Genomic DNA, 57,671 nt, shown 5'->3' with positions numbered 1-57,671 from the left:
CCTAACCGTGCGTTTGACGTAGGTATTGCCGAGCAGCATGCGGTAACTTTCTCCGCCGGTTTAGCTACCCAGGGGCTCGTTCCGTTCTGCAACATTTACTCCAGCTTTATGCAGCGGGCTTATGACCAGGTGATCCATGACGTAGCCATACAAAAGCTCAATGTAGTATTTTGTCTTGACCGTGCAGGATTTGCAGGGGCAGATGGTGCTACTCACCATGGCGCTTATGACATGGCCTACATGCGCTGTATCCCCAATATGGTGGTATCTGCCCCCATGAACGAGGAAGAACTGCGCAACCTGATGTTTACTGCCCAGCAGGAAAACATGGGGCCATTCGTGATCAGGTATCCACGTGGTAATGGAGTTATGGTTGACTGGCAGCGTCCGTTCAAAGCCATCCCCGTAGGCAAAGGCCGTAAGGTTTGTGATGGCGATGATGTGGCTATCCTGTCTATTGGCGCTATCGGCAACGAGGTGATTAAAGCCACTGCCGAACTCAATGCCGAAGGTTATAACCCGGCCCATTATGATCTCCGCTTTGTAAAACCGCTTGATGAAGCTTTATTACATGACGTATTCAAAAACTTTAATAAAGTAATTACCGTTGAAGACGGCTGCATTGAAGGCGGCATAGGTAGCGCGGTACTTGAATTTATGGCCGATAATGGCTATACCAATATCCAGGTTAAACGCCTGGGTATCCCTGACAAGTTTATTGAACATGGCGACCAGCCCGAACTATGGGCCGACTGTGGCTTTGATGCCAACGGTATAGCCAGGCAAGTACGTAACATGGCTGAGAAACGCAATGTGAATACGATAGCGTCGTAATGCAAAATTGTTATTACGTACAAAACATAAAAAGCGACTGATGGTCGCTTTTTATGTTTTGTTAAAATTCTTTAATCATGCAGGGCTCAATTTAATGAACTTTATAGCTCGCCAAATCATTATATATAGCACGGAATGAACTGCGGATACCAAAGGTTAACATCGATGTTTTATCATTGAACTGGTTGTTCTTATCACGGCGTACCAGGCCGCCAAGCTCAAACCTTAGGTTATACTTGGGGTTAATCAAATAGGCTACTTTTCCCTCCAGGTAAACCATATTGGTGGTTAGGCCCTGCCCGGTGTAATTGCCATATACCCTTGCCGGGTCACGATAACCCTGAAAGGGGTCCTTACCATAGTTCAGGCCATTGATATCAAGCCCGTAATGCCCATAGTCAAGCTCCCCTGAAAAATCAAACCTTTTATATGAATAGTTAAGCAGTCCAACTACCTCGCGGAAATTGGCGCCCCAGGGATGTCCTATCGGCTCGCCATTTTCAGTGTAATTGATTACCGAAGAACGCTCTGAATAGGTATATGGTTTAACATTATTTGTCTCGAGCAAATAGTTTAAGCCTTTAACATTAAACAGGTCAGCCCCCCTTACACCCAATTGAAATCCGTATTTATTGCGCGAGCTACCTTTACTTGAAAAGAAGCTTGAAGACTCAAACTCGTCAAGCGAAAACTGGCCATAAGCCGTGATGCCATCAGTTAGCTTATATTTAGCTGTAAATCCTATCAAAGCATTATCGGGTGAGCCATTTGAAGCTTCAACAGGCCTTAAAAATATCACCGGGTTGATGTAAGTAAAATCAAACCCGCGTTTATGGCCTAAATCATCCTTAGCAGCCCATATCACCGCGTCAAAGAAACCGAGTGATAACCGGTTAGATACGTTCCAGTCTAAATAGTGAAATACACCAAATTTTTTCCTGTCCCCGTTATCTACTTTTACCGAAAGCGGGTCATTAAAATAAGTCCACATGGCCATATAACGCACATTGCCCAGCGTAGCCGTTAACTTGAAAAATGGGTAGGGCGATGCATAATCAGATAATAATAATGACCGGTAGCCATCGCCAACAAAGGTTTTATCGCGCCCCGCGCTGATGTTCAAAAACTTTATCGGTGTATACGAAACGTTAGCCGTGATATATGACCAGCGGTATTCATTGCCGTAAATACCGGCGTAGGCCTGTCCGGGGGCTATGCCAACCTGGTTAACGTAGGTTTGTAAATAATTAGGTAATACCGCGCGGTTTTCATATCCGGCCACATTATACGAAAAGTTTTTTCCGAAGGTACCGCCCAACTGGATCCCAAGTGTACCAAAATTGGTGTTCTTTTTCCCTGAGAAATCACGGCTCAGATTGAAGTCGGGCAACAGATCGGCATAGAAGGTGGAGTTGCTGCTTTTAACATCAATCTGATGTTCATTAAAAAAACGCCCTTTAATATCGTTTAAGTTCATCAATGAGTCATAGTGAACTTTCAAAAGTGAGTCATCAACCATAAATGGTTTTAATGAACTGTGTACCCTTGTTTTGGTGGAATAAACATCCTCATTTAGTTTCTGATAAAACTGGTAGTTATAAGGTTGATATATTGACTGGGCCTTCGCAAACCCGCTTATCAAAAGCAGTAAAATAATGCTTGTAAATATTCTCTTCATATAATGGTTTATATGGTTTTATACTTGGTTATTCAAAATAATTAGGCGTGCTAAACCCACCTTTTTTCAGATATTCATCTTTTTTTACCAGCTGCAGATCTGCCAGTACCATATCCGTCACCAATGCCTGCAAATCATATTTTGGTTTCCAGCCGAGCTTGTTATAAGCTTTGGCAGCATCTCCAATTAACAGATCAACCTCTGTCGGCCTGAAATACCTGGGGTCAACTTTTACAACAGTTTGCCCAAACCTCAAAGCCTCCAGGTTCAATCCAAGCGCGATGGCCCTTTCCTCATCAATATCAATGATCACCCCACGCTCGTTCTCGTCCTTTCCGCTAAATTCAACTTCGATACCCAACTCCATGAAAGCCATCCTGATAAAATCACGGACGGTGGTTGTTACACCGGTTGCTATTACAAAGTCTTCGGCAGTTTCCTGCTGCAGCATCAGCCACATCGCCTCTATATAATCTTTGGCATGCCCCCAATCGCGCTGTGCCGAAAGGTTGCCTACATACAAACAGTTTTGCGAGCCAAGGGCTATTTTTGATGCTGCCCGGGTAATTTTCCGGGTAACGAAAGTTTCGCCCCTTACCGGGCTTTCATGGTTAAACAAAATCCCGTTGCAGGCATACATACCATAGGCTTCGCGATAATTAACTACAATCCAGTAGCCATATAGTTTTGCCACCGCGTAAGGTGAGCGTGGATAAAAGGGCGTAGTTTCATTTTGCGGCACAGCCTGTACCAAACCATACAGCTCGGATGTGGAAGCCTGGTAGATACGTGTTTTTTTGGTGAGATCAAGAAGCCTTACTGCTTCAAGAATACGGAGTACACCAACACCATCAGCATTGGCGGTATATTCGGGGGTTTCAAAGCTCACTTTTACATGGCTTTGTGCTGCAAGGTTATAAATTTCATCGGGCTGAACTTCCTGGATTAGCCTGATCAGATTTGTTGAATCGGTGAGGTCGCCATAATGCAGACTGAATTTAACACCCGACTCATGCGGGTCATGGTATAAATGATCTATCCTGTCGGTATTTAATAAGGATGAGCGGCGTTTAACCCCGTGTACCTCATAGCCCTTCTTCAGCAAAAATTCTGCTAAATAAGCGCCATCCTGACCCGTTATGCCTGTTATTAAAGCCTTTTTCATTAATTATGACCGTAGATATATTAGGTAGTACAATAATATCCAATTTTATTGTAATTACTCCTATAACGCTCAATATATAGGTTTAGGCAAGGCGTTATACTACAGTTTAAAGAAAAAATATCCGGCCTAAAAAGTTTTACAAAAGATTAAATTCCGGCAACGGTATCTTCCAGTTCCCGGTACCAATCTGCTCCGTATTTACGGATGAGCGGATCTTTCAAAAATTCGTGAACGCGTACTTTCAACTCATCCCCAAATGAACATGCGGGGCTGCAGATACTCCAACGGTCATAGTTTAAAACATCAAACTCGGGATAAGATGTTATGCGGATAGGATATAAATGACACGATATGGGTTTTTTCCAATTAACGGCACCTTCTTCATACGCTTTTTCAATACCGCATTTAGTAATGCCGTTTTCCCATATTACATAGGCGCATTCTTTGTTGGTATCAACACAGGGCGTAGTATAATCCCCTTCAAAATCGGTAACGTAAACCCCTTCCTTTTCAATGGTTTTGATCCCTTTCGCGGTAAGGTAAGGCTTTACTTTAGGATAGATCTCTTTCAGGATATCGAGTTCATCGGCATTAAGTGGCGCGCCCGAGTCACCTTCAAGGCAGCAGGCACCCTTGCATTTATTTAAATTACATACAAAATTCTCTTTTACTACATCCTCGTGCAGTAATACATTGCCAACCTCAATCATTATCTTTTTTTAAATCAATCTTTTATAGGGTTCAAAGGATATTTAAGTCCTGCAGCCGATTTCAGGTCCATTGTTACGCTGCCTATCAGCACTTCAACGTGGGCCTTTACCGGGATCCTGTTCTTATCGTTGGTAACCCAAAGGTACAACTTGCTGTTTTTCCGGAAAATGCGCCCCGGAATAATTGCCGGGCTAAATTTAAGACAATTAAACTTACCAAGCGAACACTCAACCGTTTCAGTGCCAACATAGGTTATTTGCATACTGTGAAACCCGTCTTCCAGGAAATATTGCAGATCAAAGGTATCGCCCTGGTGCAGCTTTGAAACATCAATGGCCCGCGCAAAATAATAAGCCGATACAAAATCAAAGGATTCACCTTTATACCCGAATGTTCCTTTATTTGCCGTTACCTTCTTGTCTTTCTGATCGAACGTAACATTGTCGGTATGCCTGTATTTACCTTCGCGCCTGTTTTCTGTATAAAAATAGGGCATCAACGTTGTTTGATCTACATATGATTCATAACGGTTGCGTACCTTGTAAAAAAGGTCGAAAGAGCCGGCGGTTTTGCCTTCGGCCACGAGATGAAATGTAGGGCGGTCATTATATTTCTTATCGCTGGCTTCTACCTTTATGGTGGCTTCAGCTGCAGTAAAAAAACCGTATTTCATCTTGTAGTCCAGTTGTTCACCTGCTTTAAAGATCGACTCATTGATCTTTTTCAGTTCCTGGGCAAATCCGCCCTTGCAGCAGGCTATAAAAAGCAGTACAGTAAAAAAATATTTATTTATCAGCAGTTTCTTCATTGATTAATAGCCCTTTTTAGCCGGGCTTGTGATATGACAACTGCTATTATAAATGGTTTAAACTTGTTTTTATTGCGTGCTGCCAGTTAAATACTTAATCCTTACGCTTATAGATGGGTACTGTTGAACAAGGCTCACCAAACATGAGGCTTTTAACCACAGCACTCAGCTTTTTAGTCAGCTCAACATAAGCAGATACCGGCACTTCGGTATCGCCGCAACCTTTCAACACAATCCGCTGTCCACGGTATTGTTCAAAATCCGCTTTGGCTATTTCCTTTTCAAAAAGTACAGTTTCCAATACCTCTTTATCGCCAAAAACAATTTCGCGGGCGTAAGGGGCCATCCGGTTGGCCAGCAGCATATATGCCCAGGCTGGTACAATAGCATCGGCGGTACAGGTGATACCTACATTTTTACCCTCATATTGCGCCCAGTCATGTTCCTTTATAAAGTCTCTGAAATCTTTCTCGCGAAGGATCAGGCCATGGAACAGGTTATCTTTAATATCATAAATAACGCGATCGCCGGCAGGATAAAAAGAAGCCGGGTCTAAGGTAACGAGGCCGCTCTGAGCCACCTTATTTATTATGTTTTCCTGGATATCCATATCTTTTATATGAAAGCTAAAAGCTGAAGGCATAAAGCCTAAAGCCGCTTAGCTTGATTATCAATATTTTTATAAGCAGCTGAAAGCAGAACGCACAAAGTTTAAAGCTAATACTACTTAACTGCTTTATATAAAAGCCTAACAGACCGTATATAAACAAAAAATCCGGGAACGGCTTAACGCTGATCCCGGATGCAAATTTACTTTAAATTTTGTTTAGAAGAATTTCGCCCTGTTATCTTTTACAATTGCATTATCTTTTAATGCATCGAGCACCTGGCCTTGTGAACGTTGTAAAAGCGCCTGGTTAATTTGTTCTTTTTGTTTAATAGCGTTGGTTAGTGCCGGCGGGTTAGTGAAACCATTAACCACATATACATAAACACCTTGGGCACCATCAACAGGCTTTGAAATTTTGTTGATTGCCGAACCAAAGATTGAACCGATAACTTTATATTCTGCCGATTGACCTGGGATAATAGGATTGGCAAATACAATGTTTTCAACCGGAACTACCTTGCTGCCTACTTTTTGGGCAACCTGGTCAATTGAAGTACCGCCGCTAAGGGCTGCGTCAAATTTCTCTTTCAATTGTTTGGCTTTAACCTCGTTGCGTACCATTGGCTCAATTTGCTTTTTTACAGCCTCAAGAGATAAGGTACCTTTAGGTTTAATTTCGGTAAGGCGGCTTACTATATACTGGTCGCCTACGGTAAATACTTTATCAGTAATATCGCCTTTTTCGGCTTTGTAAGCCCATCTAACCACGTCACGCGCGTTATCCAGGCCAGGAAGACCAGAAGCTATCGCGGTAACATCTTCGGCTGTACGGGGTTTCAAACCTTCTTTTTTAGCTTCTGCTTCAAAATTATCAGGTGTTAATGAGGCCAAGAATGCCTGGGCTTTGCTGTAAGCTACAGTTTGGGTTTTGCTGCTTGCAGTTAACGGCTTATCAACTACACCAACTTTAACCAGTTTAACAGAACCTTTCTGATCTTCAATCTGGATAACGTGGTAGCCAAATTGTGATTTCACAACAAGGATATCGCCTTTATTTGCTTTATAAGCAGCATTGTAATATTCAGGAACTAAATTGCCCTGACCTGCCATTGAGCCATTGGCATCAAATGAAGGAATTTCACCGCCCTTTACCGCGCTGCCTTTATCGGCAGAGAAAGCTGTTGCAAGTTCGGCAAATGATTTACCGCCCTGGATTAATTTTTTAATTGAGTCGGCTTTAGCTTTAGCTTTTTCTTCACCGCCTGCCGACGCAAGGTCGATCAGGATATGCCTGGTTTTAACCGAATCAAACGTAGTTTTGGTATCAACCAGCTTAGCTATTTTGTAGCTGCCGTTTTCAAGGTAAGGACCATAAACAAAACCTTTAGCCGCGCTAAACATGGCAGTATCCAGTTTAGGGTCAAGGCTGCCTTTACGCTGGTAAGCCAAAGGCGCTTTGGTTTCGGCATTGATTTGCACAAAAAGCGAATCGTTAGGAGTAGTTTTGAATTCATTGGCTAATTTATCAGCTTGTTGTTTAACTGCCGCCGAGTCTTCTTTTGAAGGAGCTGCGTTAAAACTAACGTATTCAAAATTCCTTAACTCCTGCGGAGTTTTAAATGAAGTTTTGTGTGCATCATAATATGCGCTGTAATCAGCATCGGTTAAAGTAACTTTAGCATCAGGGATTGAAGCATAATCAAGCGATACATATTTAAAGTTAGCCAGCTTGTTTTTTGCTTCGTAATCATCTGTAGCTTCAAGCGAGTTTACATACAGGCCGTTGGTAACCAAAGTCATGTATTTAGTAGCTTTTTTAGCTTCTATCAGGTCGATCACAAAATCGCTCCATGCTTTTTTCTGAGCAGGGTCGGCTTTGCCTGATTGCAGGTAGGCTTTGAACTGATCATACCTGCTGCGATCAAACTGACCGGTTTGCTGATCGGCAAACTGGCGGGCTATCTGCGGGTCGGGATTATTATCACCGATCATTACGTTCATTTCATCATCACCAACAGTAAGGCCAAGTTTTTCAATTTCTTTGCCTATCAGCAACTGGCTTAAATACTGGTTCCAGGTAGTTTCCTGCAGATAGCTTGCTATTTGCGGAGAGATACTTTGTCCCTGTTGTTTAAACTGTGCAGAGTTTTGCTCCAGCTTTTCGTTGAATTTGTCATAGGGCACTTTTTCGCCGTTTACAACGGCAAGCTCGTTACTATCGTCCCTGAAAAAGGAACCGCCCGATCTTACAACTTCGCTCACAATAAATGCAAGCAGCGCGAAACCAATAAAGAATGCGAGAATCTTCCCCATCCTTTCGCGCAAAAAACCCATTATACCCATATTACATTTATAATTATTCTATTCTTTTTAAGAGGGCGCAAGATACAATTTTTAACAAAATTCTATAACACAAAATTTTCGTTAAAAAAAGTCATTATTGTGTCGCTTTTTCATCAACATGAAACAGCCCGGTGCTGCTTTTAAAAGTAGGGTTTAAAAGCTTATCATCACTTTCAAAGGTATTGCCATTCATGACATTACCGCCGCTAAGTGTGGCCTGAACAGGTTTATTGGAGTAAACCCGCTTGGTTACCTGGTCCCAAAATAATTCGTTTGATTTAAAGGTTTCCCCTTTGGCGTTGGTTGCAACTACGTTGCCATGAAATTCGATCAATTTTTCCTGCTCACGCTGGATACCTGTGTCGGCAATGATATCACCGGCAAACTGGCCAGTTCCCCGATCATAGTAGTCGATCTTTACGCCTTTAGGCATAATTTTATAAGGCTTCTTGATCTGGTATTCGATCATCAGCGGGGCAGTAAGATGGATCTCCACTTTGGCCGAATCGCTCATGATCAGATCAAGCCCCGTAGTGCGCCGGGTTACCGTATCAACCTCATTAGCCGAAATTTCCCTAACTTTTTTCAGGTCATTTTCGCACGAAGACAGGAAAGCCGCCATTGGCAACAGTAACAGGCATAAAGCCGGTATGTTAACTGCAGGGCGGCTCATAATAGCGAATTAGTCGAATTTATACTTGGTAAACCACTTATCGTTAAGAGTAAAGCCAAGGTGAATATTAACGTAGTTTTCTTTAACCAAACCGTTAACCAACGAACCGCGCTGACCTATTTCTGCCGCGATATTAATTTTATAGTAGCTGCCGTTATTTGAGCGTAAAGGCAAGCCAACACCTACAGTACCGGCATAACGTTTAATAGTAGTACCGTTAATGTGCATATAGGTTTGATCATATATAGCACCTATGCGGTAATCAACAGTGGCAAGGTAATTTCTGATGGTTGATATGTTTGGGGTATACGAACCACCAATATTGAAAGTTTTACTATCCTGTAAACCCTGGTTTACGCCGGCAATTGACAAGTCGGACCATTTGCCCATGGAGTAATCGGCACCAACCAAAAATTTACCATCACTTTGGAAAGAGATCCCAAACCTGTTGATCTGCGGTAATTTTAGTTTTGATTTAGGACCGGTTGTGCTAACCACGCTATCGGCAGCTATGTCCTGGTTTCCGTTTGCATCGTTAAAGTACTGGCTAACAATAAAGCTGCTTTGCGTGTGCAGTTTTGTACCTGCAGATGCCGAATAGCCAAATACAAGATGCTTGGTTTCAGAAAAATCAAATGAATACTGCAAGCCGTAATCATAGTTGATACCACCAATGGCATTGCTCGATTCAATTTTTGAGTTGATGGCACCTGCCAGGCCAGGAATTTCGGTAGTAGCGATATCTTTAATATTACCAAATATGTACGATACGTTTGCACCTAATAACAAATGCTTACCGATGCCAAAACCATATCCCAAATATGCTTTTGATAAACTACCATCGCCGCTGTAACTGTAGTTTGTTACGTTGGTATCGGCAGGTGAACCCGAGGTTCCTAATTTATTCACCGTTTTTTTAAAATTATAGCCGCGCTCGCTGTATGGCAATAAACCAAAACTCAATGCCGAACGTTTTGAAGTTGGAATAGCGAAAGCGATGTGGTTAAGCCTGAAATTGCTGTTTTTTTGGCTTGCCGAACCGGTTTGCGACAGATTTAAAAAGTTTGCATATAAGCCAACATCAATGGTTGTAAGATTAATGGCACCGTATGAAGCCGGATTTATTACGTTGATATTGTTAAAAAGGCTTATCCTGTTTGTAGCTACAGCTATACCGCCCATACCTATGTTTTGGCCCATCAGTTGAGGATCAATATCACCAATACCGTAACGTGAATATGGAGAGCTTGAAGTTGCCGTTGATTGCGCATATGCTGAAAAAGAGGCAACAGCCAATAAAAGTGTTATAAAAAACCGGGTATATTTAATCATTATGCTTTTGTATAGCTGCGTTTAATCCTTTTAAAACCAAATATGGTTCAATTTTTATGTAGCGGGCAAAGATGCTATTTTTCAATAGAGTATCAAAAAAAATGCTGTCGCCCCCGCTTAGTATAATGTTCAGTTGCCCCTCGCCGGTTTTATAACTTTCAATAAAACCAGTAAGCTCATATTTTATTCCGTTTTGTACTCCCGAACGGATGGCCGTGGTTGTATTGTTTCCGTATGGCGTATCAAAACCGGCATCGGGTTCAATAAGCGGCAAACCTGCCGTATAATTGTTCAAAGCCTTATAACGCATATTTAAGCCCGGCGATATGCTGCCGCCAAAATAATTTCCTGCGGTGTCGACACCATCATAAGTAATGGCCGTACCCCCGGTTATTACCAGGCTATTTTGCCCCGGGAACATATGATATGCACCAATAACAGCTGCCAGCCTGTCGGGCCCAAGGGTTTCAGGGGTTAAATAATGGTTATTTATTCCGCTTGTCATTAATGTATTAAAATGCGTCAGCGAAATTTTTTGCCCCAGCCCGGCCTGCCATGCTTCTGTATTTTTTTTTACCGACGATATGATTGCCTTAACAGGATGGTATTTGTTAAGCAAAGCATCCAGTACCGGCACATCAATGGTTTCATATTGGCTAACCTCAAGTATTTCATCCAGTTTAAAAACCGCGATTTTGATGAGCGTATTACCAATATCGATAACCAGGCTGGTCATCAGGCCCTAACTATTGATAATATTGATTCAAAAATAGCTAAACCATCTTCATTGGCTAATAAGCCATCGGCAGCACGTTCCGGATGCGGCATTAAGCCAAATACATTCCTGCCTAAGTTTGTAACACCTGCAATGTTTTCCAATGATCCGTTAGGATTTGAGTCGGCAGTGATATTGCCGGCCTCATCGCAGTACCTGAACATTACCTGATCGTTATCGTTAAGGGCTTTGATCACATCTGCATCAGCAAAATAGTTGCCTTCACCATGTGCTATCGGGATCCTTAAGGGTTGCTGCGGATCAAGCTGAACGGTAAGTAATGATTGAGTTGTTTGCGGTTTTAAGTAAATGTTGCGGCAAATAAATTTGCGATTGGTGTTGTGCAATAGCGCACCTGGCAACAAACCGGCCTCGGTCAATATCTGGAAGCCATTGCAAATACCCATTACATAACCACCTTTGGCAGCAAACTGGATAACCTCCTGCATAATTGGCGAAAAACGAGAAATAGCGCCCGAACGCAGGTAATCGCCAAATGAAAAACCACCGGGTAAAACAACAAAGTCAACACCCTGCAGGTCATGATCTTTATGCCATAACCTTACCACTTGCTGACCCATCACTTTCTCTAATACATATATGATATCCTCATCACAATTAGAACCGGGAAATATAACTACTCCAAACTTCATCAGAATTATTTTTTAAATTGAGGTTGAACCTAAATAGCTTATTATATAGTTTCAGGCTACAAAACTAACATAACCGCCGAAATAAGGACGAATGTAAAAGTTAAAATTTGTTAAACTGAAAGTAAATGATGCTGATAAACAACAACAAATACAGTATTTCATAAAACCAGCGCTTGGTTGCATACAAAAAATAATAGGCAAAAAACACCGTTACCGGCACTGCACAAAGCAAAAAATGGCTCAGGCGAAATTCCGAATTGAGATAAAATGAAAGCGCTGTGATCAGAAAAATTAAAAACAAAAGCTGGAATGTTTTACGGATCTGCACGTAGCTTTTAAAGAAATTTTGCTGCAGCTTAAAAAAACAAAGCACTAATATTACAATAACCGGCACCAACAGCAGGTAGTTATAGGAGTTAATACTGATATGATCGGGAAATTTTTTGCCTAAGGGTGACCAGATATGGCTAAACCGGGGCAGCATATCATTCATAAAATAAATAACCGCAAGGAAAAAGAACACGGTTACATACCCTAATATCGAAATAACCCATTCGCGCCAGTTAAACGGCCTGAATATCATAAGCGCTATCCATATAACCAGGAACAAATAAATAAACGGGAAATAAACAAGCGACCCCACCGCCACGATCAAACCCAGATCGTAAGTTGTTGACTTAACATCCTCCCCCTTATACAGGTTGAATAATTTAAACAACATCCAGATGAGTAAGAAATTACATAAAAGCGGGGCGCTTAAAGTTAAAAAGGGCGTAAACAAGCCCGAAAGCGTGATATACATCAGCGCCGGCAAAAAGGTTGGCTTGCCTAATAAATTATGATGATTAATTAACGAATTAAGCAATAAAGCCTGTATAAATACAAGCCCGCCGGCCAGTATCACATTAAGCAGCGGCGAAAACGCGTATTCATATTTTACGGGTACCAGCAGCCGTGCAAAGGGTTCTACAAAAATAAACTCAACCTTTTCGGGAACCTGCACCATGAAACCTATCCGCAGTACGAACAGCAAAATAGCCAGCCATATAATATTAAGGGGATTATAGTTCCTGAAAAGATTGATCATATGCGCGGCCGTGTTTGCGGTTGCAAAATTAGCAGAAAAACCGCTTAAGTTGCAATGCTTTACTACCTGGTATACTGCTTTACCAGTTTATCAACAATAGCGGCGGTTTCATCCGGAAAATCAACTACGATCTTTTTACTGTCGTTGATCCAGTGGTTTAAATGGCCGTTAAACTTATCATTTATTTCGCTCACCACCGGAACCCCCAACCTGGAGGCCGAAAGCGCGTTACACTGCTGTTCGTATTGCCCTTTCATGGGTATCATCATTACCTTTTTCTTTAAAAACAGGGCCTCGGCGGGGCCTTCAAAACCGCCCCCGGTAAGCAAACCGGTACAGCTTGCCAGGCTTTTGTTAAAAGCTTCATTATTTACGGGGAAGATCTCCACATTTCCCGATTTATAGGCCTGCTTTTGCCGTTTTGAAAACACCTGCCATTTAACCTCTCTTTCGGCACTTAAATATTTCAGCAGTGTTTTGTCATCATAAGCCGGCAGGTAAACTGTATAATGGCCCAGGTTGGAGGTTTCCATCTGCCTGATCTCGCTCCGGATTACCGGGGTATTGATAAAAGTATCATAGCGCTCAAAATGGAAGCCTACATGATAGGTAGTAGGCGAATAGTTTTTTAAAAGCCATTGCGCAAAAGGATCTTTTTTTTCGGGGCGCGGTGTTTTAGGTGATACAAACGAACACTGGTGACTTAAGGATACCGACGGTACACCCCGTAATTTACAAGCCCAGGCACTTACAGGTTCAAAATCATTGATGATGAGGTCATATTGTTTCAGGGGAAGGCTCCGCAGATCGCGCTGAAACTGGCGCAGGTTCATGATTTTCCAGGTAGCCCAGTTATCCACGCCGCCGTTGGTACCAAATACAAAGCTTACACCATGAAAGCGATATTTCAGGGGTTGTGATAATGATACTTCAGCTTCGGTGCCGCTCACCAGCAAGTCAACCTCGCCGTATTGTTGCAGCAGGGGCACAATTTCCCTTGCCCGACTTATATGCCCGTTACCTGTTCCCTGTATACCAAACAGTATCTTCATTAAAATAAATTCTTTCAAAAGGATGATGATCGTACCGCGCAGATACAGCGGACACGCTGATTTGTCTGCACCAATATTCAGGGGCTTAATTTAGTAAAGAAAAATGTTTTCGGTAAGTAATTTAATCGTGTTCGTGTTTAAAGCGCTCCAACAAGTTTTTAACATCGAGCATAGCATTCAGATCTTCCGAATCGGTTTTATCATCTTCATCAGCATCTGTATTGAAATCATCCGGCTTGTATTTAAACACTTCCCATTTGCCATTGTGATATTCAAGGGCGCTTAAACTTTCTACCCAATCGCCCGAGTTGAGGTAAAGTACCGAGCCTATATTTTGTGTAGACGTAATTTCCCTGATTTCGGCATGGTGAATGTGACCGCAGATCACGTATCCGTATTGTTTATCGACAGCCAGATCGGCCGCGGTTTGCTCAAATTGGTTAATGAATTTTACCGCCTCCTTAAAACTGGCTTTCACCTTTTGCGAAAAGCTCATTTTTTGCCTGCCAATAGCGGTAAGGAACCAGTTTACAAAACTATTGATCAAAATCAATGTGTCATAACCAACCGCCCCAAGTTTAGCCAGCCATTTGGAGTGCTGCATGGTAACGTCAAACACATCGCCATGAAAGATCCAGGCTTTTTTGCCATCGATATTTAACACAAGCTTATCAAGCAGCTGAAAAGTGCCCATGTTAAAATCGGTAAACTTGCGCAGCATTTCGTCATGGTTGCCCGTTAAATAATAAACCGGGATGCCATCGGTAACAAACTTCAGAATGCGGCGCACCACTTTCATGTGCGCTTCGGGCCAGTATGATTTACTAAATTGCCAAATATCAATAATATCGCCGTTAAGGATAAGGATTTTGGGCTTGATGCTTTTTAAATATTTAAGCAACTCTTTTGCGTGACAGCCGTAAGTACCAAGGTGCACATCAGATATTACTACAATATCAACTTCGCGTTTTGCCATTAAATTAAGGGGGCTATTTTACAGGCCGGCAAGATTAGCCGGAAAACAACATTTTCATTAATAAAGCAACGATTACTCGTCGTCCTCATCTTCGTTAACAGTCAATTCATATGGACTTGCATAGAAGCAGCCAACCAAGATCAGCAACCCTATAACTACCAAATAAGCATACTCAAAATTCATCACAAAGATTTTTACAAATGTCTGAAATTTAACATTATCCTACTGTTAAGACTACATTAAATATAAAAGGTTACTTTGCTGTACTAAATTTATTTTTGATCCTGTTAAGTTGTTTCAAGTGGTGCTGTAAATGAATGCGGATAAATTTAAACCATTGCCTGGCATTAAGCATTCCCATACGCGGGTGCTTGTATCTGTTAGCCGGCGATGATTCGGCAATGAGTGGCATAGTAGTTTCAATCCGTTTGCGGCATTTGATGATCAGGTTTTTGGCATCTTCCTTACTGATCTTATTGGCAGCCATTTTATCGCTTACCGCATTGGGGACTGTTGTTTTAACCGGCGGAAATTTACCTAACAACAGCAAGATCCGGCCCTCCCAATTAATACCTTTTTTAGTTGGCTCGCAATTGCCGTGGGTACAACGTTCAAGCGCGATTGATGAGCCCAGCGTAGCCTGCATAATATGGCTGTAAACCTCAGCAAACGACCAGCCGCCATCCTCCGGGGTAACATCAAACAACTCATCGGGGATAACATCCAGTTGTTTGCGGTATTCATCAAGGGCTGCATCAATAGCTTTACGTTCTTTGGCGATACTCATAAAAGTAAAGTTAACTCTTTTAAATGAGCAATCTGCACCGGCACATCCTGAGGCTTTTCCGCATTAAAAGGATTAAAATATATGGCATCCATCCCAAAACCAAGCGCCCCGCGGATATCAGCTTCAATGCTGTCGCCGATCATCACACTTTCTTCTTTCGATGCCCCGGCCAGGTCAAGCGCATGCTGAAATATGGCCTTATCGGGTTTGTTCACACCTACATCTTCGGAGATGATGATATGCTGAAAGTATTTTGCCAGATCGGTCCCCGCGATTTTTATCCGGGTTGAATCTTTAAACCCGTTCGAGATCAGGTGCAGGGTATATTTTGATTGCAGGTATTGCAGCGTTTCGTGCGCATGCGGAAACAGGTTGGTTTTGGTAGGGCAAAGTTTTACATAAGCATCTTCAAAATCAAGCGGCATCAAATCCGGGTGCAGGCCAAGATCAGTAAAAGTTGATTTGAAGCGGGCCTCGCGTAACTCATCTTTAGTTATCTCACCAATATGATACTGCGCCCAAAGGCGGTGATTATTACGGGTGTAAGTTTCGATGAACAATTCGGCAGATTGCAGGCCAATTTCGCCAAGCTGGTGAATAACATATAACTCATGCAGGGCCTCTTCGGCATTTTTATCGAAATCCCAGATGGTATGGTCGAGATCAAAGAAGATGTGTTTATACTTTATATCGGATTTCGGATGTTCGATTTCGGAATTAATCATTTTATGTCGGATTTCGGATGTTCGATTTCGGAATTTTTTTATTTCCTATTAATAAATCGAAAATTCAAAATTAAAAAATCTTAATTACTAAATCCGAAATCGAACATCCGAAATCCCAAATCAACTACACTTTTTCCCCAAATGCCAGGTCGCCCGCATCACCCAAACCAGGTACAATATAAGCTTTGCTGGTCATTTCGTCGTCAACGGCGCAGAGCCAGAGTTTGGCTTTTGGGAGATTGGCTTTAACATGCGCCACGCCTTCGGTGCTTGCAATTACAGCGGCAATGTGCAGCTCCTTTATTTTATACTGAGCCATCAACTCCTTACAAACCGATACAATACTTTGCCCGGTAGCCAGCATGGTATCGCACAAAATAAAGATCTTATCATCAAGGTTAGGGGTTGAGATATGATCCACCTGGATCAAAAAGCTGCCGTTACGCTTCACCTTGCGATAAGCTGTGATAAATGCAGAGGGCGACCGGTCGAAAAACTGCATAAAACCCTGGTGAAAAGGCAGGCCGGCGCGCAATATAATACCCAGCACCGGTTCATCGGCCGGTATATTAACACTGGCTGTACCCAAGGGGGTTTGAACTTCTTTGGTTTCGTAATGTAATGATTTACTCAACTCATAAGCCAGTATGGCTCCTAACCTTTCCTGGTTCTGCCTGAAACGTGCCTTATCCTGCTGAATAACGGCATCCCGTAATTCGGCAAGGAACTGGTTGGCAATGGTATTGGTTTTATTGAGGATAAAAATCATGCTTAAATTTAAGCGTTTTTGAGCAATAGTATCACTATTTGTTTATTAAATGTCATACCGCACCATGGGAAGGATAATAAATTTTGAATATATGTAGTTAACTACGTAGATTTGTACATAAATATTAAAGTTATGGATACTACACCTGTTATCAGCTCACTCAACAATACTTATTGCCAGCAGATCATTGATATCATTTTACCAATTCAGCAAATTGAATTTAATGTGCCTATCACGCTTGAAGCCCAGCCCGACCTGCTTGATATTGAAACCAATTACCACCAAACCGGCGGAGATTTTTGGGGAGCGATATACAACGAACAACTTGTTGGCACCATTGCACTTATTGCTTTTGATAATAATTCGGCGGCCATACGCAAAATGTTTGTACTTAAAGAATACCGGGGAAAGGAGCTGGGCATCGCGCAGTTACTGCTCAATAATCTTATTGATTATTGCAAACAAAACAACATTGCCCACATTTATTTAGGCACTGTTGAGATGCTGAAAGCGGCCCATCGGTTTTATGAAAAAAATGGCTTTACCCGCCTTGCCAAACAGGATTTACCTGAATCATTCCCACTTATGGCTGCAGATACCATTTTTTATGAGTTACATTTGAACAATTAACAGCGGTATGATGAATGTTATTGACGAATCGGGAATTTTAGCAATTTCAACAAGGTTGCAGCGCCTGGCCGAGCAGCTGCGCAAGGAAGGCGTACTTATTTATAAAGCCAGCAATATTGATTTTGAACCCAAATGGTTCCCCGTTATTTACACTTTACATTTTAAGCCCCTTTTAAGCGTGGTGGAAATCGCTGCCGAAATTGGTTATACCCATCCTTCCACCATCAGTCTGTTAAAAGAATTGGAAAAAGAGAAATTGATCCGATCAAAAAAGGATAAGGCCGATGAAAGGAAGCGTCTTATCATGTTAACAACAAAAGGCCAGGAACTTATTGTGCGCATGAAACCTGTTTGGGAAATCATGAAAGCGGCCGCCGCGGAAATTGCCGACACCCAAAACAACCTGATGAAGGCTATTATTGAAGCCGAAGAGAAAATAAAGCAGCAGAGTTTTTTGGATAGGGCGTTACGTTTAAAGGCAGAAATGTAATTTATCACCCCAAATCCAACAATGTTGACATACGGTTGTCATTACCATGTACTTATTTTGATTTGCAAACCCTGTTTCTGGATTATTTGTATTTTTACATAACAACATGGATTTTCAATTAACATCTCAATATAAACCAACCGGCGACCAGCCTGAAGCTATAAGGCAGTTGGTTGAAGGTATCAACAACGGCGACCCATATCAAACCCTTTTGGGGGTTACCGGATCGGGCAAAACCTTTACGGTTGCCAATATTATAGCACAAACGCAAAAACCTACGCTGATCCTGAGCCACAACAAAACATTAGCGGCACAGCTTTATGGCGAGTTTAAGCAGTTCTTTCCCGAAAACGCGGTGAACTACTTTGTGTCTTACTATGACTATTATCAGCCGGAGGCTTTCATCCCTACCACCAACACCTACATTGAAAAGGATTTGCAAATAAACGAGGAGATAGAAAAGCTTCGTTTACGTACTACTTCGGCTTTAATGTCGGGCAGGCGCGATGTGATCGTGGTATCGTCTATATCCTGCATTTACGGTATGGGTAACCCCGATGATTTTGCCGACTCGGTTTTCAAATTTGCCGTAGGTACCCGTATCAGCAGGAATGCTTTTTTACATCGCCTGGTCGAAATTTTATACGCCCGCACCACTGCCGATTTTAAACGAGGAACATTCAGGGTTAAGGGTGATACCGTCGATATTTTTCCGGCTTACCTGGATTATGCCTACCGCATCTCCTTTTTTGGCGACGATATTGAAGAGTTAAGCGCCTTTGATATCGGCACCGGTAAAACCATCGAAAAAATGACACACATGGTGGTTTATCCGGCCAACCTGTATGTTGCCCCCCGAGAGCGTTTCCTGCAATCTATCTGGGCTATACAGGAAGAGCTGGAAACCCGCAAAAAACAGTTTATTGATGACGGCCGTTTCCTGGAAGCCAAACGGCTGGAAGAAAGGGTTAATTACGACCTGGAAATGATCCGCGAGTTGGGTTACTGTTCGGGCATCGAGAACTACTCCCGCTTTTTTGACGGGCGCAAGCCTGGTGCAAGGCCGTTCTGCTTGCTCGATTATTTCCCGGAAGATTACCTGATGGTGATTGACGAAAGTCACGTAACTGTTCCGCAGATCAGGGCGATGTATGGAGGTGACCGTTCGCGTAAAATCTCGCTGGTTGATTATGGCTTCCGCCTGCCGGCAGCTTTGGATAACCGTCCGCTTAATTTCCAGGAGTTTGAAAACCTTGCCCCGCAAACCGTTTATGTAAGCGCTACTCCCGGCGATTTTGAACTTGAAAAATCAGGTGGTGTGGTGGTGGAACAGGTAATCCGCCCTACCGGTTTGCTTGATCCCGTTATTGACGTTCGCCCGGTGATAAACCAGGTAGATGACCTGCTTGACGAAGTAGATAAAACTATTAAAAAGGGAGACCGCGTACTGGTAACCACCCTCACCAAACGCATGGCCGAAGAACTGGCCAAATACATGGACCGGCTGGGCATTAAATGCCGCTACATCCACTCGGAAGTGAAAACCCTGCAGCGTGTAGAAATTTTGCGTGGCTTACGCCTCGGCGAATTTGATGTATTGATAGGCATCAACCTATTGCGTGAAGGATTGGATTTACCGGAAGTATCATTAGTAGCCATTTTAGATGCGGATAAAGAAGGTTTCCTGCGGTCAGAACGTTCACTGATTCAGACTATTGGCCGCGCTGCCCGAAACGATCGCGGCCGTGTGATCATGTATGCCGATACCATAACCGATTCGATGCAGATCACGATGGACGAAACCAATCGCCGCCGCGAAATTCAGATTGCGTACAATACGCAACATGGCATTACACCGCTAACTGTTGGGAAAACGCGCGAGGAAATTATGGAGCAAACCTCGGTGGTCGACTTTAAAGGCGGTGTACAGCAGGCTTACGTGGAAACCGATACGCTGACCCTTGCCGCCGATCCGATAGTTCAGTATATGACCAAAGCCGACCTGAAAAAATCAATCGACAACACCAAAAAAGATATGCTTGCCGCCGCCAAAAACATGGATTTCCTGCTGGCTGCCAAACTACGCGACGAAATGTTTGCTTTGGAAAAAATGATGGAGGAGAAGTTTTAATTTGAAAATTTATTGATTTGAAGATTTGAAAACGACAGTCCCCACATTTTCAAACCTTCAAATTGCTTTATCTTCAAATTAAAACAGCGTCAGCTATCCTCAAATCATAATAAAACATTTTTACCGTTATATACCTTATATTTGTAAGCTCAAAATTAACAGTATGATTCTTATTCGTTTCCTGATCATATCTATCTGTATATTATACATTATCCGCAGCCTGGCGCGTTACCTGCTGCCGTTCCTTTTTGAAAGTGTTGTGAATAAAGCCCAACAGCAATATCAACAGCAACAACGTAACTACAATGAAGGCCCAAAACCTGATGGAAAAATCAGGATCGACCATATCCCGCAGCCTAAAAAAGGCAGCGTGCCCGACAGTGAAGGTGAATTTGTTGATTACGAAGAAGTAAACTAAACCTAACCAATAAATCATGGACACCAACCCTGTATTTAGAAGGCGCCAAAATCATAACAACACGCCCGAGTCAATTACGCTTATTATCACTAATGTGATAGTATTTATTGTTGCCACTCAAATTTTTGCCAATTGCACTAAAATCAGCACTTTTTACTGGGTGATCATGGGGGGGCTGGGCGTTTACAACTTTTTCAACATCCGCAAATACCGCGAAGATTACGGCAAGGCGCAGGTTATTGCTTACGTAATATCTATCATTGTGCTGATTGCCATGTTTTTCCTGCTGCGCAGCCGTGCGCAAACCTGTTAAGTTATTCCTTAACAAAACTTATAATTCCTATTCTCATTGTAATTTCTATTTTTGAGGAATATAATATCCATTTCAAAAAACTTAAATGAATAACTGGTTTAAGCGTAACGGCATTCATTTTGCCATAGCTGCAATTTTTTTAGTGATCTGCTTTATATTTTTAACCCCGGCTTTCCAGGGAAAAACATTAGGCGGCAATGACGTTACAAGGGCTCTATCAACCCAAAAAGAAATCAACGATTACAAAGCTAAAGACACTACGATACTCTGGACCAACCAGATCTATGGCGGCATGCCCACCTACCAGGTGTGGGCACCTTATAAAGCCAATTTAACTACATGGGTGGTTACTGCCATAAATTACACTTTCCCAACCCCTGTTGGTACAGTATTGTTATTCTTATTAGGTACATACTTCCTGTTTATTGTGTTAAAGGTTAATCCATGGCTTGCAGCGGCAGGTGCAATAGCGTTTACCTTTTCATCATATAATATCATTTTGCTGGTTGCCGGGCATGCTAATCAGGCCTTCGCCATAGCATTTTTCGGGCCGATACTTGCGGGTATCATCCTTACGCTTCGCGGCAAGCATTTACTTGGTTTCGCGGTTACAGCCTTGTTTCTTGCGTTAGAGATCAGGGCCAACCACATACAAATGACGTATTATTTGATGCTGGCCTTATTGATCATGGTGGGTATTGAACTTTACCATGCTATCAAAAATAAAACCCTCAACAGCTTTCTAAAATCGCTGGGGTATATAGCGGCGGCTACTCTTCTTGCGGTTTCTGTAAATGCATCCATATTATGGAGTACTGCCGACTATGGCAATGAAACCATCCGTGGCAAATCAAATCTCACAAGGCAAGCTGCAGAGCCCAATAACGGTTTGGCACGCGATTACGCCTTTGAATGGAGCCAGGGTGTTGGTGAATGTATCACTTTCCTTATTCCTAACGCTTATGGCGGCGGCGAACAAGGCTCTACCGATCCGGACTCACACGTAATCAAAGCGCTTAATGCAAGTGGAGCCGACCCTAATCAGGTTACCGGCATTTCGGCCAATTATCTACCCTTATATTGGGGTAATAAACCATTCACCGCCGGCCCATTCTATTTTGGTGCAGTAATTTGTTTGCTGTTTGTATGGGGTTTAATGATTGTTAAAAACCGTATTAAATGGTGGTTGCTTGGTGCTGTGGTTTTAACTACGCTATTATCATTTGGCAGAAACTGGTCTTTTCTGTCTGATCTGTTCTTTAACTATTTCCCGCTTTACAATAAATTCCGGGCAGTTGACTCAATATTGGCAATTGTAGGTTTCTGCTTTCCAATCCTTGCTGTATTAGCAGTAAACGAAGCTATTATAAATGAAGATAAAGAAAGCCTGTTTAAAAAACTAAAAATTGCTTTTTACATTACTGGTGGCCTTGTCCTAATTGTGGCCGTGGTACCTTCATTACTGTTATCTTTCAGTGTTAGCGAACAGCAAGCCGGCGTTATTGCACAAATTGGTCAGGCCCTTAAAACTGATAGTTCAGCCCTTACCCGCGCTTTAATTGCCGACAGGGAATCGATAGCACAAGCAGATGCTATCCGGTCACTTATATTCATTGCCATAGCATTTGGTATTGCATGGGCATTCCTTAAAAAGAAGATCAATCCAACTGTTGCATCGCTTGCTTTCCTGGCGCTGATCCTTGTTGACCTTTGGGGTATCGACAAACGCTATTTAAATCACGACAGCTTTGCGCCAAAACAAGACAATGAAACACCACAGCCACGCGAGGTTGACCAGTTTATCATGAAAGATAAAGATCCTGATTTTAGGGTATTTGACGCCACACAATCAATCAAAGGCGATGGTCTTACACCATTTTTCTACAAGTCATTGGGTGGTTACTCGGCAGCAAGGCTAAAACGCTGGGAAGAGCTTGTTGATAATCAACTAAGCAAAAGCATTAACCAGGATGTTTTGGATATGATGAACGTGAAGTACATCATTAACGCCGATCCAAAAACACAAAACGTAGGCATGCAGGTAAACCAAACCGCCTGTGGCCATGCATGGTTTGTTAAAAGTATTAAATATGCCGACAATGCAGACCAGGAGATGGTAGCCATCAGCAGCTTTACACCAAAAGATGAAGCTATTGTTGATAAACAATACAAAAGCATTATCGACGAAAAAACTTTGGGAGCAGGTGCCGGCGAAGGCAAAATTGAGCTTACCAGCTACTCACCCGATCATATGGTTTATACAAGCGGTTCAACTGCCTCACAAATTGCGGTATTCTCTGAAGTGTACTACAACAAAGGCTGGAAAATGTATATCGATGGTGTTGAAAAACCTTATTTCCGTGCCGATTATCTATTACGTGCTGCTCAGATCCCAATCGGCAACCACAAAATTGAATTTATTTTCCACCCGGCATCATATTACACCGGCGAGAATATTTCATTAGCAGGTTCAATCTTATTGGTGCTTGCCTTAGGCGGTGCTGCTTATACCGAAAACAAAAAGAAAGCTCCGGCTGCAAAGCCAGCTGATAAAAAAGCTTAAGCAATTTTATATTCAAAAGAAAAGCGATGGGCAGTGTTCATCGCTTTTTTTGTGGAATTTATTCAATCAGTTATCCCTTATATTAGCGCAAGTCTTGAGCGGAGAGATGGGCGATTGCTGACTTGTGCTTTCCGATATGTATCGTCCTAAAATAAGTTTACAGATTAATTGATAAATCCTGCTATAGGTTTACATTACACACATGGCCAGAGAAGGGCGCCAGAGAAGAGCATATTATTGCATTTGATTAATCATTCGTCCTTCTATTCTTCAACCAGTACCAGCCCAAATTAAAGGCGATAACAAAATGGTTTAAAACAGTCGGGATCAAGCCATAATTCCGCTTCATGATCTCGAAACGCTCCATCAAACTTTGACGATGCTTTTTCTTCGACATGCCTCCTACCAGGTATTTGGCAACGTACTTATTAACGTTAACGATCTTTTTAGCTTTTTTTGCCGCGCGGATTATCCAGTCGATATCTGAACTCAATTGATATCTTCGGTCATAGGGTTCTGCCAGCGACCGCCTGATATAGATAGCCTGGTGACTAATGCTCATGCCATATTTAAAACCACGCCAGGTAAACTTTGCGGGTGCTTTGTGACGGCGCTGCCCTAAACTACTCCCGTCATCGGCTATCATTTCTGTTTCGCCATAATAAATGTCGGCATCCTCTGCAGCAGCAAAAACCGCGGCAACGGTTTCGTTATCATAAAACTCATCTCCCGAGTTCATGAAGATCACATAATCGCCGGTAGTTAAAGCAAGCCCTTTATTCATGGCATCATAAATGCCCTCATCTTTTTCGCTGATGAATTTGGTTATTTGACTTTTATACTTGTCAATTACCTGTAGGGTACCATCATTAGATAAACCATCGACAATAATATATTCAATATTAGTATATGTCTGATTAATCACCGAGCGGATAGTACGCTCAATATCTCTAACATTATTATAAACAATGGTGATAACGCTTAGTCTTGGATTAAACATTATTCCCTCCCTTACTCAGTAATTGTCGATAAACTTCGATATGTTTTCTGGCTATTACTTCTTCCGAAAACCTATCCATAATGGTTTGCCGGGCCTGGTGGTTCAACTTGTCCTTTTCAGGATGTTTAATGATCCATTCCATCCCATCAGTAAAACTTTCGGATGAACGATAGGTGGCAAGGAAACCACTATACTGGTGCCGCACCATATCCGGGATGCCACCTGTAGTAAAAGCGATTACGGGTGTACCGCAACTCAGGCTTTCCATTACGGTGTAAGGTAAATTATCCTCAAGCGAAGGGATTAAAAAAGCATCGGCCGCGGCGTAGTGCAGGGCCAGTTTCTCATCGTTATTGATGGTTCCTAAAAAGCTGGTTTTAAAAGGAAAGTCAGGCAGGTTTTCCGTACCCCGGTTGCCGAACACCACCAATTCTATCTGATCGGTTTCTGCACCTAAACGCTGTCTTAATAATTCCATACTTTCCAACAGATATTGGGTACCTTTATGCAGATCTTTACGCGATGGCATAAAGCCACTTAAAAAGATAAATTTATCCGTCGGCAAGCCTGCTTTGGCTTTCGCCTCCTTTTTGTTTATCGGCTTAAAAACATCCGTTTCCAGCGTATTTGGAATATTGCTTGTGGCTTTGCTCCGCATCAAACTGCTTTTCTTTACAGAATCTTGCATCCATAAACTTGGGGCGATAATGTTGAAGTCGAGTTGCTGATAAGCCTTATTTTTTTGCTGCCAAATGCGGTGCGAAATATCATCATCGGCAGAGTTGATCAGCAGCGGGCAGTTACCGCATTGTTGCTGGTAATGATCGCAGGTATAGCGTACATGGCAACCGCCGGTAAAAGCATTGCTATCGTGAAAGGTCCACACCACAGGCTTGCCCAGCTTTCTAATTTCGGCTATATGTTTAGGGTCCAGAAAACCGTGATTAATCCAATGCAGGTGAATGATATCGGCTTTTTTCACATCGGGATGATTAACTACCGAACGGCCAAACCAGGTGAAAGAAAACGGGGTACGGCTATCGGGTTTTAAAAAGCGTTTGGCCAATATCCGTTCCAGGATAATAGTAGCGGCGGCGTATGATTTTTGAATGATATTACCGTTAAAAGTCTTGATATCAGGATTATTTCCAAATTTATAATGTACTATAATTTTAGAATCGATATTTTGGCTAAGTAATGCCCGGTTAAGGCGCATGCAGGCCCTGCCCGCGCCGCCATTACCGTCATACGTATTGAGGTGCACCACTTTTAACATGGCTCAAAAATACATTTATTCATAAAACTTAAACCATATGAAGAAACTATACATCGTATTGTTTTTGGCAGCACTGTGCCAAACCAGCCTTAAAGCCCAAACAACCGGAAGCTATTTTACATCTAACCCAACCCTAACACCCGATGGCAAAACTGTAATTTTCAGTTACGAAGGCGATCTTTGGAAAGCCGATATCAACAGCACAGCCGCCACGCGATTGACCGCCATGCAGGGTGAAGAAACCAGTCCGCGGGTATCGCCCGACGGGCAATGGCTTGCTTTTTCATCAAACCAGTTTGGCAACAACGATGTATACGTAATGCCCCTCGCCGGCGGCGATATCAAACAGCTTACCTATAACGATGCCGGCGATAACGTAGATTCCTGGACCTGGGATTCGAAATCCATCTACTTCAACTCAAGCCGTTATAATGGCTTCAGCGAATACAAAGTAGCAGCTACCGGCGGCACCCCCGTTAGGCTGTTTGGTCATTATTTTAATACCATACACGGTGTTGTTGAGCATCCGCAAACCGGCGAGCTATTTTTCAGCAATACCTGGGAGAGCATTTATTTCCCCACCCGTAAGCACTATAAAGGCGCTTACAATCCCGATATTCAATCATACAATCCTAAAACCAAAGCCTATAAAAAATATACCGACTGGCAGGGCAAGGATTTCTGGACCACCATTGATCAAAAAGGCAACATCTATTTTGTATCCGACGAGGGCAACGAAGAATATAACCTGTATGCCTTTATCGATGGTAAAAAAACCGCGTTAACCCAGTTTCCCACCTCTCTCAAACGCCCGCAGGTAAGTGCCGATGGCAGCAAAGTAGTGTTTGAAAAAGATTACCAGATTTTTGTTTACGATGTGGCATCCAAACAAACGCAGAAGCTAGGCTTAAACCTGTTCCGCAATAATGTAGTGCCTAAAGACCAATCGTTTGAAACAGGCGGTAAAATTGAAGGAGCAGCATTATCACCCGATGGCAAAAAGCTGGCTTTTGTATCCCGCGGCGAATTATTTGTAAGCGATGCCGAAGGTAAATTCGGCAAAAAACTGGAGCGTAATACCAGCGAACGCATTACCGAAGTAAGCTGGATGAGCGATAACAAAACCCTCATTTTTGGTCAAACCCTGGGTGGCTATCCTAATTGGTACACCATAACAGCCGACGGCAGTGGCGCCGAAAAACAGCTTACCACAGATAAAGGCAGCAATCGCCTGCTGAGCATGAATAAAGACCGCACACAAGCCATTTATCTGAGCGGCCGTAATGAACTGAAACTTTTGGATCTGAAAACACTCACATCAAAAACTATTGTTACCGATGAGTTTTGGGGATTCTACAACCCTCCTCCGCGCTTTTCGCCAAATGGCGAGTACGTGGTATACAACGCTTACCGCAATTTTGAGATGGACGTTTTTGTTTATGAGATAAAAACCGGGAAAATACTGAACCTTACCAATAGCGGTGTTACAGAATCGGCGCCATTCTGGTCGCCGGATGGCAAGTATATTTATTTTTCATCATCCCGTACACAGCCCGAGTATCCTTACGGCTCAAAAGATGCCCACGTTTACCGGATGCCTTTGCAAAAGTATGATGATCCTTTTAAGATGGATAAGTTTACGGCCCTGTTTAAAGAGGAGAAAAAAGACGACGATAAAAACAAAAAGGATAAGGACAAAAAAGCGTCTAACAAAAAGAAACCTTTATCTGAGCAGCCAACACCTAAACCGCCTGCCGATATTGTTATAGACACCGAAGAACCGATGAAAAGGCTGGAACGCATCAGTCCGGAGTTTGGCCAGGCCCAGGGACCTTACGTGATTCAAAAAGGAGATAAAACATTGGTATACTATGCCTCAAACCATAGCGAAGGCAAAGGGGCACTTTACCGTACCACCCTTGAAGCTTTTGAAAACCCCAAAACTGAAAAAGTTGGCAGCGGCGACTTCGGCAATTACGACATTTTTGGCAATGGCGATAAATATTTTGTACTGGCCGGAGGCAATATCTACACCCTAAACATCGATGCCAACAAAGTGGATAAGTTAGATATCAATTATAGCTTTACCCGTAACATGGCCGGGGAATTTACACAGATGTTTGATGAAACCTGGGCGGGACTGGATGAAAACTATTACGACGGCAATTTCCACGGAGCCGACTGGAAAAAGGTTCATGACAGCTATAAAACATTTGTCCCTTATATTAATAACCGGGCCGACCTGCGCCTGTTGCTGAATGATATGCTTGGCGAGCTCAATTCATCGCACCAGGGCTTTTACTCAAACGGCAACGAGGAAAAGAAAACCTTCAGCTACCGTACCATGGAAACCGGAATTATTTTTGACAATGATTCACCATACAAAGTTAGCAGTATAGTCATCCATAGTAATGCCGATAAAGCAGGTATCGATGTAAAACCGGGTGATGTCCTGAAAGCAGTGAACGGCGTCACGGTTGATGAAAAACAGGACCGTAATTATTACTTCAGCAAGCCATCGCTTGATAAAGAAATTGAACTGACCTTTAACCGCGGCGGCAAAGATATTAAAGTGAAGCTTCACCCTGAATCGACGGGCGATCTGTCAGGCAATCTTTACGACGACTGGATCAAGACCAATGCTAAAACAGTTGCAGAAAAGAGCAAAAACCGCATCGCCTACTCATACATGAAAAACATGGGCGATGGCGCCCTGGAAGATTTTCTGGAAGATATGGTTGATGATGCTTATAATAAAGACGCACTTATCCTCGACCTGAGATATAACACAGGCGGTAACGTGCATGATAATGTGTTGCGGTTCCTGTCGCAAAAGCCGTACCTGCAATGGGCTTACCGCGATGGTAAAAAAACACAGCAATCAAACTTTGCACCGGCGGCCAAACCGATCATCCTGCTCATGAATGAGCAAACCCTAAGCGATGGCGAAATGACCTCACAAGGCTTTAAACAATTGGGCCTTGGCAAGATCATCGGCACCGAAACTTACCGCTGGATCATTTTTACCAGTGGCAAAGGTTTGGTTGACGGATCATTCTACCGTATCCCGGCCTGGGGCTGTTATACGCTTGATGGCAAGGACATTGAGAAAACTGGTGTATCACCGGATATTTATGTGAAGACTGATTTTACCGATAGATTGGAAAATAAAGATCCGCAATTGGTTAGGGCTATTGAGGAGATTTTGAAACAATTACCTCCCGCTTCATCAAAAGCAGAAAAATAACCTGTTCATATTTTATCGAACTATTTTTTAATCTTAAATTGGCTGGTCGTTTATCATGGCCGGCCAATTTTTTTCCTAAACAATCGCAAAATGTCTGAAATAACAAACATCGAACTAAATGCAGAAGAGCCTGAAAACATTGCTCTCGCTCCGCAAACAGCCTATCCTAACGTAACATCTGTTGTAAAGTTATTTTTCGTGTATCTTGTTTTTCTGATCATCGTTGCAATAATCGCCGGCATCATATTTATGAATACTCCACAAGAATTTCCGGCTGTGAAATCGATATTCAAAGTATTGATGAATGCTGCTCCCATACTAATGGCAATACAGTATACTTTAAAAAGGAGTGAAAAACAACAAGGTTATCCATCAACCATAAATTATAATAAAATCAAGGGGTGGCTTATCCCGGTATTGATCATAGCGGCAGCGGCATTCTCAATCGTCTTAGAACGAATTTCAGTATTGCTACCAATGCCACTGAAAATTCGCGAGATATTTGAGCGGATGTTCACGAGAGATATATTCTCTTTCATGAGTGTTGTTATTATAGCTCCAATCATCGAGGAAATATTGTGCAGGGGCATTATTTTAAAAGGGCTTTTAAAAAATTATTCGCCTAACAAAGCTATATTCATTTCTGCGATCCTTTTTAGCGCACTGCACTTAAATCCCTGGCAGGCCATTCCAGCGTTTTTCGGAGGTTTATTTTTAGGTTGGATTTATAATAAAACGCAATCCGTAATTCCGGGAATGATTTTTCATGCTGCCATAAATACTACAGGATTTGCATTTTTGTTTTTAGGGAACTCCAAACAAGACCTACCTGATATTTTTGGAAAGATGTATTACCCGGTTCTGTTGATGTCCGCATTAGTTTTCACTGTATCATGCATCTTCATCAACAAAAAAGTGAAGGTTGCCGTAACCAACCAATCTTTAACCACTAACCTCCAATCACTTATTTAGAACATATCCAAATAACATTTGTATAAAGCACTAACAGCTTTCAAATGTTATTTTTTGTAAATTCGCCGCTCTAAGGCCGGATAACGGGCTTAACGTCAATTTCTTTTACTTTTCACCTAAAAATCAAATACAAATGGCTTTTGATTTAGATATGATCAAAAAGGTTTACGACCGCTACAGCACTCGCGTTGATGCTGCCCGTAAAGCGACCGGTAAACCCCTAACTTTAACCGAAAAGATTTTATATGCCCACCTTAGCGAAGGCGATGCTCAAAAAGCATTCGGTCGCGGGGTAGATTATGTTGACTTTGCACCAGATCGTGTAGCTATGCAGGATGCTACTGCGCAAATGGCCCTTTTGCAGTTTATGCAAGCCGGTCGCCCGCAGGTTGCTGTTCCATCTACCGTACATTGCGATCACTTAATTCAGGCAAAAATCGGCGCTGTTGAAGATTTAAGTACTGCTGTTGACGTTAACCGCGAAGTTTATGACTTCCTGGCTTCAGTATCTGATAAATATGGCATTGGTTTCTGGAAAGCCGGTGCAGGTATCATTCACCAGGTAGTGTTGGAAAACTACGCTTTCCCGGGTGGTATGATGATCGGTACTGACTCACATACACCTAATGCAGGTGGTTTGGGTATGATTGCTATTGGTGTTGGTGGCGCTGATGCCTGCGACGTAATGGCCGGCTTACCCTGGGAGCTTAAATTCCCTAAACTGATTGGTGTAAAATTAACCGGTAAACTTTCTGGCTGGACTTCAGCTAAAGACGTAATCCTGCGTGTTGCTGGTATCCTTACTGTAAAAGGTGGTACCGGTGCTATTGTTGAATACTTTGGCGAAGGCGCACGCTCAATGTCTGCAACCGGTAAAGGCACTATTTGTAACATGGGTGCAGAAATTGGTGCTACTACTTCTATCTTCGGTTACGACGAAAAAGCTGCTGCTTACTTAAAAGGTACAAAACGTGCCGATATCGCTGAACTTGCCGATGCTATTGCTGAGCACTTAACCGGCGACGAAGAAGTTTACGCTAACCCTGAGCAATATTTCGACCAGGTTATTGAGATCAACTTATCAGAGCTTGAACCACACGTAAATGGTCCGTTTACTCCGGATCTGGCATGGCCTATCTCTAAATTTGCTACAGCTGTTAAAGAAAACGGCTGGCCTACCAAATTAGAGGTTGGTTTGATTGGTTCATGTACCAACTCATCTTACGAAGACATCACCCGTTCGGCTTCTATCGCTAAACAGGCTATCGATAAAAAATTAAAAACTCAGGCCGAGTTCACCATCACTCCGGGTTCTGAGCAGGTTCGTTACACTGTTGACCGCGACGGCTATCTTGATACTTTTGCTCAAATGGGCGGTGTGGTATTGGCTAACGCCTGCGGACCATGTATTGGCCAGTGGGCCCGTCATACTGATGACCCTACCCGTAAAAACTCTATCATCACTTCGTTTAACCGTAACTTCGCTAAACGTCAGGATGGTAACCCTAACACCCACGCTTTCGTAGCGTCTCCTGAAATTGTTACCGCTTTCGCTATCGCGGGTGATTTAACTTTTAACCCACTTACTGACACGTTAACTAACGAAGCCGGTGAGCAGGTTAAATTCGATGAGCCTCAAGGTATCGAACTACCTGTAAAAGGTTTCGCGGTTGAAGATGCAGGCTACCAGGCACCAGCAGAGGACGGCAGCAAAGTTGAAGTTATCGTTTCTCCAACTTCATCACGTTTACAATTACTTGAGCCGTTCAAAGCCTGGGAAGGTACCGATATTACAGGCCTTAAATTGCTGATCAAAGCTAAAGGTAAATGTACTACCGACCACATTTCTATGGCTGGCCCATGGTTGAAATTCCGCGGTCACCTGGATAACATTTCAAACAACATGCTGATCGGTGCTATCAACTACTTTAACCTTACTGCCGATAGCGTTAAAAACGAATTAACCGGCGAGTATGGTCCTGTTCCGGCTACTCAGCGTGCTTACAAAGCAGCAGGTATCGGTTCGATTGTAGTAGGCGACGAAAACTATGGCGAAGGCTCATCACGTGAGCACGCAGCTATGGAACCACGTCACTTGGGTGTACGTGCTATATTGGTAAAATCATTTGCCCGTATCCACGAAACCAACCTTAAAAAACAAGGTATGCTGGGTATCACCTTCGCTGATCCTAACGATTACGAAAAGATCCAGGAAGATGATACTATCGATATCACCGGCTTAACTACTTTTGCCCCTGGCCAGCAGTTGACCGTGGTATTACACCATAAAGATGGTTCAACCGAATCATTCCCTGTAAACCACACTTACAATGCCCAGCAAATTGAGTGGTTTAAAGCAGGTGGTGCATTGAACATCATCCGCAAGCAAATGGCGTCTTAATTTCGGATATCGGAATTTTGATTTCGGATTTAATATTGAAGGCCTTCCCATTTTGGGGAGGCTTTTTTGTTGGGTAAAATATAAATAAGCGTCATTGCGAGGTACGAAGCAATCCCCGATTTGCAGAGCGACTATACAAGTGCCTCTGTACGGTTCGCGATTGCTTCGTGCTTCGCAATGACGCGTGATAAAGCTTTGTCCTTTCCCTGGCCGTGTCCCTGCGGCCAACTATATACAAAAAAAAGCGCCCGTGATAACACGGACGCTGGGAGTAGATGTATTTTTCAATTCTATGAACCATCAACCATGATCCATGAACTAATTTTAGAATTTATATCTCACAAACGCTTCCATAGCTTCGTATTCAGCCAAACCAAGGCGTTGGCCGCGTTCTTGCGACCAACTTCTGCATCATAAAAAGCGCTTTGTAATGCCCCAACTGCTACCAAGGATTGCAAACGAGAACTGCTATGCGCTATCATCTAATTTTATTGGGAAGGCGGCCACCTTCGATGAAACCCAAATATCAGACCCAAAACAACTACAATTACACCAAGCAAAACGAAAATTAACGTAACTATTCTGTCCGCCTGTCGGTTTGTCTTTATTTCCTCTGTCATCATTTTTTGAGCCGCATCTTTTTTTAGATCTATTGATCTGACTTTAGTTAATCGTGCCCTCATTGTAAATAAATGTATAAAATTTCTCTGTAATAATATTATACGTTCTCATCATACGGTATTTATGAATTGAGTTTCTCTCATCAGTTGACGTATCCCCAAGGCCAATTATATTCAATAAAAAAGCGCTCGTGAGGACACGGGCGCCGGGGAAATGTATCTTAAAATCCATGAACCATCAACCATGATCCATGAACTAATTTTTAAAATTTATACCTAACAAACGCCTCCATAGCCTCATATTCAGCTAAACCAAGACGGTCATAGCGTTGGGCTGTGTCGCGGGTGCGGTCTTCCGCACGTACCCAAAACTCCCTTGCATCATCACCAGGGAATACAGGTGTATCCTTTTGCGACTGGTGTTTGAAGATAGCGTTACGCTTGCGGATCACCTCCTGTGGCGACAATGGTACTGCCATCTCTATCTCATGTGTTTCAAACTCATGCCATGCACCACGGTACATCCACAGCCAGCAGTCTTCTACCCAGGCTTCTTTACCTTTTAATCTTTCCAGTGCAGCTAAGATGATTTTGAAGCATACCAGGTGAGTTCCGTTAGGATCTGCAAAGTCACCTGCCGCAAAAATTTGTTGTGGTTTTATTTTTTGTAATAATTCGATGGTTAGCTGGATATCTTCCTCTCCTACTGAATTTTTTTTGGTTTTGCCCGTTTCGTAAAAAGGCAATGCCATAAAGTGGATATGATCATCCTGTAAGCCTGCATATCTTGCTCCTGAAATCGCTTCAGTTTTCCTGATGAAACCTTTTACGTTCCTGATCTCCTGGGTATCGATCTCATTTGGCTGCTTGGTTGGGAAGAAGGCACGCATATCCTCATATGATTTTTGAAGATGTGTAGTGTCCTCGCCAATGCTGTTAGTAAAGTCGATGGCAAATTCCATGTACCTTAGCACGTCATCATCCCATACCGCGGTATTTCCTGAGGTTTGGTAAGCTACGTGTACATCATGCCCCTGGTCTACCAAACGAATAAATGTACCGCCCATCGAAATTACGTCATCATCCGGGTGTGGCGAGAAAATGATACTTCTCTTTTTAGCAGGCAGTGCCCTTTCCGGCCTTTGCGAATCATCCGCATCCGGTTTGCCACCCGGCCAGCCAGTAATGGTATGCTGGATCTGGTTAAAAATATCAATGTTGATATTGTATACCGGGCCCTGCTCTACCGCCAGCTGCGCCATGCCGTGGTTATTGTAATCTTCTTCCGTTAGTTTCAGTACCGGTTTGTTAACCTCATTCGCTAACCAGATCACAGCCTTTTTCTTTAACTGGTTATCCCACACGCAATCTTTTACCAGCCACGGGGTATCAAACCGGGTCAGTTCTGACGCGGCATCTGCATCCAGTACAAACTCTACATGTTGTGATAATTGCAGGTAAGTGGCAGGTACTTCACCCGAGATCTCCCCTTCTACCGCTTTCTTGATGATTGGCGCTTTCTTCTTATTCCAGGCCATCAGGATGATTTCCCTCGCCTTGAAGATGGTACCGATCCCCATGGTAATGGCTTTGGTTGGTACGTCGGCTTTACCACCAAAATCGCGGGCAGCGTCACGTCTGGTCAGGTCGTCAAGCGTTACCATCCTGGTTCCTGAGTTTGGTGCAGAACCCGGCTCGTTGAAGCCGATGTGACCTGTACGACCGATACCCAGGATCTGAAGGTCTAATCCGCCAAGTTCTTCTATCTGTTTTTCATAGGCTAAACAGAATGCTACGACTTCGTCTTTATCCAAAGTGCCATCCGGGATGTGCACATTGGCTTTATCTATATCAATATGGCTGAAAAGATTTTCGTACATGAAGGTTACATAGCTTTGCGCCGCTGTGGGTTTCATGGGGTAGTACTCATCCAGGTTGAAAGTGATCACATTCTTAAAGCTCAAGCCTGCTTCTTTGTGCTGCCTTACCAATTCGGCATATACCCCTATCGGGGTTACACCGGTGGCAAGCCCTAATACCGCTTTTTCACCTTTGGCTTGTTTCGCGCGGATCAGATCTGCTATCCGGTTCGCTACCGCCACCGAGGCTTCCTGCTGGTTGTTGTAAACGCTTACCGGTAACTTCTCGTAACGTGTCTCTTCCAATAAATTTAATCGTGCCATAATTTTCTCAGAACCTATATGTTATATGTTAAAGTTTAAAAAGTCGCTATACAAAAAACCCCCGCCAAGGGCGAGGATTTTTATCAAACCAATTAACAAAAATGTTTATCCTCACCGACATGAGGGTAAAGTAAAGTGCGTATAATAATATGCTGTGCATTATCAATACAAACTTACTAAAACAAAATTTGAATTAAAAGAACTTTTTAAATTTTTTTAATAAGTATCTTATCCAGGAAGGGATAGGATGGGGTTCATTTTGGCTAAAATTCACCCATATTAGTGAAGCTTATCCTAAGTAATAGTAAGAATCCTCTTTTCTTTCGCATCGTGACTTACGAAAATCATCATTCCCCTGGCTCAATCAAAATCGGGTGTCATGCTGAGTGATTTAAATCCGGTGGCCTCTGAAGGAGAAATGACATATCCACCACGTCATTGCTGAGTTACGAAGCAATCTCTTATAAGCAGATAAAAGACTTTATTCTATAAACTTACATCGTCGCGCTCCTGGCCGCGCGGGGCCAGTTACTTTTGTCGCCACAAAAGTAACCAAAAAGGCTTGCAGCAGAGAGGCTTCTTTGCGCACAACCTGGCCCCATAGCCCTCGGCGCGGCCTTCACCCTGCAAAACGAACAGAACTACGGGCTGCAATTATTTTGCCCCTCTTCGCACGCAATGCCTCCGCTTCTGCAAAAACTTGCTATGCCCCTGCAGCCGCACCGCCCAGCATCGTTCTGTTCGTTTTCACCCGAAGCTGATCTGCTGCGAAAAACCACATTTTTTATCTTGTCATGGGTAGCTCGTCGAAGCATGGCGGGCAAGGCCTCTGCGCACGACCCTTCGACGGGCTCAGGGTGACAGGCCTTCTTTGATTAATTTATTTTTCCGTTAGAGTCATATAATTTAACATGCCACTTAGACCCTCCCCAAAAAGGCAAAAGAGTTCCTGATGGGCAGGAATACTCTTTTTGCTAACCAATTATAAAACATAAATCATGAGATGAGAAGAGATGCAGGGGTGGAATCGAACCATCCGTTTGCTGCCGGCCAGCACCTGCCATTTAGTTTAAAAATGAACCCCATTTGCAAACTAATCTGTTGCAAATATATAAATATTCTATTAAATCTATATATTTAGTAGAATATATTCATAAAACATTCATTTTCTTTATGAAACGAGCCCATTAAATAGACAAAACGTATTGATAATCAATATATTGCAGTTAAGCTTTGGCATTCTGTTTTCAGGCTTTCGTACAAAAAATCCTTCATTACAAGATCATTATCAGCGCGAATCAGACTTATTAGAACAGATCTTTTCAAAAGGGACTGGGTATTCTTCGCCTAATGACTTTTCATATTCAGCGCTAAACTCCTCATAAACTTTCCGGGCATGTTCAATGCCTTTAGTACGCCTCAGGGCTTTGAGCTTAAACTTAATACCGATATCATTAAAAGGATCGATATTCAACACGATGCGGGCTATCTCCAGCGCTTTTTTATAATCAAAAGCATCATAAGCCTTTTTTATTACCGGCAAAATAACCGGCATCAACGCTTCTTCGTACTCCTGCTTAAAATCATCAAGCCAAATTTCAGGAATATGCTGCAATAGCCCGCCACGGGCAACTAAGTCGAGATAATTGAACGCAGAGGGTTCACCAACATTAGTTTGTTTAAGTGCTTCCCTCACCACAAAATAATCGCAATAAAAATCTTCGGTGCTGATAAAACTATAGGTATCATTTAAAAAGGCAAGTTCCAGGCCATCTATATCCGAAAGTATGTTACGGAGGTGATTGATGGTTACACCGCGAATATTCTTAGTTTTGACCACATCCTTATCAGGCCATAGCGTAGTAGAGATCTTTTTTGATATCACACCGTTCTTTTCGCGACTGTTCAACAAAATAAGAATAAACAGCTGCTTGATCTTGGGACTGAACAGGTAAGTAATATCCCGTTTATTTTTATCATAAACAGTAAACTCGCCCAGGAGGTAAACAGCGTTGGCTTTGTTACCCATTTCAGTTTCAATTTTTTGTTCGGCAATACGCTCTTCGTTAACAGTAACGGGTTCATCGTTATCCTTTCTCCGCCTTAAGAAAAACATGACAATTCCGCATAACAATACAAATGCAGACGCGCCACCCAATATCCTGTATAAAGTAAAAGATTTGCTTTTGGGCTGGTGGGCAGCCACAAATGCCTCCTGGCTCACGGGCGGCGCGGTAAGTGCAAAGATTTTTATGGTTGATCGCGACGGAGTTTCAAACTCCTGTGTAGTACAATAAAATACATCCTGCTTAGCATTATAAAACAGGTTATGGTCTGTTTCTATCCGTTCGGACACAACCGGGATGGTACCGCTTACTACCTGGTATGAACCATCTTTTATTGAAAATTTGTACAGACGTAAACTCGTTTTGGGCCGTTCGTGCGGATAGCATAGTACATAAAGAAACTGCTTATCCTTTGATACAATGAGATTATTGGCTGGTACAAATGCTTCTTCATCCGGCTTGATCTCCCAGAGCTTTTTTATGCTATGCTTATCCAGGTTAATCCGGTACAGGTCATAATAGTGCATCCCGCCTACTACCTGGTTGCCCGACTGGTTGCCGTAGCCGCCAAAAATGTAAACATCGTTGTTTTGATCGGCCGTACTTGCAGCCGAAAAGAACCGGGGGTTGATCACATCGCCGGTAAAACTTTGTTGCTGCCAGGTATCTGCGGCTTTATCGTATTTAAAAAAGTTATTATAGTATTTAAAAGAGCCGTACCCGCCAAAAAGGTAAAAGTTGTTAAAGTCCTTATCGTAAAAAATATTATGATGATGCCTTTGCTCCGTTATGGTCGCCTTACCATAAAAATCCCAGCTAAGGCTGTCCAGGTTAAAAGAAGCGATACTTGGAGAAGGCTGCGGGGCCCTAAGTACTTCATACAAATAGCATTCATTCTCCTTAAGGTTTACAATACTTTTGCCCAGGTGCAAGGGTACTGCCAGTTTATTTTTGAAGGGTTTTGTTTCTACTGCATCCCGCCCGGCATCATAAAACATCAGGGAATCACTTTTGAAGATAAAGAACTGCTCATTTTTTTCATTAAAGTTGATCCCTGCAACCTCGTTAAAAGTGTGCACGAATTTCTGTTTCCAAAAGTACGATTCGTTGATAAGCCATGCCGGGTTATCAACGTGCCCCAGATTATCTCCGTCAACCGTAAAAACATCATTCCCGGTCCATTCGCTAAGCAGGAAGGTATAGGATTTATCATCGTTGCTGACAACCAGGTTTTTAATGGCCATATTCGGCACATCCGAATAATGTTCGTTTTTGCCAAAGGTGATCTTCGCAGTTATTTTACCGTTAAAACCCAATCCTGCTGCCCGGTACCATTTTCCGTTTATGGATATGCCTACTTTATCGCCTTTGAGATCAAGATCAACAATCACTTTAAACCATTTACGCCGTTTCAGCATAGTATCGGCAAGAGGGATGCTGAGTTTATTACTCCGGCTATCAATATTAAAATTGAGCAACGAACCATGATTGTAAATCGCACTCAGGCTATAGGAGTTACCCTTATCATCGGTTAAGTTTAAAATATAGCCAAGGTGCTGATTATCCCACAATGAAAGGTCGAAAGCAATCACCAGGCGATCATGAAAGGTTGGCAGATCATCCTTAAAAACCTGGTAAGAGGTGCGCTTGCTCATCAGGCTGTCATTTGAACCAAACTGCAACCCCTGCCCCCTGCTCTCAGTTGCAGACAGCAGTATAATAAAAAGCAATACAAGCTTATATGCCCTTTTTGAAAGCATTAAAACCTTACTTTTTTCCACCATTTATAATACATGTTTAAACTTGCTGATCAGGACAGCACTGCAGGTTAGAATAATGTGCTAAATTATACATTTTTTGAGTACCGCAGATGGAGGATTTTCATCATTTCGGCCGTCTGTTTGCCGATTAATGTGCAATTAGACCAAACCGGGCAATAATTTTATTGGGAACCATCCCGATTAGTATTATCGTCGTCATTATTGGCCCGATTAGTCCACGCCCAGACACAGCCTCCCATATTTAGCCCATCCAGCCACGACCAAATGTTAAAATTTGGCGATGAAATGTTAAATCTACAGTATAAAATGTTAAACCTCTTGCGTAACTAACTATTTAGTTTTATTTTGGCTTTCATAATCTACCTTATGAAAATCACAATTATTGGAATTCTGCTATTTCTAACAGGCGCGGCAAACTTATCAGCTCAAACCAATTACAGCATTAAAGGCACAATAGCCGATACCGTTTCTAATTCTAAATTAGCAAACGCCAGCATCAGCGTTATAACTGCTAAAGATTCCATCCTTCAAAAATTTACGCGTGTTAAAGAGGATGGTACATTTGCCATTAACAATTTAAGCAAGGGCAAGTTCATTGTACTGGCCACTTACCCCGGTTATGCAGATTTTGTAGAGCATTTCACCTTAGATTCTGCACACACCACACACAACTTCGGCCGAATCAGCATGCTGCTTAAAGAGCGTCTTTTACAGGAAGTGATTGTAAAAGGAAAAGCGGCTGCCATCAAAATTAAGGGCGATACCACCGAGTTTAACCCGGCTGCCTACAATATCCAGCCCAACTCAAAAGTTGAAGACCTGCTGAAACAACTGCCTGGCATTGAAGTAGATAAAGACGGCAAGATCACGGCGCAAGGCCAAACCGTAAAAAAAGTATTGGTTGACGGTGAGGAATTTTTTGGAGATGACCCTACCCTGGTTACCAAAAATCTTCGTGCCGATATGGTGGATAAGGTACAGCTTTACGACAAGAAGAGCGATCAGGCTGCGTTTACAGGTATTGATGATGGCGTGAAAGACAAAACCATCAATATTAAACTTAAGGAAGATAAAAAGAACGGCTACTTCGGCAAGCTTGATGGTGGCATAGGCACCGATGGCTATTACCAGGGGCAGGCTTTATTTAACCGCTTTAAGGGAAAGCAGAAGTTTTCAGTTTATGGTACGCTGGGCAATAACGGTAAAACAGGTTTAGGCTGGGAAGATAATAATAAATATGGCGGCGGTAGCGGCATGGAAATGAGCGACGATGGTGGTTTTTACTTCTATAGCGGCGGAGGTGATGATCTTGATAGTTTTAGTGGCCGATATGATGGCGAAGGTAAACCGATAGCGCGTACTGGTGGCGTACATTACGATACCAAATGGAACGGCGATAAGGAATCTCTAAATACCAATTATAAAATAGGGTCACTTACGGTTGATGGGACAAAGAACACCCAAACACTAAATAACTTTCCTGGTAATATTACAACTGTTAACACCGATCAAACAAATCACAATTACCTGTTTCGCCAAAAACTCGACCTGAATTACCAGTTAAAGATCGATTCGATGCAGAACCTAAAAGTTACGGCCGACGGAACTTTAAGACACAGCGATACCAAAAGCTCGTTCCAAACACAAAACCGTCTTCTAAATGGTAACCTTACCAACACCAACGATCAGGATAATAGCGCCAATGTTGACGGCAAGGTATTTAATGCCAGTGCCTTCTATACCAAAAAATTCAAAAAGAAAAGCCGCACGTTATCAGTAAACTTCAGAACAAGCCTTAATGAAAGTGATTCGAAAGGCTTCCTGAAATCAACTCTTGGTTACTACAATCCGGCAAACGGCGAACATTTAAGGGATACAGTTACCGATCAGTATAAAGCTAATAAAACTCAAAGCACAAATATCAGCACTAACATAACTTATACCGAACCCCTCGCTAAAGATTTTACGCTGGCTTTGAGTTATATGATAGCAGTAAATAATGCTAACAACGATAGGCGCAGCTTCAATAAACCATCTGCCACAGCTGGTGTTTATTCGGTTTTAGATAGCATTTATAGCAGCGATTATAAACTAAACCAATTATCAAACCAGGGAGGCGCGGTATTTAACATTCAGAAACAAAAATTCACATTTAACTTTGGCACCAAAATAGCCGGAGTTAAGTTTAAGCAGGTTGATGAATTTGGTCGTACACCTGATTTAACACGTAATTTCACCAACTGGTACCCGCAAGCCAGCTTCCAGTACAAATTTACCAAGCAATCAAGCATTCGTTTAAGCTACAATGGCAATACTTCGCAACCCAGCATTGATCAGATCCAACCGGTTAGGATAAATAACGACCAATTGAACATACAAACAGGTAACGCAGACCTGAAACCGTCATTCACCAACCGTTACAACATCAGCTATAACTCGTATAAAGTTATCAGCAATCAATATATCTGGATCAGCGGTTCGTACTCAACAACCAGTAACCCCATTGTAACCAATGCTGTACGCGATACCTCTGGTGTTATTACCTATAAGCCATCAAATTTAAAAAACCACTCAACCAGCACTTTTTGGGCAAATAGCTATTTTGAAAGAAAAATACCGGGAATAGGTATTAACGCTGGTTTCGAGTTATCAGCTAACGGTAGTGGCTACTATAATTTCCAGAATGATACGCTAAACAAAACCAAATCATATAACTATTCGGGAAGTATCCGGCTTTCTAAATATAAAGAGAAAAAGTACGATGCCTGGATTTCGGCGGGCCCTACCTACACGATCAACTCATCGTCGTTAAATTCCGCACTAAATAATAACGGACGCGGATTTAACGCCAACGGAGGCTTCAACATTTACCTTCCGGGAAAATTCCAGATCGGATCGGATGGAAACTACACCTATAACGCTCCGACAAAATCTTTCCCTGATCAGGATTTCAAGCGCTTCCTGTTAAATGCCAATATAGCGCGCACATTTTTTAAAGACGCGCTGAAAGCAACCATTTCGGGCAATGATTTGTTAAATCAAAATATCGGTTATAACCGTACCGGTGCATCAAACATCATTACGCAAGAACGTTACACCACAATAAGGAGGTACTTCATGTTCACCCTCACCTGGGATTTTAACAAAGTTGGAGGCGGTACACCTAAAAAATAACCTATCATGAAAAAGATTTTAACCTTAACAACCGTATTGCTATTAATCGCGAACGTTTTGCTTGCGCAGGGCAATAAGCATTTTACTTTTCACGGTACCATTGAGTATAACAAAACATCAAATATGTGGGCCATGCTGCAAAAACTGATCAACAAGGATAATGAAAGCTGGTACCAGCCTATGTATGATCAGTACAAGAAAAATAAGCCACAGTTTAAGGTTTTGAAAAGCTCATTAAAATTCGGCAATAATCAAACCTTGTTTACTCCTATTGAACCGGAATACACTCCCAACAATTTTGGCGACGAACTGCCGATGGCTGTACAGAATAATACCATTTACACCGATTATAATACGGGTTTAAGCACCAGCCAAAAGAAGGTATTTGAAGAAACCTTCCTGGTAAAGGATACCACAAGGCACATTAAATGGAAACTAACCGGCGAAAACAGGGAGATTGCCGGTTATAACTGCCGCAGAGCAAACGGCCTCATACTTGATTCTATCTATGTAGTAGCTTTTTATACCGATGAGATCCCTGTTTCCGGTGGCCCCGAATCATTTAATGGTTTGCCGGGTATGATATTAGGAGTTGCATTGCCCCATGAAAACATAACCTGGTTTGCCACCAAGGTCACCGAACAACCGGTAGATGAAAAATCCCTTTCAGCACCTAAAAAAGGGAAAGCAGGTAATAACAAAAGCTTCCTTACTGTACTGCAAAACGCCATGAAAGATTGGGGCGAAACTTATGCAAAGCAGTATTTAAAAGGATTTTCGTTGTAGGAGGAGAACGTTAGTGCGAAAACCAGACTTACGAAGTTTTTGAAACTTCGTAAGTCTTCTAAAGGCAAGCTTTCTCAGATCATATCCAAGCGCCAGTGTCTTCACGGGCGCTTTTTTCTTATATACCTTTACGCGTTAGCCAGCGCCCTGTCCAAATGCACATAGCCGCCATCAACATAAATTAGCTGACCGGTAGTATGGCTTGATACCGGCGACAATAAAAACGCTACGGTATTGGCAATTTCCTCGGCAGTGGTCATCCGGTTGCCCAATGGGATCTTTGATTCGATCTCTTTCAATTTCCCCTGAGGATCGGGCAGGGTTTTGATCCAATTAGCGTAAAGCGGTGTCCAGCATTCGGCCACTACCAGCGCGTTTACACGGATGCCGTATTTCAAAAGCTCAACCGCCCATTCGCGGGTAAGCGCGTTACGGCCACCGTTTGATGCCGCGTAACCCGAGGTATTTCCCTGGCCGGTATCCGCAGTTTTTGAAGTAATGTTGAGGATAGCCCCTTTTGATTTTTTCAGTTCAGGCAAGGCATGATGCGCCATCAGGTAATAATGCACCACGTTTTTATGCAGCGAGGCCATGAACCCTTCGTAGTCGCCGCTTTCCAGGCCAACACCATCATTTACTCCGGCATTATTCACTAAGCCATCGATACGGCCAAATTTTATTATTACTTCATTAACCGCATTTTCGCATGCTTTAGGGTCAGTAAGTTCGGCCACTACCTGGTACGCCTTATGCCCTGCTGTTGCTATAGCTTCAACCGTTTTCAGGTTATCAGCCTCACCGCGGCCTATTATAACCGGGATAGCACCCTCGGCAGCTAACACTTTCACTATGCCTTCGCCTATGCCCTTGGCGCCGCCGGTAACTATAATTACCTTATCTGTAAGTTGTAAATTCATTTTTTTATAATAGATAGATCAAATATTAATGCGAACCTGATAAGGTTAGCTTTTTAACTTTATGGTTGTTGATAGCAAAGATCAGGATGCCAAAAAAGCAAATGCCAGGCACAACGTAAGCCCATTGAATGCTGTGTGTTGCGTCAGAAACCCGCCCCATGATTACCGGGAAAATGGCACCGCCTACAATGCCCATGATTACCAATGATGAACCAAGTTTAGTTTTAGCGCCCAGGCCACGGATACTTAACGAGAAAATAGTCGGGAACATGATCGACATAAAAAACCAGGTACACATTAACGCGTAAACCGCTACTTCGCCTTTTAGTGTTACCGCCATAGCTATCAGGAAAATGTTAATAATCGCATAAGTGATAAGCAGTTTAACCGGGTTAAAATAACGCATGAGCAATGTACCAATAAACCTGCCTGCCATGAAACCCGCAGAAGCTATAGTGAGATAAAAAGAAGCTGGTTTTTCGGCAAATCCGGCTACTTTTTCTGAATAGCGGATAAAGAAACTGCTTATACCAGCTTGCGCCCCTACATATAAAAACTCTGCAAAGATACCGGCCCTTAAACTTTTCACGTGCAACAGCTCGCTTATCCTTACACCAAGCGAACGGTTGTCGTTAACTGCCTCTTCACTGGTTTCTTCAACAATTGGCGGGAAGTGCGTGCGATAAATTAAGAATGCAACTACAAGCACCACTGCGCCAATTACCACAAAAGGAATTTGTACAGACGATGCTTCATGATTAAGATATTCATTCAGCTGCTCGGGCGACATTTTGCTTGATTCCGCATCTGTTAACACTTTGCCCGATAAAATATAATTACCACCGATAAGCGGAGCTAAGGTAGCAGCCAAGCCGTTAAATGATTGTGAAAAGTTGATCCTTCTTTCAGCACCAGCCGGATCACCTAATACCGTTATATAAGGATTAGCTGCCGTTTCCAAAAAGGCTGCGCCCGAAAATACGATGAACAGGGCCGCTAAAAAGAACGCATAGTTACGTACCGCCGCTGCCGGGAAAAACAGGAACGCACCTGTTGAAAAAAGTATCAAACCTAAGATGATCCCGCCCTTGTAGCCATATTTTTTCATGAACTGTGCGGCCGGAATAGGTAATATGAAATAGGCTATATAGGATGCCGAATCGATAAGTGAGGATTGAAGGTCATTAAGCTGGCAAGCCTTTTTTAAATGTGGAATTAAGATCGGGTTAAGATTGAGCGCGAATCCCCAGATAAAGAACAGGGAAGTAATTAATGCTACTGCGAACAGGGCGTTGTTTTTTGACATTAGTGTTTATGGTTGTTATATATTGATCTGTTATTTAAATGCTGCTGAAATATCATCCAGTGAAATCCCCAGTGTTTTTAATGCTATTTTGTTTAATGCGGCTTTATTACCGGTGAAATGGAATACACTATGTTTATGTGTAAGCTTTTCGCCCGGCTTCAGGAACGCGGCGGGTGATACGCTTTCTATCTCATAAAAAGGCCCCATTTGCTTACCATCGGCCAGTGGGCCATCGTTATAAGCATTCACCGCGTCGCCGCTGTAAGGCGCGGTATCTGTTTTCCATTCCTGGTTTAGGTAGGATGCTGTACTATCCACATCAAACATGGTTATGGTTAAAACATCGTTCTCGGCATCGTAACTGCCAGCCATATTTTTTGCCCGGTTTGGCGGGATGCCCAGTTTACCGCGACTTTTGCCATCGGCCTTAAACAGCAGAATGCCGCTTTTATAAGTGATCCTATCCTTCGGAATCTCGCCGAAATAATTGGTAGTGGCTACTTTCCCTTTCGCATTTTCATTATAGGGAACTACAATCACCACTTTGGGCGAAGGGGTAAACATATCTAAATTCCATAAACAAGGTGCGCCTGTAGCTTTATCCCAAGCTTTATCTCCTGCATTAATGAGGGAATTTACAGTATTAAAACCAACTGTTTTTACAGCTGTATCCGCATCAATACTTAATACTTGCTGAATTGCATTTGGCTCCATGATCTCCACATCACGCTCCAGCTTTATTGATAATCCGGTGCCGGCATAATTTTGCAGACGCGTGCTTTTGCTCATCGATACCTTTTTATCCGAAGTTGAAATGAGTTCCCAACTTTCATTATCAACAGCAGCCGGCGTATGCCAATTGGCAAACTCCATTTTGGTGCCCGGCTTAAAGAAAAGCGAGAATTGCCCGCCTTCCGGCCCAAGCCACAGGCGATCTTCACCGCCAAAGGCATTCATATGCGGGTCTGGCTGTTTCAAATCGAATGTTTCATACTTGATCCATCCGAAACTTTTACCATTTAAACCATCAGCGGTAGATGTAAAAACCTTTGCCTGATATTTGGGCGATACGATCACCTGCCCTAAACCGCTGCCATCTTTTAAAACGATAACACTATCCTTTGCTTTTAAAAAATCAAGATCAGATCCAAAAGTTCCTTTCATGGGTAGTTGAGGGTTGCGCATGGTACACGACACCGAAGCGGCAAACAGCAAAACTAATGATGACTTTTTTAAAAGCTGCACCATACCGCTTATTTATGTTTAGGATTTAAGCCAATCACATTCACCATTGTGCCGATATGGTCAATACTGATCTCCACAACGTCGCCGGCTTGCAAAGTAAAACTTGGCGGCGGCACCAGGCAGGTGCCCGTCATTAAAAAGCATCCGTAAGGAAAATCACATTCGCTGTATAAATAACCGGTAAGTTCTGTAAAGGAGCGTTTAATACGTGATACCGTAGTTTCATCTTCAAAAACCAGCTCTTTTTTACGCTTAATGTTCATGCTAATCACGGTATCGCCAGGAATTGGCTCGGAAGTTACATATAAGCAAGGCCCAAGTGCGGCACTTTTTTCATAAACTTTAGCCTGCGGAAGGTACAACGCATTTTCTCCCTCAATACTCCGCGAGCTCATATCATTGCCAATGGTATATCCCTGGATATTACCATCGCTATTCACAAATAGTGTAAGTTCAGGCTCTGGCACATCCCACTCCGAATCTTTGCGGATGTAAACCTCACCGTTATGCCCGGATACCCGGTGAGCAAGGGCTTTGAAAAAAAGCTCAGGCCGGGGTGCGTCATAAACCTTATCATACAAACTCGCGCCGGTTTCTGATTCCTCCATGCGGGCGTCACGGCTACGTAAATAAGTTACGCCGGCGGCCCATACTTCCTGGGTACCAATCGGCGGCAATATTTTGCTGTTTAGATATTCATTCTCCACCTCGGCGCTTAAAGCCGTAGTATCGGCAGTGATCGATTCCAGGTAAGCCGCTAAACCATCCCGGTTGATCAGTTTATCCCATTCATCATCAATAATATATGATGAACCGTTATGTTGCAATAGGCTGCCTTTGGCAAGTTTATATAGTTTCATTAGTTTACTTCCAGTTCGTCTTTTGAGGGGAATTTAGGGAAAGGGCCGTGTTCGCCGGTTTGATACCAGAACACGGTTGAAGCGATATCATCCTGCAGGGGCATGTACCGGCCATCGTGCCGCCAGCCCAGGGCCTGTATGGTAACCTTCAGGCTTTTTTCAAAGCGGATGGGATCAACGATATGCCAGCGGTACATGCCGAAACGTTGTGCAATTTCATAGTGCCCATCGCCGCGGATCACCTGGGGCAAACCACTGTAAGGGCTGCAAAATTCGGTGTACTCTGTTCCCGGTTTTTCTTTCCCGTTGGCATCTTTATGGCGGGTATCAAAATCATACGATCCGCAAAAATAATCTTCTGTCCCTGTTCCATTTATAGTAGGAAACTTGGTATCACCATCCATAAAAAATTTGATCTCCCCTTCGCCCCACCAGCCATTTTTGTTTGAGCCATAAGCTATGTAAGTACCAACATATTGCCCTTTGCCTTTGATACTATCCACCAAAACGAAATCTTTTTTATAAGGTAACGGGTTTACCCTGCGAAACTGCGCGTGAAAATAGCCCGCATCCTCGGGTACATCGGTCAGGGTATAATCAACCTGGTAATAGAGAACCATATCCGCATCGTCGATATTTTCCATAGTGATGCGGCATTTTTTGCGAAACGGCATTGGCCAGTAGCAGTTAAAAGCGCTGCCGGGGTTTACTGCAACGGCAAGGGAACTTACCGGCGCGTATTTACCCCAACCCATACAAAAAAAGTCGCCCACGGGCACCTCAACTGACGGGGTAGTTTCATCGTCCCAGTAAAAACGGATTATGGAATAGCGCCAGTTGCCGGTTGGCGTCATCCAGATATGTTGGATAGCGCCCGATCCGTTAATTTCAGCGACGGTAAAAGTTGTATGCTTTTTGATGACAACGCTTGGGCTTACTTTCCAGGTCTGGCCCAGATCGCGCGAGGCATTGGCACCGGTGCCTGTTGTGGCCATGCCGCCTTTACCTTTTTCGCCGGTGAAGTTCTCGGGGCTGATAGATCGTGTCTTAGCGTCAGACGTACGATAAAGGTTCCCGAGCCCAACATCAAGACCGTTAAATTTTTGCTGCGCATTAACAAACGAAGCGACAATAACACACAGGCAGATCGTTAAAAAATAATTTTTCACCATAAAACTTATCTTTAAAATCAATTAACACAGTAATTGGTAATGCGTTCCAGGTTTATTTGTTTATGCTTCAGGCCTTGGTTAAAAAGCCATTCACAATCATATTGATAATTTTTTGCTATCCATACCGCTTTATAAGCATAACATGCGCATATTTTGGCATGGCTTAACTACGGTTGATAAAGCTAATTTAAAAATTATTAAATAATGCCCTGTACCTGTAAAAAACAGGATAGATTAATTGCCCATTCTTCGATAAATAAGCTAAATAAACCACATTTTTGCATATGCCGTTTGATCTGATACTTAACAATCTCGAAAAACACATCCACTTAACCCGCGAAGAACAGGAAATTTTTACGGCTTATTTACAGCCTAAAAAAATAAAACGAAAACAGTTTTTGCTTACTTATGGTGAGATATGCAAGTATTCGGCTTTTGTAACGGCCGGTTGTTTGCGAGGCTATACCGTAGATAAAAGTGGTATCGAACACGTGTTAAACTTTGCCCCTGCCGATTGGTGGATTGCCGATATGTATAGTCTAATTTCGCAAAAACCCGGTATCCAGAATATCGAAGCATTGGAAGATACAGATGTACTGCTGCTCTCAAAAGCAAATCAGGAAAAACTATACACACAAATCCCAAAGTTTGAACATTTTTTCCGGATCCTTACCGAAAATTCTTTGGTAGCCAGCCAGCAGAGGTTGATCGATAGTTTAAGCTTAACTGCCGAAGAACGTTATAATAATTTTTGCAAGCGCTACCCTACACTAATAGATCATCTCCCACAAAAACAAATAGCCTCCTATATAGGTGTAACGCCCGAGTTTTTTAGTAGGATGAAGAGTGAAATGGTAAGGAAAAGATAGATGAATGGTTGATTGGGTTGATTAGAGAGTGGTTTTATACGCAATAAACAACTACTCTCCACCCACCTAATCAACTACTCTCCAATTTTCTTAACCTACATCAAGTGCCGCCAACCAACGACCCTTTAACTTTGTATTACAATTTAAAGGAAACACACCATGGCACAGACCATTTTACATAAAGCCAACACCCGCGGACATGCAGACCACGGATGGTTACACAGCTACCAATCATTTAGTTTTGCTGGTTATTACAATCCTAAACGGATGAACTTTGGCGCGTTGAGGGTGTTGAACGATGATACCGTTGATCCGGGTATGGGTTTCGGCAAACACCCGCATGATAACATGGAGATTATATCCATTCCGCTGGAGGGTGATCTGGAGCATAAGGACAGCATGAACAATGTAGCTGTTATCAAAAACGGAGATATCCAGGCTATGAGCGCCGGTACCGGAATTTTTCACAGTGAGTATAATTTTGACCGCACCAGCGAAGTTAAATTTCTTCAAATCTGGATTTACCCTAACAAACGGAACGTTGAACCACGTTATGATCAGATTTCATTAAATCTTGAAGACCGTCATAACAAACTACAACAGGTATTATCCCCCAGTCCCGACGATGCAGGTGTGTGGATCCATCAGGACGCATGGTTTCATTTAGGCAAGTTTGACAAAGGAGTAAGCACCGAATACAGCATCAAGAAAGAGGGCAACGGCGTTTATACGTTTGTGTTAAGCGGCGAAGTGATTATTAATGGCGAAACTTTAAATAGTCGCGATGCTTTGGGTATTTGGGATACCGACAAATTTACCGTTGAAGCAGGTACAGATTCAGAGTTTTTGTTGATTGATGTACCAATGAAATTTTAAGATCATGGAAAAGACGCAGATACTGGTAGTTGGCCGTCACCCCGAAATACTAGCTACCGTGGTACGGCTGGTAAACAATAATCCTAATTGGAACGCAACAGGCTGCCTCAGCGATGAGGAGGCCATTGCGGCATTCAGTACGCGGGATTTTAAACTCGTGCTATTAGGTGGTGGTGTTGATGAGATATCGGAATATAAATTGAATGAATATTTTTGTGCCGAAAAACCCAGCATTAAAATAGTTCAGCATTTTGGCGGAGGGAGTGGACTGCTCTCGGCTGAGATTTTTGAGGCATTAGGTAGCTGATTAACTTAATGGCTGCTGCAACCACTACATCCTGAAGCAGAGCACCCTGAGCAACCGCTTCCACATCCACTGCCCCCGCCGCTATGACACCCATGACCAGAATGTCCGTGATGGCCCGAATCGAAACTACTATCAGCTCCGCAGCCGACGGTACTACAACCAGTCCCACCACCATTACCGTCACGGTCCCGTTTATCATCATTGCGCCCTTCACTATGATAACTTAATATGGTAACACCAACAAACAGTACCAGGAAAATTAATATAAAAATATCATTATCTGAGGCCTGTATGCATATCCATGAAACAAGGATCAACATCCCCATCAACAACAATACTTTAATTCGTCGAGGTTTACGGATAAGCCAGTATTTATCCAGGTTCACTCGTTGAAAATTAATCTCTTTAAAGCGGACTTCGTTTCCAGGCCAGATATCAGCAGGCGACTGTTCGTTAAAACAGTTAAAATATAATTGGCCGGTATCAGTATAAAACGTGTCATACTTTACTGCTTCGCTATTTCCACCTTTAGTAGGATTATGATGGATCTCCCTTCCGAGTGTGTCACGGCAAAGATCTATCCAATATGACCGGGTAAAAGTTAAATGCAGGTGCCAGGCCTGATCAATAGCATCGGAAGGTGTTACACCATGTTCGGAGATACAACAAAGAAAAATAAAACGTTTGTATTCAGCAATCACTCTACGGGTATAAACTAAGTCCCACCCATTCTCGCGCGCCAGGCGTTCGGAAAATTTGAAAGCAGCTTCAGGATCATCCAATTGAAAATCCAGGATCTTTTGCCAAAGCGCGGCTTGTTCTGCTGTAAGCATATGTTTAGGTATATACTTTAAAAATAGCAAAATAATATGGTAATGAAATGTTTATTGGTGATGGTGTTCGTTATCTTGCTATCGATCGGACTTTGTTCATTTTGTTAAGAAAAGAACAAAGCCAACCCGCGGCAACTAAGCGGGCCAACGTAAAGTTAAATACAACAATGATTTCTTTGGGCGTTGCCTGTGGCCGGGCTATGCGCTCATACTGCACGGGCATTAGCCACAGGCCGGTATCCGCTCCTATCCCTAACGTGGTTTGAGGGTCAGTGGAAAGCAGAGATTGGCTACAGTTGGCATGGCTTGGGATAGGAGAATCCCCAAAGTCTAATAACGCAAAAAGCCTTAGTAATTAGCTAAGGCTTTGCGATGTTGCACCATTGAAGGTGATAAAGGGTGGCACCGACCTACTCTCCCACGTTTTACCGCAGTACCATCGGCTCTGGCGGGCTTGACTTCTCTGTTCGGAATGGGAAGAGGTAGACACCGCCGATATAGGCACCTGAATTTCTTTTTATTAAGGTGAAAGCTTAAAGGTAAAAGGTTAAAGGTTTCTTACCTTTCGCCTTTATCCTTTGGCCTTTCAGCCTCATAAATGACATATTATTGAAAGAAGGAATTGAATGTAGAGAAAACAACAGCATTGTTGTTTGTTTGTGGTTGATAGTTCATGGTTCATCGCTGCATATTACTATGAACTATGATCCAATTACTATCAACCCTTTTTTCTATCTGAAGAAAGCTTCGGGCAATTAGTATTACTCGGCTATGATGTCACCACCTTTATACCTGTAACCTATCAACGTAGTAGTCTCCTACGACCCTCAATGGAAGTCTCATCTTGTGGCTAGTTTCGCACTTAGATGCTTTCAGCGCTTATCTATTCCCAACGTAGCTACTCTGCAGTACACCTGGCGGCATAACAGATTCACCAGAGGTTAGTCCAACCCGGTCCTCTCGTACTAAGGTCAGCCCCACTCAAACTTCCTACGCCCACAACAGATAGGGACCGAACTGTCTCGCGACGTTCTGAACCCAGCTCGCGTGCCACTTTAATGAGCGAACAGCTCAACCCTTGGGACCTTCTCCAGCCCCAGGATGTGACGAGCCGACATCGAGGTGCCAAACCTCCCCGTCGATATGAGCTCTTGGGGGAGATCAGCCTGTTATCCCCAGCGTACCTTTTATCCTTTGAGCGATGGCCCTTCCATGCAGAACCACCGGATCACTATATCCGTCTTTCGACCCAGCTCGACTTGTCTGTCTCACTGTCAAGCAAGCTTATGCTATTGCACTCCGCGTACGGTTACCAAGCGTACTGAGCTTACCTTTGAAAGCCTCCGTTACCTTTTTGGAGGCGACCACCCCAGTCAAACTACCCGCCAAACAATGTTCTCCACTTTGTAGAGTTAGACACCAAATACAGAAAGGGTGGTATTTCAACGTTGACTAACCAACTCCTAGCGAAGCTGGATCACAGTCTCCCACCTATCCTACACATCCTGTATCCGATATCAATGTTAAGCTATAGTGAAGGTGCATGGGGTCTTTCCGTCCCGTTGCGGGTAACCGGCGTCTTCACCGATACCACAATTTCACCGAGCTCATGGCTGAGACAGCGCCCAGATCGTTACACCATTCGTGCAGGTCGGAACTTACCCGACAAGGAATTTCGCTACCTTAGGACCGTTATAGTTACGGCCGCCGTTTACTGGGGCTTCGATTCAATGCTTCGCCTTGCGACTAACATCCCCTCTTAACCTTCCAGCACCGGGCAGGTGTCAGGCCATATACGTCATCTTGCGATTTTGCATAGCCATGTGTTTTTGTTAAACAGTCGCCTGGGCCTTTTCACTGCGGCTGACATTGCTGCCAGCGCCCCTTCTCCCGAAGTTACAGGGCCATTTTGCCGAGTTCCTTAGCCATGATTCACTCGAGCACCTTAGGATTCTCTCCTCGACTACCTGTGTCGGTTTACGGTACGGGTTTTTATTACCTGAAGCTTAGCGGGTTTTCTTGGAAGTCTGATTACCTGAACTATCACCTTGTCCGAAGATTCGGTGTACTATCAGCTTTCAGCAAAGTCTGCGTACTTAACTACAAACTCTATACCTACAGCCTTTAACGAACTATTCCGTCAGTTCGCGTCAGTGTCACTACTCCGTCACCGCATCGCAGTAATAAAAAGTACTGGAATATTAACCAGTTGTCCATCGGCTACGCCTGTCGGCTTCACCTTAGGCCCCGACTAACCCTGATCCGATTAGCGTTGATCAGGAAACCTTAGTCTTTCGGTGGGCGGGTTTCTCTCCCGCCTTATCGTTACTTATGCCTACATTTGCTTTTCTATTCCCTCCACAGTCAGTTACCTTCCTGCTTCTCCGACAAATAGAATGCTCCCCTACCAGTCACATTACTGTGAATCCATAGCTTCGGTATACTGCTTGATGCCCGTTTATTATCCATGCCCGATCGCTCGACTAGTGAGCTGTTACGCACTCTTTAAATGAATGGCTGCTTCCAAGCCAACATCCTAGCTGTCTGTGCAATCGGACCTCGTTAGTTCAACTTAGCAATAATTTAGGGACCTTAGCTGATGGTCTGGGTTCTTTCCCTCTCGGCCATGGACCTTAGCACCCATAGCCTCACTCCAGCGTATATTATAAAGCATTCGGAGTTTATCTGGATTTGGTAGGATTTGACTCCCCCGCACCCAATTAGTAGCTCTACCTCTTTATAACTCAACCGCCAGGCTGTTCCTAAAAACATTTCGGGGAGTACGAGCTATTTCCCAGTTTGATTAGCCTTTCACCCCTACCCACAAGTCATCCGGAAACTTTTCAACGTTTATCGGTTCGGTCCTCCAGTACCTGTTACGGCACCTTCAACCTGCCCATGGGTAGATCACAAGGTTTCGCGTCTACCTCCCCTGACTATACGCCCTTTTCAGACTCGCTTTCGCTTCGGATCCGTGTCTTAAACACTTAACCTTGCCAGGGAAGAGTAACTCGTAGGCTCATTATGCAAAAGGCACGCCGTCACCCGTTACCAGGCTCCGACCGCTTGTAAGTACACGGTTTCAGGTTCTATTTCACTCCCCTGTTCGGGGTTCTTTTCACCTTTCCCTCACGGTACTGGTTCACTATCGGTCTCTCAGGAGTATTTAGCCTTACCGGATGGTGCCGGCAAATTCCCACAAGGCGTCTCCGACCTCGCGGTACTCAGGATACCACTATCCTATTATCTATTACCCGTACGCAGCTCTCATGCTCTATGGCAGGGTTTCCCACCCCCTTCCGGTTCTATTTAATATTCATGTTGTGGTCCTACAACCCCTGCTATGCCGTAACATAACAGGTTTGGGCTTCTTCCATTTCGCTCGCCACTACTCTGGAAATCACTATTGTTTTCTCTTCCTCTGCTTACTTAGATGTTTCAGTTCGGCAGGTTAGCGCATTTATGCAGTTATTCTTCAAATAACTAGGTTTCCCCATTCGGAAATCTGCGGATCAATTCATATTTGCTAATCCCCGCAGCTTATCGCAGCTTATCACGTCCTTCTTCGCCTCTGAGAGCCAAGGCATCCCCCGTGTACCCTTTCTTACTTTCTTCTACTCTTGCGCCTTTTGCGCCGCAAGGTATGTCTTTATTTTAGTCCGTCGTTCGACAGAGTCAAGAGTTCAGGAGTCAGGAAGCAAGATTACTCTTGTTTCTTTATTCTTGTAATCTTGGTTCTCAATCAAACAACTTCCTATCTGTTGTTTTCTCTTGTTTTCAATTACTTCTTCCAATATGTCAAAGAACGTTAGTTTTCATCTGTAGCGTAACCTATATTATAGTTACTGTAGAATACTTGGTGGAGAATAACGGATTCGAACCGTTGACCCCCTGCGTGCAAGGCAGGTGCTCTAGCCAGCTGAGCTAATCCCCCGAAGGATAAATTAATTAGTGATTTGGTGATTTATTGAATTAGTGATTGCTTTTCAATTCACTAACTCACTAATTCCTTAACTCGCTAATTGCCTTGTTGTAGTCCCGAGCAGATTTGAACTGCTGACCCCTACATTATCAGTGTAGTGCTCTAACCAAGCTGAGCTACAGGACTATTTGTTTTTAGTTGCAGTTATCAGTTGCAGTTTGCAGGACTTTTCTGCCTACTGCTGCTGCCACTGCTTACTGCCACTTGTCCTGTGCTTACTTTCGTTTACACATTCCACAGATGGCTTCATCTTCTGGGTTTCCTTTTGTCTTTTTTTTGTGTTTTAAGAAATATCATGTAGGTAACAGTTCCGAATTACTCAGAGATACTGCTCCAGAAAGGAGGTATTCCAGCCACACCTTCCGGTACGGCTACCTTGTTACGACTTAGCCCCAGTTACCGACTTTACCCTAGGACGCTCCTTGCGGTTACGCACTTCAGGCACTTCCAGCTTCCATGGCTTGACGGGCGGTGTGTACAAGGCCCGGGAACGTATTCACCGCGTCATTGCTGATACGCGATTACTAGCGAATCCAACTTCACGGGGTCGAGTTGCAGACCCCGATCCGAACTGTGAATGGCTTTATGAGATTGGCATCCTGTTGCCAGGTAGCTGCCCTCTGTACCATCCATTGTAGCACGTGTGTAGCCCCGGACGTAAGGGCCATGATGACTTGACGTCGTCCCCTCCTTCCTCTCTATTTGCATAGGCAGTCTGTTTAGAGTCCCCACCTTAAATGCTGGCAACTAAACATAGGGGTTGCGCTCGTTGCGGGACTTAACCCAACACCTCACGGCACGAGCTGACGACAGCCATGCAGCACCTAGTTTCGTGTTCCGAAGAACTGTGACGTCTCTGTCACATTCACTAACTTTCAAGCCCGGGTAAGGTTCCTCGCGTATCATCGAATTAAACCACATGCTCCTCCGCTTGTGCGGGCCCCCGTCAATTCCTTTGAGTTTCACCCTTGCGGGCGTACTCCCCAGGTGGAACACTTAACGCTTTCGCTTAGACGCTGACCGTATATCGCCAACATCGAGTGTTCATCGTTTAGGGCGTGGACTACCAGGGTATCTAATCCTGTTTGATCCCCACGCTTTCGTGCCTCAGCGTCAATCATACTTTAGTAAGCTGCCTTCGCAATTGGTGTTCTGTGACATATCTATGCATTTCACCGCTACTTGTCACATTCCGCCTACCTCAAGTACATTCAAGCTCTTCAGTATCAAGGGCACTGCGATAGTTGAGCTACCGTCTTTCACCCCTGACTTAAAAAGCCGCCTACGCACCCTTTAAACCCAATAAATCCGGATAACGCTTGGATCCTCCGTATTACCGCGGCTGCTGGCACGGAGTTAGCCGATCCTTATTCTCAAGGTACATTCAACCCGGTTCACGAACCGGGGTTTATTCCCCTGCAAAAGCAGTTTACAACCCGTAGGGCCGTCTTCCTGCACGCGGCATGGCTGGTTCAGACTTCCGTCCATTGACCAATATTCCTTACTGCTGCCTCCCGTAGGAGTCTGGTCCGTGTCTCAGTACCAGTGTGGGGGGTCATCCTCTCAGATCCCCTAAACATCGTCGCCTTGGTATGCCGTTACCACACCAACTAGCTAATGTTGCGCATGCCCATCTTGATCCTATAAATATTTGATTATAATACGATGCCATATCATAATGTTATGCGGTCTTAATCTCTCTTTCGAGAGGCTATCCCCCTGATCAAGGTAGGTTACATACGTGTTACGCACCCGTGCGCCACTCTCATTAGGAGCAAGCTCCCAAATCCCGTCCGACTTGCATGTATTAGGCCTGCCGCTAGCGTTCATCCTGAGCCAGGATCAAACTCTCCATTGTAAAATGTTTTGTTTAACCACTGACCCTATTATTAATTAATAGAATCTGTATTATATATCTTTATACAGTCTCTCTTCTTTTTGTAACTCTTCAGCTTTGTTTAACCTTGGTTAGACTTCGCCTCCCGTTACGCTACATGATTTCCATTTCTTAAAAGAACTTGCTCGCTTCATCATCCGAATCAGCTATTATGTCGTCGCAATTCGCATTGCTTAACTTGTCAGTTTGTTTCCCCGAAAATCGCTTCCGGCTCTTTTGTTTTACTCATTAACCATCGTTAACTTTCTCCCTTCTTTTATTGACTGAACTCGCTCAGCCTCAACTTCTTTCGCTCTCTCAAGCACCCTTCCGTTTGGGTCTGCAAAGGTAGGAAACCTTTTCTTATTTCCAAAACTTTTTTTTATTTATTTTTTAAAG

At 43.2% G+C, this 57,671-nt stretch carries 41 protein-coding genes, 2 tRNA genes and 3 rRNA genes (1 of these 46 running past the window's edge); 15 read left to right on the top strand and 31 right to left on the bottom strand.

Going from position 1 to position 57,671, the window contains the following annotated elements:
• Positions 1-834, top strand: the 3' portion of a protein-coding gene (gene dxs / locus ABID99_RS00230) for a 1-deoxy-D-xylulose-5-phosphate synthase (RefSeq protein WP_354486429.1). It extends 1,098 nt beyond the left edge of the window; 834 of the gene's 1,932 nt are visible here — the last part of the coding sequence; the start codon falls outside the window, past its left edge; it ends in the stop codon at positions 832-834.
• Between the two features lie 91 nt (positions 835-925).
• Here dxs and ABID99_RS00225 read toward each other — a convergent pair whose 3' ends face one another.
• The 16 genes from ABID99_RS00225 to upp form a co-directional block, all read right to left on the bottom strand.
• Positions 926-2,512: a gliding motility protein RemB gene (locus ABID99_RS00225; protein ID WP_090534962.1), complete on the bottom strand. Its 1,587-nt coding sequence runs from the start codon at positions 2,510-2,512 to the stop codon at positions 926-928.
• Positions 2,513-2,540: 28 nt separating this feature from the next.
• Entirely contained in the window at positions 2,541-3,677 is a 1,137-nt protein-coding gene (gene gmd / locus ABID99_RS00220; RefSeq protein WP_373612516.1) for a GDP-mannose 4,6-dehydratase, read from the bottom strand.
• A gap of 146 nt (positions 3,678-3,823) precedes the next feature.
• Positions 3,824-4,387 (bottom strand): DUF3109 family protein, encoded by a 564-nt coding sequence (locus ABID99_RS00215; RefSeq protein WP_090534958.1) that lies wholly within the window; start codon positions 4,385-4,387, stop codon positions 3,824-3,826.
• A 14-nt stretch (positions 4,388-4,401) separates the two neighbouring features.
• Entirely contained in the window at positions 4,402-5,196 is a 795-nt protein-coding gene (locus ABID99_RS00210; protein WP_090534956.1) for a DUF3108 domain-containing protein, read from the bottom strand.
• A 94-nt stretch (positions 5,197-5,290) separates the two neighbouring features.
• Complete coding sequence (locus tag ABID99_RS00205) at positions 5,291-5,806, bottom strand: DUF2480 family protein (protein WP_090534980.1); 516 nt, start codon at positions 5,804-5,806, stop codon at positions 5,291-5,293.
• Positions 5,807-6,022: 216 nt separating this feature from the next.
• Positions 6,023-8,140 carry a SurA N-terminal domain-containing protein gene (locus ABID99_RS00200; RefSeq protein WP_373612515.1) on the bottom strand — a complete coding sequence of 706 codons (2,118 nt, stop codon included), beginning with the start codon at positions 8,138-8,140 and terminating at the stop codon, positions 6,023-6,025.
• A gap of 103 nt (positions 8,141-8,243) precedes the next feature.
• The gene (gene lptC, locus ABID99_RS00195) at positions 8,244-8,822 is read right to left on the bottom strand and encodes an LPS export ABC transporter periplasmic protein LptC (protein WP_112651494.1); all 579 of its coding nucleotides are present in this window, start codon (positions 8,820-8,822) and stop codon (positions 8,244-8,246) included.
• A gap of 9 nt (positions 8,823-8,831) precedes the next feature.
• On the bottom strand, positions 8,832-10,154 hold the full coding sequence (locus tag ABID99_RS00190; RefSeq protein ID WP_373612514.1) for a hypothetical protein: 1,323 nt from the start codon (positions 10,152-10,154) through the stop codon (positions 8,832-8,834).
• Positions 10,147-10,890 (bottom strand): type III pantothenate kinase, encoded by a 744-nt coding sequence (locus ABID99_RS00185; RefSeq protein WP_373612513.1) that lies wholly within the window; start codon positions 10,888-10,890, stop codon positions 10,147-10,149. Before ABID99_RS00185 ends, ABID99_RS00190 begins: the two co-directional genes overlap by 8 nt.
• Positions 10,890-11,582 (bottom strand): phosphoribosylformylglycinamidine synthase subunit PurQ, encoded by a 693-nt coding sequence (purQ, locus tag ABID99_RS00180; protein WP_373612512.1) that lies wholly within the window; start codon positions 11,580-11,582, stop codon positions 10,890-10,892. The genes ABID99_RS00185 and purQ overlap by 1 nt, the downstream gene beginning before the upstream one ends.
• Before the next feature lie 100 nt (positions 11,583-11,682).
• A complete protein-coding gene (locus tag ABID99_RS00175) occupies positions 11,683-12,669 on the bottom strand; it encodes a DUF6427 family protein (RefSeq protein WP_373612511.1) in 987 nt (328 codons plus the stop codon).
• A 62-nt stretch (positions 12,670-12,731) separates the two neighbouring features.
• A complete protein-coding gene (locus ABID99_RS00170; protein ID WP_373612510.1) occupies positions 12,732-13,721 on the bottom strand; it encodes a glycosyltransferase family protein in 990 nt (329 codons plus the stop codon).
• A gap of 121 nt (positions 13,722-13,842) precedes the next feature.
• Entirely contained in the window at positions 13,843-14,697 is an 855-nt protein-coding gene (locus ABID99_RS00165) for a UDP-2,3-diacylglucosamine diphosphatase (RefSeq protein WP_373612509.1), read from the bottom strand.
• A gap of 253 nt (positions 14,698-14,950) precedes the next feature.
• Positions 14,951-15,484: a DinB family protein gene (locus ABID99_RS00160; RefSeq protein ID WP_373612508.1), complete on the bottom strand. Its 534-nt coding sequence runs from the start codon at positions 15,482-15,484 to the stop codon at positions 14,951-14,953.
• Complete coding sequence (locus ABID99_RS00155; RefSeq protein ID WP_373612507.1) at positions 15,481-16,209, bottom strand: YjjG family noncanonical pyrimidine nucleotidase; 729 nt, start codon at positions 16,207-16,209, stop codon at positions 15,481-15,483. The genes ABID99_RS00160 and ABID99_RS00155 overlap by 4 nt, the downstream gene beginning before the upstream one ends.
• A 124-nt stretch (positions 16,210-16,333) precedes the next feature.
• Positions 16,334-16,978, bottom strand: coding sequence for a uracil phosphoribosyltransferase (upp, locus tag ABID99_RS00150; protein ID WP_188833518.1), 645 nt, complete (start codon positions 16,976-16,978; stop codon positions 16,334-16,336).
• A gap of 132 nt (positions 16,979-17,110) precedes the next feature.
• On the opposite strand from upp, the gene ABID99_RS00145 reads away from it, so the two are divergent.
• The 6 genes from ABID99_RS00145 to ABID99_RS00120 all read left to right on the top strand — a co-directional run bounded on the left by ABID99_RS00145 (position 17,111) and on the right by ABID99_RS00120 (position 23,523).
• A complete protein-coding gene (locus tag ABID99_RS00145) occupies positions 17,111-17,608 on the top strand; it encodes a GNAT family N-acetyltransferase (protein ID WP_188833519.1) in 498 nt (165 codons plus the stop codon).
• 7 nt (positions 17,609-17,615) lie between these two features.
• A complete protein-coding gene (locus ABID99_RS00140) occupies positions 17,616-18,098 on the top strand; it encodes a MarR family winged helix-turn-helix transcriptional regulator (protein ID WP_229701660.1) in 483 nt (160 codons plus the stop codon).
• 106 nt (positions 18,099-18,204) lie between these two features.
• Complete coding sequence (gene uvrB, locus ABID99_RS00135) at positions 18,205-20,229, top strand: excinuclease ABC subunit UvrB (RefSeq protein WP_091174530.1); 2,025 nt, start codon at positions 18,205-18,207, stop codon at positions 20,227-20,229.
• A 163-nt stretch (positions 20,230-20,392) separates the two neighbouring features.
• Positions 20,393-20,647, top strand: a complete 255-nt coding sequence (locus tag ABID99_RS00130; RefSeq protein WP_373612506.1) for a DUF4834 family protein — start codon at positions 20,393-20,395, stop codon at positions 20,645-20,647.
• A gap of 16 nt (positions 20,648-20,663) precedes the next feature.
• Positions 20,664-20,960 (top strand): hypothetical protein, encoded by a 297-nt coding sequence (locus tag ABID99_RS00125; protein WP_090534932.1) that lies wholly within the window; start codon positions 20,664-20,666, stop codon positions 20,958-20,960.
• Between the two features lie 85 nt (positions 20,961-21,045).
• The gene (locus ABID99_RS00120) at positions 21,046-23,523 is read left to right on the top strand and encodes a hypothetical protein (RefSeq protein ID WP_373612505.1); all 2,478 of its coding nucleotides are present in this window, start codon (positions 21,046-21,048) and stop codon (positions 23,521-23,523) included.
• 247 nt (positions 23,524-23,770) lie between these two features.
• Here the strand turns inward: ABID99_RS00120 and ABID99_RS00115 are convergent, their stop codons facing one another.
• Both ABID99_RS00115 and ABID99_RS00110 read right to left on the bottom strand, forming a co-directional pair.
• Positions 23,771-24,523 (bottom strand): glycosyltransferase family 2 protein, encoded by a 753-nt coding sequence (locus ABID99_RS00115; protein ID WP_373612504.1) that lies wholly within the window; start codon positions 24,521-24,523, stop codon positions 23,771-23,773.
• Complete coding sequence (locus ABID99_RS00110) at positions 24,516-25,799, bottom strand: glycosyltransferase (RefSeq protein ID WP_090535032.1); 1,284 nt, start codon at positions 25,797-25,799, stop codon at positions 24,516-24,518. Before ABID99_RS00110 ends, ABID99_RS00115 begins: the two co-directional genes overlap by 8 nt.
• Before the next feature lie 37 nt (positions 25,800-25,836).
• On the opposite strand from ABID99_RS00110, the gene ABID99_RS00105 reads away from it, so the two are divergent.
• The 3 genes from ABID99_RS00105 (at position 25,837) to ABID99_RS00095 (ending at position 32,419) form a co-directional block, all read left to right on the top strand.
• Positions 25,837-29,046 carry a S41 family peptidase gene (locus tag ABID99_RS00105; protein WP_373612503.1) on the top strand — a complete coding sequence of 1,070 codons (3,210 nt, stop codon included), beginning with the start codon at positions 25,837-25,839 and terminating at the stop codon, positions 29,044-29,046.
• A 90-nt stretch (positions 29,047-29,136) separates the two neighbouring features.
• A complete protein-coding gene (locus tag ABID99_RS00100) occupies positions 29,137-30,018 on the top strand; it encodes a lysostaphin resistance A-like protein (RefSeq protein ID WP_373612502.1) in 882 nt (293 codons plus the stop codon).
• Between the two features lie 133 nt (positions 30,019-30,151).
• Entirely contained in the window at positions 30,152-32,419 is a 2,268-nt protein-coding gene (locus ABID99_RS00095) for an aconitate hydratase (RefSeq protein ID WP_188834814.1), read from the top strand.
• 883 nt (positions 32,420-33,302) lie between these two features.
• Here the strand turns inward: ABID99_RS00095 and nagB are convergent.
• The gene (gene nagB / locus ABID99_RS00090) at positions 33,303-35,222 is read right to left on the bottom strand and encodes a glucosamine-6-phosphate deaminase (RefSeq protein ID WP_373612501.1); all 1,920 of its coding nucleotides are present in this window, start codon (positions 35,220-35,222) and stop codon (positions 33,303-33,305) included.
• 1,288 nt (positions 35,223-36,510) lie between these two features.
• The gene (locus ABID99_RS00085) at positions 36,511-39,072 is read right to left on the bottom strand and encodes a kelch repeat-containing protein (protein WP_373612500.1); all 2,562 of its coding nucleotides are present in this window, start codon (positions 39,070-39,072) and stop codon (positions 36,511-36,513) included.
• A gap of 363 nt (positions 39,073-39,435) precedes the next feature.
• On the opposite strand from ABID99_RS00085, the gene ABID99_RS00080 reads away from it, so the two are divergent.
• The gene (locus ABID99_RS00080) at positions 39,436-42,243 is read left to right on the top strand and encodes an outer membrane beta-barrel family protein (RefSeq protein ID WP_373612499.1); all 2,808 of its coding nucleotides are present in this window, start codon (positions 39,436-39,438) and stop codon (positions 42,241-42,243) included.
• A 6-nt stretch (positions 42,244-42,249) separates the two neighbouring features.
• Positions 42,250-43,029, top strand: a complete 780-nt coding sequence (locus ABID99_RS00075; RefSeq protein WP_354485647.1) for a GLPGLI family protein — start codon at positions 42,250-42,252, stop codon at positions 43,027-43,029.
• 128 nt (positions 43,030-43,157) lie between these two features.
• Here ABID99_RS00075 and ABID99_RS00070 read toward each other — a convergent pair whose 3' ends face one another.
• From ABID99_RS00070 to ABID99_RS00050, 5 genes are read right to left on the bottom strand one after another with little or no spacing between them, the layout of a single operon-like run.
• Positions 43,158-43,946 (bottom strand): SDR family oxidoreductase, encoded by a 789-nt coding sequence (locus tag ABID99_RS00070; RefSeq protein WP_090534995.1) that lies wholly within the window; start codon positions 43,944-43,946, stop codon positions 43,158-43,160.
• Between the two features lie 25 nt (positions 43,947-43,971).
• The gene (fucP, locus tag ABID99_RS00065) at positions 43,972-45,252 is read right to left on the bottom strand and encodes an L-fucose:H+ symporter permease (protein ID WP_188834818.1); all 1,281 of its coding nucleotides are present in this window, start codon (positions 45,250-45,252) and stop codon (positions 43,972-43,974) included.
• A 30-nt stretch (positions 45,253-45,282) separates the two neighbouring features.
• Positions 45,283-46,500 (bottom strand): DUF6786 family protein, encoded by a 1,218-nt coding sequence (locus ABID99_RS00060; RefSeq protein WP_373612498.1) that lies wholly within the window; start codon positions 46,498-46,500, stop codon positions 45,283-45,285.
• A 5-nt stretch (positions 46,501-46,505) separates the two neighbouring features.
• The gene (locus ABID99_RS00055) at positions 46,506-47,357 is read right to left on the bottom strand and encodes a fumarylacetoacetate hydrolase family protein (protein WP_373612497.1); all 852 of its coding nucleotides are present in this window, start codon (positions 47,355-47,357) and stop codon (positions 46,506-46,508) included.
• Positions 47,357-48,529 carry a glycoside hydrolase family 172 protein gene (locus tag ABID99_RS00050; RefSeq protein ID WP_373612496.1) on the bottom strand — a complete coding sequence of 391 codons (1,173 nt, stop codon included), beginning with the start codon at positions 48,527-48,529 and terminating at the stop codon, positions 47,357-47,359. Before ABID99_RS00050 ends, ABID99_RS00055 begins: the two co-directional genes overlap by 1 nt.
• 284 nt (positions 48,530-48,813) lie before the next feature.
• Between ABID99_RS00050 and ABID99_RS00045 the strand changes: the two genes are divergently transcribed.
• From ABID99_RS00045 to ABID99_RS00035, 3 genes are all read left to right on the top strand, one after another.
• Positions 48,814-49,398 carry a Crp/Fnr family transcriptional regulator gene (locus ABID99_RS00045; RefSeq protein ID WP_373612495.1) on the top strand — a complete coding sequence of 195 codons (585 nt, stop codon included), beginning with the start codon at positions 48,814-48,816 and terminating at the stop codon, positions 49,396-49,398.
• A gap of 159 nt (positions 49,399-49,557) precedes the next feature.
• On the top strand, positions 49,558-50,274 hold the full coding sequence (locus tag ABID99_RS00040) for a pirin family protein (RefSeq protein WP_373612494.1): 717 nt from the start codon (positions 49,558-49,560) through the stop codon (positions 50,272-50,274).
• Between the two features lie 4 nt (positions 50,275-50,278).
• A complete protein-coding gene (locus ABID99_RS00035) occupies positions 50,279-50,581 on the top strand; it encodes a hypothetical protein (protein WP_176629115.1) in 303 nt (100 codons plus the stop codon).
• 5 nt (positions 50,582-50,586) lie between these two features.
• Here ABID99_RS00035 and ABID99_RS00030 read toward each other — a convergent pair whose 3' ends face one another.
• The 6 genes from ABID99_RS00030 to ABID99_RS00005 form a co-directional block, all read right to left on the bottom strand.
• On the bottom strand, positions 50,587-51,414 hold the full coding sequence (locus tag ABID99_RS00030; protein WP_188834822.1) for a hypothetical protein: 828 nt from the start codon (positions 51,412-51,414) through the stop codon (positions 50,587-50,589).
• 397 nt (positions 51,415-51,811) lie between these two features.
• Positions 51,812-51,923, bottom strand: a 5S ribosomal RNA gene (rrf, locus tag ABID99_RS00025).
• A gap of 226 nt (positions 51,924-52,149) precedes the next feature.
• Positions 52,150-55,029, bottom strand: a 23S ribosomal RNA gene (locus ABID99_RS00020).
• A gap of 242 nt (positions 55,030-55,271) precedes the next feature.
• Positions 55,272-55,348, bottom strand: a tRNA-Ala gene (locus ABID99_RS00015).
• A 99-nt stretch (positions 55,349-55,447) separates the two neighbouring features.
• A tRNA-Ile gene (locus tag ABID99_RS00010) sits at positions 55,448-55,522 on the bottom strand.
• 211 nt (positions 55,523-55,733) lie between these two features.
• A 16S ribosomal RNA gene (locus ABID99_RS00005) occupies positions 55,734-57,254 on the bottom strand.
• The 16S, 23S and 5S rRNA genes sit together here with 2 tRNA genes alongside, the layout of an rRNA operon.
• Positions 57,255-57,671: the final 417 nt, after the last annotated feature.

Source organism: Mucilaginibacter sp. OAE612 (assembly GCF_041806395.1).
GTDB classification, from domain to species: domain Bacteria; phylum Bacteroidota; class Bacteroidia; order Sphingobacteriales; family Sphingobacteriaceae; genus Mucilaginibacter; species Mucilaginibacter rubeus.
This window is presented reverse-complemented; position numbering and strand designations above follow the sequence as displayed.

What these genes read in the sequence shown, in the direction of transcription:
- ABID99_RS00225 (WP_090534962.1), bottom strand. Translation starts at nt 2,512, where the DNA reads ATGAAGAGAATATTTACAAGCATTATTTTACTGCTTTTGATAAGCGGG.
- gmd (WP_373612516.1), bottom strand. Translation starts at nt 3,677, where the DNA reads ATGAAAAAGGCTTTAATAACAGGCATAACGGGTCAGGATGGCGCTTAT.
- ABID99_RS00215 (WP_090534958.1), bottom strand. Translation starts at nt 4,387, where the DNA reads ATGATTGAGGTTGGCAATGTATTACTGCACGAGGATGTAGTAAAAGAG.
- ABID99_RS00210 (WP_090534956.1), bottom strand. Translation starts at nt 5,196, where the DNA reads ATGAAGAAACTGCTGATAAATAAATATTTTTTTACTGTACTGCTTTTT.
- ABID99_RS00205 (WP_090534980.1), bottom strand. Translation starts at nt 5,806, where the DNA reads ATGGATATCCAGGAAAACATAATAAATAAGGTGGCTCAGAGCGGCCTC.
- ABID99_RS00200 (WP_373612515.1), bottom strand. Translation starts at nt 8,140, where the DNA reads ATGGGTTTTTTGCGCGAAAGGATGGGGAAGATTCTCGCATTCTTTATT.
- lptC (WP_112651494.1), bottom strand. Translation starts at nt 8,822, where the DNA reads ATGAGCCGCCCTGCAGTTAACATACCGGCTTTATGCCTGTTACTGTTG.
- ABID99_RS00190 (WP_373612514.1), bottom strand. Translation starts at nt 10,154, where the DNA reads ATGATTAAATATACCCGGTTTTTTATAACACTTTTATTGGCTGTTGCC.
- ABID99_RS00185 (WP_373612513.1), bottom strand. Translation starts at nt 10,890, where the DNA reads ATGACCAGCCTGGTTATCGATATTGGTAATACGCTCATCAAAATCGCG.
- purQ (WP_373612512.1), bottom strand. Translation starts at nt 11,582, where the DNA reads ATGAAGTTTGGAGTAGTTATATTTCCCGGTTCTAATTGTGATGAGGAT.
- ABID99_RS00175 (WP_373612511.1), bottom strand. Translation starts at nt 12,669, where the DNA reads ATGATCAATCTTTTCAGGAACTATAATCCCCTTAATATTATATGGCTG.
- ABID99_RS00170 (WP_373612510.1), bottom strand. Translation starts at nt 13,721, where the DNA reads ATGAAGATACTGTTTGGTATACAGGGAACAGGTAACGGGCATATAAGT.
- ABID99_RS00165 (WP_373612509.1), bottom strand. Translation starts at nt 14,697, where the DNA reads ATGGCAAAACGCGAAGTTGATATTGTAGTAATATCTGATGTGCACCTT.
- ABID99_RS00160 (WP_373612508.1), bottom strand. Translation starts at nt 15,484, where the DNA reads ATGAGTATCGCCAAAGAACGTAAAGCTATTGATGCAGCCCTTGATGAA.
- ABID99_RS00155 (WP_373612507.1), bottom strand. Translation starts at nt 16,209, where the DNA reads ATGATTAATTCCGAAATCGAACATCCGAAATCCGATATAAAGTATAAA.
- upp (WP_188833518.1), bottom strand. Translation starts at nt 16,978, where the DNA reads ATGATTTTTATCCTCAATAAAACCAATACCATTGCCAACCAGTTCCTT.
- ABID99_RS00145 (WP_188833519.1), top strand. Translation starts at nt 17,111, where the DNA reads ATGGATACTACACCTGTTATCAGCTCACTCAACAATACTTATTGCCAG.
- ABID99_RS00140 (WP_229701660.1), top strand. Translation starts at nt 17,616, where the DNA reads ATGATGAATGTTATTGACGAATCGGGAATTTTAGCAATTTCAACAAGG.
- uvrB (WP_091174530.1), top strand. Translation starts at nt 18,205, where the DNA reads ATGGATTTTCAATTAACATCTCAATATAAACCAACCGGCGACCAGCCT.
- ABID99_RS00130 (WP_373612506.1), top strand. Translation starts at nt 20,393, where the DNA reads ATGATTCTTATTCGTTTCCTGATCATATCTATCTGTATATTATACATT.
- ABID99_RS00125 (WP_090534932.1), top strand. Translation starts at nt 20,664, where the DNA reads ATGGACACCAACCCTGTATTTAGAAGGCGCCAAAATCATAACAACACG.
- ABID99_RS00120 (WP_373612505.1), top strand. Translation starts at nt 21,046, where the DNA reads ATGAATAACTGGTTTAAGCGTAACGGCATTCATTTTGCCATAGCTGCA.
- ABID99_RS00115 (WP_373612504.1), bottom strand. Translation starts at nt 24,523, where the DNA reads ATGTTTAATCCAAGACTAAGCGTTATCACCATTGTTTATAATAATGTT.
- ABID99_RS00110 (WP_090535032.1), bottom strand. Translation starts at nt 25,799, where the DNA reads ATGTTAAAAGTGGTGCACCTCAATACGTATGACGGTAATGGCGGCGCG.
- ABID99_RS00105 (WP_373612503.1), top strand. Translation starts at nt 25,837, where the DNA reads ATGAAGAAACTATACATCGTATTGTTTTTGGCAGCACTGTGCCAAACC.
- ABID99_RS00100 (WP_373612502.1), top strand. Translation starts at nt 29,137, where the DNA reads ATGTCTGAAATAACAAACATCGAACTAAATGCAGAAGAGCCTGAAAAC.
- ABID99_RS00095 (WP_188834814.1), top strand. Translation starts at nt 30,152, where the DNA reads ATGGCTTTTGATTTAGATATGATCAAAAAGGTTTACGACCGCTACAGC.
- nagB (WP_373612501.1), bottom strand. Translation starts at nt 35,222, where the DNA reads ATGGCACGATTAAATTTATTGGAAGAGACACGTTACGAGAAGTTACCG.
- ABID99_RS00085 (WP_373612500.1), bottom strand. Translation starts at nt 39,072, where the DNA reads ATGGTGGAAAAAAGTAAGGTTTTAATGCTTTCAAAAAGGGCATATAAG.
- ABID99_RS00080 (WP_373612499.1), top strand. Translation starts at nt 39,436, where the DNA reads ATGAAAATCACAATTATTGGAATTCTGCTATTTCTAACAGGCGCGGCA.
- ABID99_RS00075 (WP_354485647.1), top strand. Translation starts at nt 42,250, where the DNA reads ATGAAAAAGATTTTAACCTTAACAACCGTATTGCTATTAATCGCGAAC.
- ABID99_RS00070 (WP_090534995.1), bottom strand. Translation starts at nt 43,946, where the DNA reads ATGAATTTACAACTTACAGATAAGGTAATTATAGTTACCGGCGGCGCC.
- fucP (WP_188834818.1), bottom strand. Translation starts at nt 45,252, where the DNA reads ATGTCAAAAAACAACGCCCTGTTCGCAGTAGCATTAATTACTTCCCTG.
- ABID99_RS00060 (WP_373612498.1), bottom strand. Translation starts at nt 46,500, where the DNA reads ATGGTGCAGCTTTTAAAAAAGTCATCATTAGTTTTGCTGTTTGCCGCT.
- ABID99_RS00055 (WP_373612497.1), bottom strand. Translation starts at nt 47,357, where the DNA reads ATGAAACTATATAAACTTGCCAAAGGCAGCCTATTGCAACATAACGGT.
- ABID99_RS00050 (WP_373612496.1), bottom strand. Translation starts at nt 48,529, where the DNA reads ATGGTGAAAAATTATTTTTTAACGATCTGCCTGTGTGTTATTGTCGCT.
- ABID99_RS00045 (WP_373612495.1), top strand. Translation starts at nt 48,814, where the DNA reads ATGCCGTTTGATCTGATACTTAACAATCTCGAAAAACACATCCACTTA.
- ABID99_RS00040 (WP_373612494.1), top strand. Translation starts at nt 49,558, where the DNA reads ATGGCACAGACCATTTTACATAAAGCCAACACCCGCGGACATGCAGAC.
- ABID99_RS00035 (WP_176629115.1), top strand. Translation starts at nt 50,279, where the DNA reads ATGGAAAAGACGCAGATACTGGTAGTTGGCCGTCACCCCGAAATACTA.
- ABID99_RS00030 (WP_188834822.1), bottom strand. Translation starts at nt 51,414, where the DNA reads ATGCTTACAGCAGAACAAGCCGCGCTTTGGCAAAAGATCCTGGATTTT.